52 protein-coding genes and 1 tRNA gene (2 of these 53 only partly in view) are annotated in these 56,369 nt (G+C 64.0%); 18 read left to right on the forward strand and 35 right to left on the reverse strand.

The genetic code is table 11. The annotated features are described in order from the left end of the window. Positions 1 to 431, forward strand: the 3' portion of a protein-coding gene (gene aat / locus J3454_RS07250) for a leucyl/phenylalanyl-tRNA--protein transferase (RefSeq protein ID WP_349513059.1). The gene continues 310 nt to the left of window position 1, outside the view; only the last 431 of its 741 coding nucleotides appear in the window; its start codon lies beyond the left edge, outside the window; the stop codon is at positions 429 to 431. Here the strand turns inward: aat and J3454_RS07255 are convergent. The 5 genes from J3454_RS07255 to J3454_RS07275 form a co-directional block, all read right to left on the reverse strand. Next, entirely contained in the window at positions 347 to 880 is a 534-nt protein-coding gene (locus J3454_RS07255) for a DUF2155 domain-containing protein (RefSeq protein WP_349513060.1), read from the reverse strand. The two genes, aat and J3454_RS07255, sit on opposite strands and share 85 nt — an antisense overlap. Before the next feature lie 8 nt (positions 881 to 888). After that, positions 889 to 1,317 carry an NADH:ubiquinone oxidoreductase subunit NDUFA12 gene (locus J3454_RS07260; RefSeq protein ID WP_349513061.1) on the reverse strand — a complete coding sequence of 143 codons (429 nt, stop codon included), beginning with the start codon at positions 1,315 to 1,317 and terminating at the stop codon, positions 889 to 891. Between the two features lie 70 nt (positions 1,318 to 1,387). Continuing rightward, on the reverse strand, positions 1,388 to 1,930 hold the full coding sequence (locus tag J3454_RS07265) for an MOSC domain-containing protein (protein ID WP_349513062.1): 543 nt from the start codon (positions 1,928 to 1,930) through the stop codon (positions 1,388 to 1,390). Between the two features lie 42 nt (positions 1,931 to 1,972). After that, positions 1,973 to 2,503: a DUF192 domain-containing protein gene (locus tag J3454_RS07270; RefSeq protein ID WP_349513063.1), complete on the reverse strand. Its 531-nt coding sequence runs from the start codon at positions 2,501 to 2,503 to the stop codon at positions 1,973 to 1,975. Further along, entirely contained in the window at positions 2,497 to 3,162 is a 666-nt protein-coding gene (locus tag J3454_RS07275) for a RecX family transcriptional regulator (protein WP_349513064.1), read from the reverse strand. The genes J3454_RS07270 and J3454_RS07275 overlap by 7 nt, the downstream gene beginning before the upstream one ends. A 142-nt stretch (positions 3,163 to 3,304) precedes the next feature. On the opposite strand from J3454_RS07275, the gene J3454_RS07280 reads away from it, so the two are divergent. Further along, positions 3,305 to 5,038, forward strand: a complete 1,734-nt coding sequence (locus tag J3454_RS07280; RefSeq protein ID WP_349513065.1) for a fatty acyl-AMP ligase — start codon at positions 3,305 to 3,307, stop codon at positions 5,036 to 5,038. A gap of 233 nt (positions 5,039 to 5,271) precedes the next feature. On the opposite strand, the gene J3454_RS07285 is transcribed toward J3454_RS07280, so the two are convergent. After that, the gene (locus tag J3454_RS07285) at positions 5,272 to 5,811 is read right to left on the reverse strand and encodes a hypothetical protein (protein ID WP_349513066.1); all 540 of its coding nucleotides are present in this window, start codon (positions 5,809 to 5,811) and stop codon (positions 5,272 to 5,274) included. Between the two features lie 334 nt (positions 5,812 to 6,145). Continuing rightward, entirely contained in the window at positions 6,146 to 7,789 is a 1,644-nt protein-coding gene (locus tag J3454_RS07290) for a TIGR00341 family protein (protein WP_349513067.1), read from the reverse strand. Between the two features lie 214 nt (positions 7,790 to 8,003). Here J3454_RS07290 and J3454_RS07295 point away from each other — a divergent pair, with 214 nt between their 5' ends. From J3454_RS07295 to J3454_RS07305, 3 genes are read left to right on the forward strand one after another with little or no spacing between them, the layout of a single operon-like run. Continuing rightward, positions 8,004 to 9,227 carry a toxic anion resistance protein gene (locus J3454_RS07295; RefSeq protein WP_349513068.1) on the forward strand — a complete coding sequence of 408 codons (1,224 nt, stop codon included), beginning with the start codon at positions 8,004 to 8,006 and terminating at the stop codon, positions 9,225 to 9,227. Then, positions 9,227 to 10,057, forward strand: a complete 831-nt coding sequence (locus tag J3454_RS07300) for a hypothetical protein (protein ID WP_349513069.1) — start codon at positions 9,227 to 9,229, stop codon at positions 10,055 to 10,057. The genes J3454_RS07295 and J3454_RS07300 overlap by 1 nt, the downstream gene beginning before the upstream one ends. 3 nt (positions 10,058 to 10,060) lie before the next feature. Beyond that, the gene (locus J3454_RS07305) at positions 10,061 to 10,360 is read left to right on the forward strand and encodes a polyhydroxyalkanoic acid system family protein (RefSeq protein WP_349513070.1); all 300 of its coding nucleotides are present in this window, start codon (positions 10,061 to 10,063) and stop codon (positions 10,358 to 10,360) included. A 14-nt stretch (positions 10,361 to 10,374) separates the two neighbouring features. On the opposite strand, the gene J3454_RS07310 is transcribed toward J3454_RS07305, so the two are convergent. The 3 genes from J3454_RS07310 to J3454_RS07320 form a co-directional block, all read right to left on the reverse strand. Then, positions 10,375 to 11,181, reverse strand: a complete 807-nt coding sequence (locus J3454_RS07310) for a class I mannose-6-phosphate isomerase (RefSeq protein WP_349513156.1) — start codon at positions 11,179 to 11,181, stop codon at positions 10,375 to 10,377. Further along, positions 11,181 to 12,224: a mannose-1-phosphate guanylyltransferase gene (locus tag J3454_RS07315; protein ID WP_349513071.1), complete on the reverse strand. Its 1,044-nt coding sequence runs from the start codon at positions 12,222 to 12,224 to the stop codon at positions 11,181 to 11,183. The genes J3454_RS07310 and J3454_RS07315 overlap by 1 nt, the downstream gene beginning before the upstream one ends. Before the next feature lie 95 nt (positions 12,225 to 12,319). Beyond that, positions 12,320 to 13,033: a TonB family protein gene (locus J3454_RS07320; RefSeq protein ID WP_349513072.1), complete on the reverse strand. Its 714-nt coding sequence runs from the start codon at positions 13,031 to 13,033 to the stop codon at positions 12,320 to 12,322. A 121-nt stretch (positions 13,034 to 13,154) separates the two neighbouring features. On the opposite strand from J3454_RS07320, the gene J3454_RS07325 reads away from it, so the two are divergent. After that, positions 13,155 to 16,166 (forward strand): ATP-binding protein, encoded by a 3,012-nt coding sequence (locus J3454_RS07325; RefSeq protein WP_349513073.1) that lies wholly within the window; start codon positions 13,155 to 13,157, stop codon positions 16,164 to 16,166. Between the two features lie 115 nt (positions 16,167 to 16,281). Here J3454_RS07325 and J3454_RS07330 read toward each other — a convergent pair whose 3' ends face one another. From J3454_RS07330 to J3454_RS07340, 3 genes are all read right to left on the reverse strand, one after another. Continuing rightward, positions 16,282 to 19,818 carry a TonB-dependent receptor gene (locus tag J3454_RS07330; protein WP_349513074.1) on the reverse strand — a complete coding sequence of 1,179 codons (3,537 nt, stop codon included), beginning with the start codon at positions 19,816 to 19,818 and terminating at the stop codon, positions 16,282 to 16,284. A 260-nt stretch (positions 19,819 to 20,078) separates the two neighbouring features. Beyond that, a complete protein-coding gene (locus J3454_RS07335) occupies positions 20,079 to 21,008 on the reverse strand; it encodes an isopenicillin N synthase family dioxygenase (RefSeq protein WP_349513075.1) in 930 nt (309 codons plus the stop codon). Positions 21,009 to 21,066: 58 nt separating this feature from the next. Beyond that, complete coding sequence (locus J3454_RS07340; RefSeq protein ID WP_349513076.1) at positions 21,067 to 22,545, reverse strand: NupC/NupG family nucleoside CNT transporter; 1,479 nt, start codon at positions 22,543 to 22,545, stop codon at positions 21,067 to 21,069. A 203-nt stretch (positions 22,546 to 22,748) separates the two neighbouring features. On the opposite strand from J3454_RS07340, the gene J3454_RS07345 reads away from it, so the two are divergent. Continuing rightward, on the forward strand, positions 22,749 to 23,420 hold the full coding sequence (locus J3454_RS07345; protein ID WP_349513077.1) for a queuosine precursor transporter: 672 nt from the start codon (positions 22,749 to 22,751) through the stop codon (positions 23,418 to 23,420). A 50-nt stretch (positions 23,421 to 23,470) separates the two neighbouring features. After that, complete coding sequence (locus tag J3454_RS07350) at positions 23,471 to 23,794, forward strand: MliC family protein (protein WP_349513078.1); 324 nt, start codon at positions 23,471 to 23,473, stop codon at positions 23,792 to 23,794. A 139-nt stretch (positions 23,795 to 23,933) separates the two neighbouring features. Here J3454_RS07350 and J3454_RS07355 read toward each other — a convergent pair whose 3' ends face one another. The 4 genes from J3454_RS07355 to J3454_RS07370 are packed head-to-tail and all read right to left on the reverse strand — an operon-like array spanning position 23,934 to position 28,108. Continuing rightward, complete coding sequence (locus J3454_RS07355; RefSeq protein ID WP_349513079.1) at positions 23,934 to 24,407, reverse strand: response regulator; 474 nt, start codon at positions 24,405 to 24,407, stop codon at positions 23,934 to 23,936. A 4-nt stretch (positions 24,408 to 24,411) separates the two neighbouring features. Then, positions 24,412 to 26,370 carry a sensor histidine kinase gene (locus tag J3454_RS07360; protein WP_349513080.1) on the reverse strand — a complete coding sequence of 653 codons (1,959 nt, stop codon included), beginning with the start codon at positions 26,368 to 26,370 and terminating at the stop codon, positions 24,412 to 24,414. Further along, complete coding sequence (locus tag J3454_RS07365; protein WP_349513081.1) at positions 26,367 to 27,020, reverse strand: response regulator; 654 nt, start codon at positions 27,018 to 27,020, stop codon at positions 26,367 to 26,369. Before J3454_RS07365 ends, J3454_RS07360 begins: the two co-directional genes overlap by 4 nt. Continuing rightward, the gene (locus tag J3454_RS07370; RefSeq protein ID WP_349513082.1) at positions 27,020 to 28,108 is read right to left on the reverse strand and encodes a sensor histidine kinase; all 1,089 of its coding nucleotides are present in this window, start codon (positions 28,106 to 28,108) and stop codon (positions 27,020 to 27,022) included. The genes J3454_RS07365 and J3454_RS07370 overlap by 1 nt, the downstream gene beginning before the upstream one ends. Positions 28,109 to 28,299: 191 nt before the next feature. On the opposite strand from J3454_RS07370, the gene J3454_RS07375 reads away from it, so the two are divergent. The 3 genes from J3454_RS07375 to J3454_RS07385 all read left to right on the forward strand — a co-directional run bounded on the left by J3454_RS07375 (position 28,300) and on the right by J3454_RS07385 (position 32,703). Continuing rightward, positions 28,300 to 28,902 carry a metal-independent carbonic anhydrase family protein gene (locus J3454_RS07375; RefSeq protein ID WP_349513083.1) on the forward strand — a complete coding sequence of 201 codons (603 nt, stop codon included), beginning with the start codon at positions 28,300 to 28,302 and terminating at the stop codon, positions 28,900 to 28,902. 101 nt (positions 28,903 to 29,003) lie between these two features. Next, the gene (locus tag J3454_RS07380; protein ID WP_349513084.1) at positions 29,004 to 29,687 is read left to right on the forward strand and encodes a DUF2490 domain-containing protein; all 684 of its coding nucleotides are present in this window, start codon (positions 29,004 to 29,006) and stop codon (positions 29,685 to 29,687) included. A 586-nt stretch (positions 29,688 to 30,273) separates the two neighbouring features. Then, a complete protein-coding gene (locus tag J3454_RS07385) occupies positions 30,274 to 32,703 on the forward strand; it encodes a CehA/McbA family metallohydrolase (RefSeq protein ID WP_349513085.1) in 2,430 nt (809 codons plus the stop codon). A gap of 267 nt (positions 32,704 to 32,970) precedes the next feature. Here the strand turns inward: J3454_RS07385 and J3454_RS07390 are convergent, their stop codons facing one another. The 7 genes from J3454_RS07390 to J3454_RS07420 all read right to left on the reverse strand — a co-directional run bounded on the left by J3454_RS07390 (position 32,971) and on the right by J3454_RS07420 (position 37,870). Beyond that, a complete protein-coding gene (locus J3454_RS07390) occupies positions 32,971 to 33,471 on the reverse strand; it encodes a DUF885 family protein (protein ID WP_349513086.1) in 501 nt (166 codons plus the stop codon). 44 nt (positions 33,472 to 33,515) lie between these two features. Next, complete coding sequence (locus J3454_RS07395; RefSeq protein ID WP_349513087.1) at positions 33,516 to 34,223, reverse strand: hypothetical protein; 708 nt, start codon at positions 34,221 to 34,223, stop codon at positions 33,516 to 33,518. Between the two features lie 410 nt (positions 34,224 to 34,633). Continuing rightward, positions 34,634 to 35,317: an Abi-alpha family protein gene (locus tag J3454_RS07400; RefSeq protein WP_349513088.1), complete on the reverse strand. Its 684-nt coding sequence runs from the start codon at positions 35,315 to 35,317 to the stop codon at positions 34,634 to 34,636. A gap of 138 nt (positions 35,318 to 35,455) precedes the next feature. Continuing rightward, positions 35,456 to 35,531, reverse strand: a tRNA-Lys gene (locus tag J3454_RS07405). 32 nt (positions 35,532 to 35,563) lie between these two features. Continuing rightward, on the reverse strand, positions 35,564 to 36,064 hold the full coding sequence (folK, locus tag J3454_RS07410; RefSeq protein WP_349513089.1) for a 2-amino-4-hydroxy-6-hydroxymethyldihydropteridine diphosphokinase: 501 nt from the start codon (positions 36,062 to 36,064) through the stop codon (positions 35,564 to 35,566). Positions 36,065 to 36,076: 12 nt separating this feature from the next. Further along, complete coding sequence (gene aguB / locus J3454_RS07415; protein ID WP_349513090.1) at positions 36,077 to 36,955, reverse strand: N-carbamoylputrescine amidase; 879 nt, start codon at positions 36,953 to 36,955, stop codon at positions 36,077 to 36,079. 18 nt (positions 36,956 to 36,973) lie between these two features. After that, entirely contained in the window at positions 36,974 to 37,870 is an 897-nt protein-coding gene (locus tag J3454_RS07420) for a class I SAM-dependent methyltransferase (protein ID WP_349513091.1), read from the reverse strand. 96 nt (positions 37,871 to 37,966) lie between these two features. On the opposite strand from J3454_RS07420, the gene msrA reads away from it, so the two are divergent. Then, complete coding sequence (gene msrA, locus J3454_RS07425) at positions 37,967 to 38,527, forward strand: peptide-methionine (S)-S-oxide reductase MsrA (RefSeq protein WP_349513092.1); 561 nt, start codon at positions 37,967 to 37,969, stop codon at positions 38,525 to 38,527. Here the strand turns inward: msrA and J3454_RS07430 are convergent, their stop codons facing one another. After that, on the reverse strand, positions 38,528 to 39,751 hold the full coding sequence (locus tag J3454_RS07430; protein ID WP_349513093.1) for an NRAMP family divalent metal transporter: 1,224 nt from the start codon (positions 39,749 to 39,751) through the stop codon (positions 38,528 to 38,530). Positions 39,752 to 39,806: 55 nt separating this feature from the next. Next, on the reverse strand, positions 39,807 to 41,060 hold the full coding sequence (locus J3454_RS07435; protein WP_349513094.1) for an RsmB/NOP family class I SAM-dependent RNA methyltransferase: 1,254 nt from the start codon (positions 41,058 to 41,060) through the stop codon (positions 39,807 to 39,809). Between the two features lie 54 nt (positions 41,061 to 41,114). Between J3454_RS07435 and J3454_RS07440 the strand changes: the two genes are divergently transcribed. Next, positions 41,115 to 41,285: a DUF1674 domain-containing protein gene (locus J3454_RS07440; RefSeq protein ID WP_349513095.1), complete on the forward strand. Its 171-nt coding sequence runs from the start codon at positions 41,115 to 41,117 to the stop codon at positions 41,283 to 41,285. A gap of 135 nt (positions 41,286 to 41,420) precedes the next feature. On the opposite strand, the gene J3454_RS07445 is transcribed toward J3454_RS07440, so the two are convergent. From J3454_RS07445 to J3454_RS07460, 4 genes are all read right to left on the reverse strand, one after another. Then, positions 41,421 to 42,836: a cytochrome P450 gene (locus J3454_RS07445; RefSeq protein ID WP_349513096.1), complete on the reverse strand. Its 1,416-nt coding sequence runs from the start codon at positions 42,834 to 42,836 to the stop codon at positions 41,421 to 41,423. 66 nt (positions 42,837 to 42,902) lie between these two features. Further along, entirely contained in the window at positions 42,903 to 43,949 is a 1,047-nt protein-coding gene (gene hemH, locus J3454_RS07450; protein ID WP_349513097.1) for a ferrochelatase, read from the reverse strand. A 79-nt stretch (positions 43,950 to 44,028) separates the two neighbouring features. After that, positions 44,029 to 46,314, reverse strand: coding sequence for a molybdopterin cofactor-binding domain-containing protein (locus J3454_RS07455; RefSeq protein WP_349513098.1), 2,286 nt, complete (start codon positions 46,312 to 46,314; stop codon positions 44,029 to 44,031). Between the two features lie 3 nt (positions 46,315 to 46,317). Next, the gene (locus J3454_RS07460; RefSeq protein WP_349513099.1) at positions 46,318 to 47,337 is read right to left on the reverse strand and encodes an Mrp/NBP35 family ATP-binding protein; all 1,020 of its coding nucleotides are present in this window, start codon (positions 47,335 to 47,337) and stop codon (positions 46,318 to 46,320) included. Between the two features lie 132 nt (positions 47,338 to 47,469). On the opposite strand from J3454_RS07460, the gene hflK reads away from it, so the two are divergent. From hflK to J3454_RS07475, 3 genes are all read left to right on the forward strand, one after another. Then, positions 47,470 to 48,585 (forward strand): protease modulator HflK, encoded by a 1,116-nt coding sequence (hflK, locus tag J3454_RS07465; protein ID WP_349513100.1) that lies wholly within the window; start codon positions 47,470 to 47,472, stop codon positions 48,583 to 48,585. 4 nt (positions 48,586 to 48,589) lie between these two features. Continuing rightward, entirely contained in the window at positions 48,590 to 49,435 is an 846-nt protein-coding gene (gene hflC / locus J3454_RS07470; RefSeq protein WP_349513101.1) for a protease modulator HflC, read from the forward strand. A 193-nt stretch (positions 49,436 to 49,628) separates the two neighbouring features. Then, positions 49,629 to 51,158 (forward strand): Do family serine endopeptidase, encoded by a 1,530-nt coding sequence (locus J3454_RS07475; RefSeq protein WP_349513102.1) that lies wholly within the window; start codon positions 49,629 to 49,631, stop codon positions 51,156 to 51,158. Between the two features lie 73 nt (positions 51,159 to 51,231). On the opposite strand, the gene J3454_RS07480 is transcribed toward J3454_RS07475, so the two are convergent. After that, a complete protein-coding gene (locus tag J3454_RS07480) occupies positions 51,232 to 53,448 on the reverse strand; it encodes a transglycosylase domain-containing protein (protein WP_349513103.1) in 2,217 nt (738 codons plus the stop codon). Positions 53,449 to 53,569: 121 nt separating this feature from the next. Then, positions 53,570 to 53,974, reverse strand: coding sequence for a peptide-methionine (R)-S-oxide reductase MsrB (gene msrB, locus J3454_RS07485; protein ID WP_349513104.1), 405 nt, complete (start codon positions 53,972 to 53,974; stop codon positions 53,570 to 53,572). A gap of 106 nt (positions 53,975 to 54,080) precedes the next feature. Between msrB and J3454_RS07490 the strand changes: the two genes are divergently transcribed. After that, positions 54,081 to 54,287 (forward strand): hypothetical protein, encoded by a 207-nt coding sequence (locus tag J3454_RS07490; RefSeq protein ID WP_349513105.1) that lies wholly within the window; start codon positions 54,081 to 54,083, stop codon positions 54,285 to 54,287. A 16-nt stretch (positions 54,288 to 54,303) separates the two neighbouring features. Here J3454_RS07490 and J3454_RS07495 read toward each other — a convergent pair whose 3' ends face one another. Together J3454_RS07495 and J3454_RS07500 are read right to left on the reverse strand one after the other, a co-directional pair. Next, positions 54,304 to 54,972, reverse strand: a complete 669-nt coding sequence (locus J3454_RS07495) for a glutathione S-transferase family protein (protein ID WP_296721527.1) — start codon at positions 54,970 to 54,972, stop codon at positions 54,304 to 54,306. A gap of 76 nt (positions 54,973 to 55,048) precedes the next feature. Next, positions 55,049 to 55,447, reverse strand: coding sequence for a hypothetical protein (locus J3454_RS07500; protein WP_349513106.1), 399 nt, complete (start codon positions 55,445 to 55,447; stop codon positions 55,049 to 55,051). Between the two features lie 112 nt (positions 55,448 to 55,559). Between J3454_RS07500 and J3454_RS07505 the strand changes: the two genes are divergently transcribed. Then, a complete protein-coding gene (locus J3454_RS07505) occupies positions 55,560 to 55,952 on the forward strand; it encodes a VOC family protein (RefSeq protein ID WP_349513107.1) in 393 nt (130 codons plus the stop codon). Positions 55,953 to 55,955: 3 nt separating this feature from the next. On the opposite strand, the gene metW is transcribed toward J3454_RS07505, so the two are convergent. Continuing rightward, positions 55,956 to 56,369: the 3' portion of a methionine biosynthesis protein MetW gene (gene metW / locus J3454_RS07510; protein WP_349513108.1), read on the reverse strand. 189 nt of this gene lie beyond the right edge of the window; only the last 414 of its 603 coding nucleotides appear in the window; the start codon falls outside the window, past its right edge; its stop codon occupies positions 55,956 to 55,958.

Below are 56,369 nucleotides of genomic sequence, written 5' to 3' on the forward strand. Positions count from 1 at the left end.
ACCGCGCCGGCCACGCCCATTCGGTCGAATGCTGGGTGGAAGGAGCCAGCGGCCAGAGCGAACTGGCGGGCGGGCTCTACGGAGTCAGTTTCGACCGGGTGTTCTGCGGAGAGAGCATGTTCAGCCGCGCGCCCAATGCCAGCAAGGTGGCGCTGGCATGGCTGGTGGCGCTGCTGCGGCAGGCCGGATTTGCGCTGCTCGATTGCCAGTTCATGACCGAACATCTGCGCACCATGGGGGCGACCGAAATCCCGCAGCGCGATTATCGCCGCCGGGTCGATCTGGCGCATGGGCGCCCGGCCACAAGCCTCGGCACGGCATGGCGGTATTTCAGCGAAGGGACAGATTATGGAGTCGGTGAAGCAGAGGGCCCAACCGCCGCGTCCTCGCCAGGCCAGCGCATCGCGCAATCCTTGACCCATACATCATAGACCGGGTGTTCGACCACGTTGAGGCTGGGCGATTCGCGGAACAGCCAGCCGGAGAACACCCGGGCATGCTGGCTGGCGCCGCGCTCCTGAATGTCGACCTGCACGAATGCGCCCGTTTCCTGCGGCAGTTCCCACGGCGCAGTGCGCTCGCACGCGGACAGGCGAACGATCACCGGGCCGAACTCGGCGCTCTCACCCGGCTTCAGGATGATGTCCTGCGCGACATTGTTGCGTTTGTTGAGCAGGCCCAGCGTCGCGATCCGCTGATCCATCGGGGTTGCGCCATCGTCGCTGGCCGCGTCCTCGGCAGGGGCTGGTGACCCTGCGGCGGTCGGCGCTGCATCGTCCAGCGGGACATTCGCAGTTTCGGCTTCACCCGCGCCGTCGCACGCAGCCAGAGCGAGCACGAGAGCGCAGACCAGCGGCGCGGCAGGAAACGAAAGCCGCATGGCGTGCGTCAGCCCTCGGTGCTGCCGGGCGTCCAGGCCTCGTAATCGCCCACAGCGCGGGCGCGCTTGCCGCCGCGCTCCAACGCGCCTTGGGGGAAATAGGCCTGCGCGGTACCGGTTGCGTTGGGGGTATAATCCACTTCCCACACCTTGGGCGGGGGCAAGTGGCTTTCGGGCACTTCGTCATAGGTGCCGTGCAGCCAGCCGTGCCATTCGGATGGCACGCAGCTGGCATCATTGACGCCGGCGTAGATCACCCAGCGCTTTCCGCGTTGGGTGTAGGAGCCGTTGTTCGCCCCGCCCTGCGCCTTGGCACGGTAATATTTGTTACCCGCGGCATCGGTGCCGACATGCTCGCCGCCCGCGCGGCTGGCCCAGAGGTGCGTGCCGATGGTGGCACCGTCCCACCAGGTGAATATTTTTGCGAGGATTCCCATGAGCGCGCGCCTACCCCAAACCGCTCGTACCGCCAAGAAGGAAGATGATGGGACAGAGTGGAAGCCGCCGCTAAACTCGCTCTAGCGGTAGGAATGGTAGGCCAGGGAACTCGACCGCGATTGCATTGCCGGAACGAACGGGGCCGCCGTCCAGAGCAATAGCCATGATGCCTGACTTGCGAATCAGCGTTCCGTCAGTGCCCCGATCAAGCACAGCGGCTAGCAAGCCGGACTGGAAGTTGTCGATCTGCGCGCACGGGTTCCGCAATCCGGTCACTTGCAGTCGCACAGACCCGCCGATCCGCAGAATAGCACCGCGAGGCAGGCTGAGCAGGTCAATTCCGCTGGTGGTGATGTTTTCGCCGAGATCGCCCGGCCTGACAAGAAAGCCACGCGCGCTAAGCTCATCGAAAAGTTCGCTGTGAATGAGATGCACCTGACGCAAATTCGGCTGCGACGGATCGACCTTGATTCGCGAACGATGCTTGACCGTAACCCCGCTGTGCGCGTCGCCTGCAACGCCCAATCCGGCCACGATGTCGATTACGGAGACGACCTGCTTGGAGAAATTGTGGCAGGCGTCTCTGGATACCGCGATAACGTGAGCGGACATCGGAGCCTCTTTTCGACGGGCAAGTGCGCGCAATGGTCGGCGCTACCTCGGCAGGGCGTAAGTTACCCGATCCCCCGGCACGATGCCCAGTTCCGCCGCCCGCCCGGCACGCAGTTCGAGCACCGCGGCGGCCACCCCCGATGATGACACCGAATCGAGCGAATAGGGCACGGTATTGGCCGCGATATTGGTGATCCGTCCGTCAGGTCCGATGAAGATGATATCGAGCGACAGCGGCGTGTTCTTCATCCAGAAGCTGCGCGGCTCCAGCACTGCGGAGGGAAAGATCATCCCTTCGAAATCGCCGAGTTCGGTGCGGAACATCAGCCCCTTCGCCTGCGCCTGCGGACTGTCAGCGAGTTCGACCCTGAACGGCAGGCGTTTGTCGCCGCGCATCACCGTCAGATCGATCACCTGAAGCCCGGACACCGGGTGGCGCGCGACCTCCGCGCTCGTTGCGGCAGCCGGTGTCTGCGCCCGTGCCGCGGTGACTTCGCCCGGCGAACATGCCGCCAGCGGCCCCATTGCGATCACTCCGACCACCAGTGCCTGCCTGATCATGCGCCTTACCATGTGTCTTCGATCCCTTCTTCGTCCGCGGCTTCATCCAGCCATTGCGCGACATCCTCCTCCCGGCTTGCGGCAAGGATGAAACGCACATGATCGTACTGGTGGCCTGCGCGCAGCATTGCTGCAACGGCTTTTTCGTGCGCCTTGCGCCGCGCCAGCGGATCGCTGCTGACCTCGCGTCCGGCGCCCCACGGGCCGATCCGTTTTTTCTGCGCCATCAGCGCGGCGGCCTTGCGGCTCGCGCTCTCGCCGGGGGCGGTGTCTTGCCGGATGCCTTCATCGACGCCGGCCGCCCACAGCGCCTGTTCGACGCGCCGGGCGCCGTATCCCCTTGCGCCAAGATCGCGCGCCCGTGCGCGGGCATAGGCGGCATCATCGACATATCCGAGTTCGACCAGCCGGGCGACCAGCGCCGGAATATCGATCCGCACGTCCCGTCCATCCGCATCCGTGGCGGTGCCGCGCTCTCTCAATTTGCGCAGCAGATAGGCCTCCAGCCGCGCCCCGGTGCTGGCGAAACGCGCGGCATAGGACAGCGCCAGGTCGCGCAAGGCGCGCTCGTCCAGCGGCGGCTTGACGCGCTTTTCGCCCCGTTCCCGGCGAGGGCGATCCCCTGCGGCATCACTACCGCGGGATGACGAATTCGCTTTACCTGAAACCATTTCGCCTTATTCGTGCCACTTTCCTTATCAATGCGGATAGCTGGACAGGGCCGGATTATGCCCGGCACAACGGGGCAATGCCAGAGCGCAGCAGGAGAATTCCCTCGATAAGCGCCGCAACTTACGGGTATCGCGATAAACTATGACCGACGCCGTTTTGACGCCGACGCCGAATGATTGCGATCTGCCGCGGATTCGCGCGCAGTTCGCCACGTTCAACGATGCGATCGACTATGCCGCGAAGAGCCGCAAGGGGCTTAACTTCCACGACATGCGAGGCGAACTGGCGCGGGTGTACCCCTATGCCGAAATGCGCGAGGATGCCCTGGCGATGGCACGCCGTCTGGTCGCAGCCGGAATCGGCAAGGAAGACCGCGTCGCGCTGATCGCAGAGACCGGGGCGGAATTCGCCGCATTGTTCTGCGCCTGCGTCTATGCCGGGGCGTGGCCGGTGCCACTGCCGCTGCCGACCAGCTTCGGCGGCAAGGAAAACTTTATCGACCAGCTGGCGGTGCAACTGGTGAGCTGCGACCCCAAGCTGCTGCTCTACCCCGCCGAAATCACTGAAATGGCCGAGGCTGCCGCCGCGCGGCAGGGTTGCAGCGCGGAAAGCTGGCAGGATTTCGCTGCCCGCGAAGCGCCCGACGTCGCCCTGCCCGCCGCCAGCCCGGAGGATATCTGCTATCTGCAATATTCCAGCGGATCGACCCGTTTCCCGACCGGCGTGGCGGTGACCCATAAGGCGCTGCTGCACAATCTGTACGGCCATTCCACCACCATGGAACTGGGCGAGAATGACCGCTGCGTCAGCTGGCTGCCGTGGTATCACGACATGGGGCTGGTCGGGTGCCTATTGTCGCTGATCGCCAATCAGGTGTCGGGCGATTACCTGAAGCCCGATGCCTTCGCCCGCCGTCCGCTGGCGTGGCTCGATATGATTAGCCGCAATCCGGGCAACACGCTCTCCTATTCGCCGACCTTCGGCTACGATATCTGCGCGCGCCGCATTTCCAGCCAGAGCCAGGTCGCCGAACGCTTCGACCTGTCGCGCTGGCGGATTGCGGGCAACGGCGCGGACATGATCCGCCCGGACGTGATGCAGAGCTTCGTCAATGCGTTCGCGCCTGCGGGGTTCAAGGCATCGTCCTTCACCCCGTCCTATGGTTTGGCCGAAGCGGTGCTGGCGGTGACGGTGATGCCGCCGGGCGAAGGCATCCGGGTCGAACTGGTCGAGGAGGAACGCCTGTCGGGCGCCCCGCGCGATCTGTCGCGTCCGGCCCGCTACCGCGCCATCGTCAATTGCGGCAAGGCGCTGCCCGACATGGAAGTCGCGATCCGCGGAGAGGATGGCCACAGCCGCAGCGATCACCAGATCGGCAAGGTCTGGTGCCGCGGGCCCAGCGTGATGCACTCCTATTTCCGCAATGCCGAAGCGACCACCGATTGCCTGGTCGACAATTGGCTCGACACCGGGGACATGGGCTACACCGCCAATGGCTATCTGTTCATCGTCGGACGGGCGAAGGACATGATCATCATCAACGGCAAGAACCACTGGCCGCAGGATATCGAATGGGCGGTGGAACAGCTGCCCGGTTTCAACCACGGCGATATCGCCGCCTTCTCGATCGAGATGGAGAACGGCGAGGAAGCGCCCGCCGTACTGGTGCATTGCCGCGTGTCCGATCCGGTCGAACGGATCAAACTGCGCGAACAGATCGCCGACAAGGTGCGTTCGGTTACCGGCATGAGCTGCATCGTCGAACTGGTCCCCCCGCGCACCCTGCCACGCACGTCGTCAGGCAAGCTCAGCCGCGCCAAGGCGAAGAAGCTGTACTTGGCGGGCGAGATCGTACCGATCCAGCTGGCGGCCTGAAGGCGGGCGGGCAGCAGGCCCGGCGCAAGGGCGAGCCGCCTACGCTTTGCCGGATCCGGGTTCACGCAAGAACCCCCACCTGATCGTCCGCTTTGGAGCGCTGCGCTTCAAAGCGTGAATGGCTGGTATCGGGTGAGGAGCGGAAACATAGCCCGCAGGTGAGAGCGCAGCATCCTCGGACCGGGTGATCTCCGTGCGCCGAGCAGGTTCAAGAGGTCGGCCTAAGCAAGAGGTTACCGGTTGTCGCCCTTGCCTTTGCCTCTGCCCTTGCCGTTGCCTTCCTTATCATCGTCATCGTCATCGTCGCCGCTGCCATTGTCATTGCCGTTGCCGTTGCCGTTACCGTTACCGTTACCGTTACCGTTACCGTTACCGTTACCGTTACCGTTACCGTTACCGTTACCGTTACCGTTACCGTTGCCGTTGCCGCTGCCGTTGCCGCTGCCGTTGCCGCTGCCGTTGCCGCTGCCGCTGCCGCTGCCGCTGCCGCTGCCGCTGCCGCTGCCGTTGCCGTTGCCGTTGCCGTTGCCGTTGCCGTTGCCGTTGCCGTTGCCGTTGCCACCGCTATCGTCGCCACCGCCACCACCGCCGCCGCCGCCGCCGCCGCTACCGCCGCTACCGCCGCCACCGCCGCCACCGCTTCCGTCGCTCTCGCCTGGGCTGCCACCCGGATCGGCCATGCTGGCTGCGGCGGCCGAGAACGTATCTGTCGTTGTGATTCCCAGCGCGCTGAGCGCGCCGATTGCGCCGAGTGCGATCAATGCGGTTAGCAATGCGTACTCAGTCGCAGCCGTACCGCAGGTGTCTTCAAAAAGCCTGTTCGGAGTCTTAACCATTTGCTTTCACCAACTTGCCTGCCATCGAGGCCGCTTGGTGCAGGGCAAAAGTTAAGAATCTTTAAATGCATCGCATCCCTGTCGGCGACGCGAGCACACGAAAACCCTCTTATTCTTCAGCTGCTTCGCACATTTCGACCTTTAACTGGAGAGATCGGCCGAGCCTGTCGGGAGTCCGCTGTGAGGTCGCAACCCGAGCGGCAGGTTCTTCCAGAAATTCAGCAGAGCTGACAAGGCAACCGCCGGGTGCGGATAGGATTACGGGCCAAGGCTACTCTTCCTCTGCCGCCCACCCTGCGCGCAGCGTTCCCGAGCCGCCCCGCACGGCCACGCGCGCGCCCTGTTCGCGCAGCAGTTCGGCGGCGCGCTCGCCCTCCTCGGGATCGCCGGTCAGCACCACGCCGCGGTCAAGCCGCTGCGCTGCCCAGGCGATCACCGCCAATGCCTCGTTACCTTGCGCGTTGGGTCCGTCCTCGCCGAACGGGATGGTCTCCGGAAGCGCGGCTCTGGGCGGGATCAGTTCGATCGTCCATTCCGGCTCGGTCACGGCGATCCGCTGTTCAAGCGTGCGATAGGCATCCAGTCCGGCATCGCCCAGCCGCCGTGATCGCACCAGTGCCCGGCGGCGGCTTCGGTCGATCAGCACGTCGTTCTCGGGCACCCCGGAAGCGAGCGAGAGGCGGGTGGCAAGCGCCGTCAAGCGCTCGTTGGCGGCGGCGGCCTCGCGCGCACGGGTCGCGGAAAGCTGCGCCCGCTGGGCCGCGCCCGCCCCGGTCTCGGTCTGCGTCTGGGTAAGGGTCAACGCCACAGGGCGGCCCAGCCGATTGGTAAGCGCGCGGGTGATCTCGCTTTCGGCGTCGGGCCGGATCACCGGCGTGAACATGATCGCACTGACGTTCAGCGGCGCGGACGAGAAATCGATCTGCAACGCATCGAGCTGCGCAGGGCCATCGAACCGCTCGCGAATGGCATCGCTGACGATCCGCTGGGCATTGGTTTCCCACGCGATCTGTTGCAGCGAAAAGCCCAGCGGCACGGCCAGCCCCATGAACACCGTCAGCAAGGCGACGTTCTGGAACATGGTGTTGCGCGCGCTCAGCGAGTTGCGGAATCCATAGAGCTTGGCCATCACGAAGGCTGTCAGCGCGATGGTCAGCAGGTTGGTGACGAACAGCAGCAGCGATCCGGAAAACACCGTCCAGTTGAAGGTCGCAAGGCCGAAGCCGACCACCGCCAGCGGCGGCATCAAGGCGGTGGCGATCGCCACGCCGACAATCGTGCCTTCGCGCCCGCGGATCATCGCATAGGCACCGGCAAGCGCGGAAAACAGCGCCACGAACAGGTCGAACAGGTTGGGCCGCGTGCGCGCGGCGATTTCTTCGGTGATGGTCTGGATCGGCGACAGATAGACCAGCGCGCCGCACAGCAGCACCGCCATCAGGCTACCCAGCAGCAGGGTGCGTGCGCATTGCTTGATCCAGTCCCAGTCCCCGATGGCGAGCGCGAAGCCCAGCCCCATGATCGGCCCCATCAACGGCGACAACAGCATCGCCCCGATCACCACCGCAGGCGAGGACAAAAGCAGGCCGAGCACCGCGATCCCGCCGCTCATCGCGGTCATGAACAAGTATCGTTCGGATAGTGACCCATCCTCGCGCCGCCGCTCGATCACTTCGGCCTGATCGACCTGGCCGACGACCTTTTCCACCCACCGCGTGCGGACGAATTCGATCAGCTCGCTCAGCGAGGATTGGACATTGGCGGTTTCTGTAGAACCGGAGCGGGCGGCGCCCGGCGATGCTTCATCCGGCCTGCTGTTGGCATCGTCGTCGCGTTCCCGCACAAGCGCGACATCCTCGGCGCCGATGTCGGCTCCGGGCTGGGGTGCGGTCTGGGAACGGGGCGTGTCGATCATCGGCGTGCCTTCATGAAATGCCTCAACGCCATCGCCCTAAACTGCGGAACGGACAAATGCCAATCGCACCGCGCTTTACCGCAACAGCAATGGACGCGGGAGGCCGATCCGGAGTAGCGTGCAAGCCGAACTTGAAACGCGTGTTTTAGATCACTAATACAGTCGGTATCGACCCGCGCGAACAGCGCCGGCTGACAGGGAGCACGAGAAAGGCATGAGCACCGAGACCCAGACGGCGACAGCGACCGCCACCGCCAGCGAATTTTCGCTCACTCCGCCCGATCCGGTGCCGAACGTCGCGCCCGAACAGGCGATCGGGCTGGTACCGGTCAGCACCGAACAGAAATCGAAGCTCGATACCAAGGTCGATGCCTTCGTGAACGATCTGGTCTCGGCCGATGCCAATTCGCCGGCGTTCGGCGAGAAGGTCGATCAGATCACCCGCATGGGACAGGAACAGATCCGCGCCGCATCTGCGATGTCGAACCGATTTCTGGATCGTCCGGTGCGCGCGATGGACGGCGATGGCACGGTGGGCAAGGATTTGGCCGAACTGCGCCGCACGGTCGAGGATCTCGATCCGGGCCGCAAGGGCAAGCTGTCCGGCCCGCGCAAGATCCTGGGCATCATCCCGTTCGGCAACAAGCTGAAGAACTATTTCGACAGCTACACCAGCGCACAGGGACATATCTCTTCGATCCTGCAGCGGCTCGAAAGCGGGAAGAAGGAACTCCACCTCGATAACGCCGCGATCGATACAGAACGCCAGAAGCTGTGGGCGGCGATGGGCGAGTTGGAACAGATGATCCACATCGCCAAGACGCTGGACGCGCGGCTGGAGGCGAAGGCGCTTGAACTCGACAGCAGCGATCCGGCCAAGGCCAAGGCGCTGCGCGAATCCGCGCTGTTCTATGTCCGCCAGCGCACGCAGGACTTGCTGACCCAGATGGCGGTGAGCGTGCAGGGCTATCTTGCGCTCGATCTGGTCAAGAAGAACAATGTCGAACTGGTGAAGGGCGTCGACCGCGCCAGCACCACCACCGTCGGCGCGCTGCGCACGGCGGTCACGGTGGCGCAAGCGATGACCAATCAGCGGTTGGTGCTGGGCCAGATCACCGCGCTGAACCAGACCACCAGCGATATTATCGATTCGACCAGCACGCTGCTGCGCGAACAGACCGCGCAAATCCACGAACAGGCAGCATCCAGCACAATCCCGCTGGAGACGCTGCAACGCGCGTTCCAGAACATCTATGACACGATGGACGAGGTTGATAATTTCAAGGTGCGTGCACTCGATTCGATGAAGCAGACGGTCACGACGCTGTCCGCCGAAGTCGAGAAGTCGAAGGGCTACATCGCCCGCGCCGAAGGGCAGGCGCAGGCACAGGCCAAGGTCGCCTCGCAAACGCCATCGTTGCTCGCACTGGATAAGTGATGCCCGACACGACCCGCGAATCCGACCGTATCCTGCGTGAGGCGAAAACCAGCCTCGCGGTCCAGCGCGATGGCGGGACGCACCGGCCCGGCCCGCGCAGCATCGGCAAGGGTTCGGCAGAACTCAAGATGAAGAGCCTGCTGAAACGGGTGCGCAACATCGCGATGGCGGTGGTGGCAATCTGGATCGGGGCGGGCATTTTCAGTGCGGTGGTCGGGCCACTGCTGTTCTGGGGCTTGATGGCCACGCTGCTTGCCACCGTGGTTGCTGTCGGCGTCCTCGGGATTTTTCCCAAGGTCAAGGTGCCCAAGCGCGCCGAACTTACGCTCGGCAATCCGGCGCAAATGGTAGCCCGCGCGGAATTGTGGCTGGAGGCGCAGCGCCCTGCCCTGCCGCCGCCGGCGCAGGGGATCGTCGACCAGTTGGGCGTGCAGCTCGATGCGCTCGGCCTTCAATTGCGCACCATTGATGCCGCGCATCCGGCGATGGGTGAAGTGCGCGAGCTGGTGGGCGAATATATCCCCGAAACGATCGACAACTACCGCAAGATTCCCGCGCACCTGCGCAAGGAAGAACACGCGGGCAAGACCGCTGACGAACGTCTGTCCGACAGCCTCTCCAAGCTTTCGGGCGAGGTCGACCGCGTCACGCGGCGGCTGGCCGAAGGTGCGCTGGATGATCTGGCGATCAAGAGCCGTTATCTCGAATACCGCTATGGCGGCGCCGAAGCGCTTGAGGACATGCGCGAAACCGCGCCGGACACCGGCGTGCCCCTGCCCGATTTTTCGCCCGATTTTGCAGCCGCACCCAAGTCGAAGCAGGAACGCTGAGCGATGCGCGTCACCTTGGCCCATGATCTCACCCGCGAGGAAGTCCGCCGCCGGATGCGCGCCCATGCCGATGAAATCGCTGGGTTCTTTCCTCCGGGTCTGGCCACCGTCACCACCACATGGAGCAGCGAAGACCGGATGGACATCGCCGCCGAGGTGATGGGCTTCACCATCCCCGGCGGAGTCGACGTGGGCGATCACGAGGTGGTGATCGAAATGGACCTGCCGATGCTGCTGAGCGTGATGCGCGGCCCGCTCGAACATGCGGTGACAAAGGAAGGCCAGCGCCTGCTCACCCCCTGATCCACTGGCAGAGGCTATGCCGCCCGCACCAGTAATGTCACTTCGGCCCCGCTGAAATCGAGGCTGTCGAGGCTTCCCGCAAACAGGCATTCCCCCGCCCCGGCCCGCGCCGCGCCATCCTGCGATGCCACTTCGCCGGCCAGCGGCAGCGCCAACAGCGCGCCTGAAAAGGCGGCGTGGGTCGCAGCATCGGGCTTGCCTTCGACCCGGCCGAGCCGGAAATGCGGCCCATCGACCAGCACCTGCCCGCGCGTTGCCACGCTTCCGCGATGTTCGGCGGCATAAGGCACACCCTGCGCCACAGCCAGCCCGCGTTCGAGATGCAGTTCGCGCGGGCGGCCATAATCATACAGGCGGAAGGTGGTGTCGCTGTTCTGCTGTACTTCGACCAGCGACAGACCGGGGCCGATCGCATGAACGGTGCCCGCTGGCAGATAGAACAGGTCGCCGGCGCTGGCCGGGTGCCAGGTCAGCAGGCGCTCGATCGTCCCGTCCCGCGCCGCCGCTTCGATCTCCTCCGGCGTCACGGCGCGTTCGAAGCCGATGGCCAACCGCGCATCGGGTTCGGCATCGAGCACCAACCAGCATTCCTCCTTGCCCCCCTCATCCGGCTGCGCCTCGGCATCGGAGGGATGGACCTGCACCGAAAGCTTTTCCGAGGTGAACAGGTATTTGACCAGCACCTGCGGCAATTCGGGCGGCGGTTCGAACCAGATTTCGCCGATCCGCTCGCCTGGCGGCGCCGCGAAGGGGGCAGGCAGATGCTCGCGGCCCCAAACCTTGGCGACCATGCGGGTGGGAAGCTGGCGCGCTGCCGTCATCATTGGTTCACCGCGCCCGGAAGCTTGCCGACGCGCTGCGCGCCTTCGCGGGTGGTGACCAGCACCTCGTTGCCGGACACGATGATGCTTACGTCCTTCAGCCCTACCGCAGAGATGCACGGGCCATCGGTCTGCGCGAAGACACCGCTGCATTGATCGAGATTGACTGTCCCGCCGCGCGCGACATTGCCGTGCACGTCCGCCGCGTCCGCCAGCGCATCGGCAAGCGCGGCCCAATTGCCGATGTCGGACCAGCCCATGCTGGCGGGCACCATCGCGGCGCGGGCGGTGTTTTCCATCACCGCATAATCAATCGAATCCCCTTCGATCGCGGCAAAGGGGGCGGGCGCCGGGAGGAACCGTACGCCGTCTTCGCGGCCCTCGGCCACCGCCTGCTTCACCAGCCGCGCCATATCCGGGCGGTGGGCGGCGAGTTCATCCAGCAGATGGCCTGCGCGAAAGGCGAAAATCCCGCCGTTCCAGCTGAACTGCCCGCTGGCGAGGTATTCCTGCGCCCGCGCCAGATCGGGCTTTTCGACGAAGCGGGCAATGGCATAGCCGCCCGGCAGCGGCTCCCCGCGTTCGAGATAGCCATAGCCGGTTTCGGGTCGGTCGGGCGCAATGCCGAACGACACAAGGTAATCCTGCCGCGCCAGCTGGGCCGCAGCCAGTGCCGCAGAACGGAAGGCGGCGGCATCGGCAATGTGGTGATCGCTCGGGCAGACCAGCATCACCGCATCTTCCGGCAGCAGCGCCGCGGCGAGTGCGATGGCAGGCGCGGTGTTACGGGCGCAAGGCTCCACCACCAGCCGCGAGGCCGATGCATCGCCCAGTTGCGCCATGATCAGATCGCCATGCGCCGCGCCTGCCACCACCATCGGCGGGGCAAAGCGTTCATCCCCGGCGACCCGGCGAACCGCCTGCTCGAACAGGGTTTCATCGCTTACCAGCGGCAGGAACGGCTTGGGCAGGGATTTGCGGCTGAGCGGCCACAGGCGCGTGCCGCTGCCGCCGCACAGAATGACCGGATGAATGGCTGTCACTTGGAGATTCCTCGATTTGCGCCGCTATATCAGATGACTGTGTGGAAACGAGTCTGCACCGCTACTTATTCCATCCACGTTTGCCTCCGCGCTGGTCAGAACCACCGCTGCCGCCAATAGAACGGCGCGGCGACCGGGTTGCCTTCGCGATCCATCGCCGGACGGAAACCCAGCCGCGCCTCGACCAGTTGGCAGGTGAGGCGATCGGCCTCAGGGTCGGGACTGGGGCGGTATATGCTGCAATCGCGCGCGCGTCCGTCCGACCCCACAATCACCCGCACGATCACTTCGGTGCCCTGCCGGGCTCCCCGCCCACCCGCTGGCACCGGAAAGTCGCGGGCATTGTCGATGCTGCCGGAAATGTGCACCGGCTTGCTCACCGCCACGCCCCCCTGCCCGCCGCCGCGGTTTCCGCTGCCGGTGCCCAGCCCGCTGCCCGCGGCCCCGGTGCCTGAACCTGCTTCTGTCGCCCCGGAACGGGTGGCGGTGCCGGTGGAAGAAGCACGCGGACGGGGCGGTTCCTCGCGCAGGTTTCGCGGCGGAGTTGGCTGCGGCACGGCATCGCGTCCAGGATCGCCCTGCTCGCCCTCATCGGGTTCGGGCTGGTTTTCCGGCGGCGGCGGATCGGGCGGCGTGGTAACGGTGACAGTAAAGGCGGACACCACCCGACCCTCCACCGAGGCGGTAAAATCGGGCGCAAACGCGCTGGCGAGACCGTACAGGCCGGCCACGTGCAGCAGCACGATGCCCGCCAGCAGCGGCAAGCTGGGACGGCGACGGCGGCGCCGGAAGCCGCTGCGCCCCGTCATTCTGGCATCCGGATCAAACGCGATTACCTCCGTTTCGGGTGAGGTTATGACGGAAACTCGACGCGACTTCCTATAGCATAGCGATGGATTTTGGCGATGGAGCCCGAGGATCGATCGCGCAATGAACTCTGGCGACGGTGCCGGGCATGATAGCCCGGACACCAGCAGCGATTCCGCCAGCCGGGACGGTGTGCCTCCGTGCGCGCAAGCCATTCGCCTTGACCTTCCTGCACCTCTCCCCCTGGCCCTGCCGCAGCGCCCATGGCTGGCTGCCCTGCGGATTGCGTCCGGACCGATCGATCGCCATGCGCTGATCGCGGCGTTGATCGGCGGCGCTGGTTTTCTTGCGCTGGCCTGCATAAGCCTCATTCTGGCAGGCAGCGGCGACACGGTGACGCCGATATGGCTCCCCAATGCGGTGGCGGTGGCCGTGCTGCTGCGCGCCCGGATCGGCAATGAATGGCTGTTCCTGGCGCTGACCTTCTTCGCCGGGCTTGCTGCCAATATGGTCGCGCAGTTGCCGGGGGAGGTGGTGTTGGTGTTTTCCTTCGCCAACACGGTGGAGATCGCGCTGGTGCTGGCGCTGACCCGGCAAGGCGCGGGGCATTCGTGCGATATGACCCGCCTGTCCGATCTGGCGCGCTTTGTCTGGGCGGGCGGGCTGGTCGGGCCGCTGCTGTCGGGGCTGCTCGCCGCACCGGTCATGGGCAGCGATCTTGCGGCGCTGCGCGAAGGTGCGGTGACATGGTTCCTGACAGACAGCATGGCGATGGTGCTGATCGTACCTGCCTGCCTGCTGCTGGTAGACCGGCTGCGCGGCACGCTGCGGGCGGCACCTGCGAACCGGCTCGAACAGCTGGCGCTGCTGATGGGCGGCATGACCTGCGCGCTGCTGGTGTTCAATCAGGCGCCCTATCCGCTGATCTTCCTGATCCAGCCGATCACTCTGCTGCACGCGTTCCGGCTCGGCAGCCTCGGCACCGCAGTGCATGTGACGGGGGTTGCGCTGGTGGCGGCGGCGATGACCTGGGCCGGGCTGGGCCCGATTGCGGCGGCATCGATCAGCAGCATTGCGCAACTGCACCTGCTGCAAGCCTTCATCGCCGCCAATTTCCTCACCGGGCTGCCGGTCGCCGCGATCCTCGCGGGGCGCGACCGGATGATGGCCCAGCTTGAAGCGGGCAAGCAGCAGGTCGATCTGCTCGCCGACAACATCACCGATGCGGTGCTGCGTTACGATCTTGACGGAGTGTGCACCTATGCCTCGCCCTCGGTGCTTGAAGTGATGGGAGCACTGCCCGAAGCGTTCATCGGCAGGCCGGTGGCAGCCCGGCTCCATGCCGATGCGCGCGACCGGGTGGTGCTGGCTTTCGGCCGGCTGCGCGATGGCACTTCTGACAAGGAGCGCGTGACCTATCGCCGGTTCAAGGACAGTCCCGATGGCACGCCGGTGTTCCTCGAGGCCGACTGCGCGATTATCCGCGATCCCGCGACTGGGCTGCGCGAAGGCGTGGTGGTGGCCGCGCGCGACGTGACCGAGCGGGTCGAGCTGGAACTGCTGCTGACCCGCGCCCGCCGCCATGCCGAAAATGCGGCGCAGGCCAAATCGGAATTCCTCGCCAATATGAGCCACGAAATCCGCACACCCATGAACGGGGTGCTGGGCTTTGCCGAACTGCTGCTGCAGGGCGAACTGGACGCCGATCAACAGCGCCATGCCGAAATGATCGTGCAATCAGGCCGCTCGATGATGATGCTGCTCAACGACGTGCTCGATCTCAGCAAGATCGAAAGCGGGCAGTTCACCGTCGATCACGCCCCTGTGGATCTGCGCGCCACATTGGCGGAATGCGCCGCGCTGCACCGGCACGCGGCGGAGCAGAAAGGGCTGACGCTGGAATTCGCGGGTGGGGCCGGCGATGCGCCCGATGGCCGCCGTGACGATGAACGGCAACCATGGGTGGTCACCGATGGCCTCAGACTGAGGCAGATCATGCTCAATCTGCTCGGCAATGCGGTCAAGTTCACCGAGACGGGCAGTATCCGGCTCTCTTACCAAGTGAGCGAAGGCGATGTGTGCATCACCGTGGCCGATACCGGGATCGGTATCACCAATGCCCGGCTTGAGACGATCTTCCAGCCCTTTATTCAGGGCGAAAGCAGCACCGCGCGCCGGTTCGGCGGAACCGGGCTTGGCCTGTCCATTAGCCGCCAGCTTGCCACCCTGCTCGGCGGGCGGATCGCGGTGGAGAGCGAACCGGGCACAGGTTCGCGCTTCACCCTTTCTCTGCCCGCGCGGCTCGCCAGTCCGGATCGCGCGCGCGCGGAAGCCGAACCGATTGCGCCCGCCGATCTCCCGGCAGCCTCGTGCATCCTGCTGGTCGAGGATCACGACATCAACCGGATGCTGATGACCGAAATGCTCGAAAGCTGCGGGCAGGAGGTGGCGATTGCGCATGACGGGAACGAGGCCATCGCGATGGTGATCGACACCGTGATGCGCGGCACGCTGTTCGATCTGGTGCTCATGGATGTGCAGATGCCCGGCTGCGACGGCTATGCCGCGACCCGCGCCATCCGGGCCGAGGGGATCGGGCCAGACCTGCTGCCGATCGTCGCGCTCACCGCCAATGCCTTTCCGGAAGATATCGCGGCAGCCCGTGCGGCGGGGATGCAGGCGCATCTGGCCAAGCCGATTGCGCTGACCGATCTGGCGCGGGCGCTGCAACGCTGGCTGCCGACCCGGATCGTCGAGACACCGCCGCACGGCAAGGCCCTGCCCGCTCAATGCGCTGCGGCGGCCAGTATTTCGCCGCACCTCGTCGCCCGGTGGGAGCGGCGGCGGCACGAAGCGGTCGAGGCGGTGCGGGCGGCCTTGCACGACGATACGCTGTCGGCCGGGCGTGCGGCGTCTCCGGCTGCGCGGAAGCTGGCGGCGCTGCTGCACAAGCTCGCGGGCAGTGCGGGCATGTTCGGCGAACCGGAACTGGGCGACAGCGCGAGCGCACTGGAAAGGGCGCTGGCGACCGCGCAAGCGGGGGAGACCTGCGCGGCACTGGCGCGCGACCTGCTGGCGCTGGCCCATCGTTCCGGTGATCCGGGGCTGAACGAGGTCGGCAGCGCGGCCAGCTGATCTGCCGGGGTGCCCGGCACGATATCAACGCCTTCAGGTTTCTAACGGCCCCCAAACACTAACGGCGGAGCCCGAAGGCCCCGCCGCTCATGTCTCGTGTCAGGCAGGCTGCGAATTAGAATTCGTAGCGCGCACCGATCTGGATCCGCCAGGCCGACGGTCCGGGAGCGATGAAGTTCTGATCGTCCGGTGCGAAGCCGCTGATCGCGTAGCGCCCTTGGCTGTCCACGCCGCCGACAATCAGACGATCATCAGGGTTGGCGCTGTCCGGATCATCGATGTTGATCCCGGCATCGACCAGATCGACGAATTCCGGGCGGCTGCGAAGCACGTTCCAGTCATTGTCGAGCAGGTTGAGGAAGTTCTGGAAGTCAGCGAACAGGGTCACACGGTCCTGCTTGATACCGGTCAGCTTGCCGATGAACGGCAGTTCCTGGCTGAACCGCAGGTCGACATCGAAATGCCAGTCCTGATTACAGGTGTTGCGCTGGATCGACGCACCGGGGGTGAAGTCGCAACCACTGTCTGCGACATACTGGGTGAGCGAGTTGACCGCATTGGTCTGCGCGGCCTGCAACGCCGCCAGCTGGGTTGCCGAAAAAGTGCCGCCTGAAAAAGTTGTCAGGTTCGGATCGTTCGGTCCGGTCGGCACGTAGAGCAGCGCATTGTCCGAACCCGACGAGGAGTCGTTGAACACCGCACCGCCATCGAAGGTCAGGCTGTAAGGCAGACCCGAACGCGCCCGGAAGAACACGCCGATGTTGGTGTCATACCCATCGATGAATTCTTCCTGCAGGTTGAAGGTGGCGGTGATGTTGTGCCGGGTTTCGAAGTTCGAAGTCGACACCGCCGGGTTCTGCCGGTCGAAGGCCGCCGTGATGTCGTATGACGAGGTAGCGGTCGACGAACCATTATTGCGGTTGTTTTCCGAGTCGGTGAAGGCGTAGCCCAGGTTCACGTTGAACGAACCGCCATCGGTGAACAGCCCGCCCTGGAACCGCTTCGACAGAATGATCGAGGCGACGTGGCTTTCGTAGCTCGGCCCGTTGGTGAGCTGGATTTCGTCGTCACGGCCGATGCGGTTGAAGCAAGCAGCGGTCACGCCCTGCCACACCGGCGGCGTACCGCCCGAGTAATCAAGCGTGGCGTTGCAGCCAGCAGCATCGGAATCTGTCGGATCGATCGCCGCGTAGATCGGGCGCCCGTCAACCGTGAAGCCGTTGAGACCGCGGGTGATGTTGGGGCTCTGCGCCAGATCGACGAAGTTCAGCGTGTCGTTGAACCGCGAGTAGATGTAATCGAGGTTCAGGTTCCAGTTGCTGAAGAACCCGGTCTGGGTGCCGAAGGTGGTCTTGAAGCCCAGATTTGCGCGCACCACGGTCGGCACGTCGAATTCGGGATCGGTCGACTGGGTGTCGGCCAGACCGGCAGCGGCCTGGGCCGAGCCTGCGGCAATGGCACAGCTCGGGAAGCCGGTGAAAGTACCGCCCTGCACCACGCTGAACGAACCATCCGGGTTGGTGAAGCCATCGCACCGCGAATTGAAGGTGCTTCCTTCGCCAACCGCAAACCCGTTGTTCGAGAAGGCGTTGGAGAAATACACCACCGGATCGCCGCCCGAGAACACGCCCACGCCGCCAGTCAGACGCGAATTCGAGAAGAACCCGTCATTGTCGAATTCGTAGGTCGCCGAAAGACGCGGCAGCAGCTGCGTGTCGAGCCGGCTGAACGGGGTGGCATTGCTGAAGCCGTAGCGAGCGAAGAAGGTCGGGTTTGCGCGCGGCGCATCGCCATCGAAGATCTGCGCGCGGATACCGGCAGTAATCGCCAGCTGGTCGGTCGCCTGCCATTCGTCCTGGGCATAGAACGAATAGATCTGGCGGCTGAACAGCGCGCCCGCTTCGTTGATGTCGCCGGTGGGCGAGGCATTGATGGTACCGCCGCCGAGGAACTCACCATCGGAATTGCCGTCGATCAGATCGTCGGCAAGATCGCCGAACACGCTGGAGAAATCGCCTCCCGCGACGATCCCGTTGCGGAAATCGTCGAGGCTGCGGAAGAACAGCGTGCCGGTCGCGTTGACTGCGAACAGGTTGAACACTTCCAGATCGTTGATTTCGGCGCCCAACTTGAAGAAGTGGCCGCCGCCAGCATCGATGTTCATCTGGAAGCGGGCCTGATCGATCTTGGTATCGAGCTGGTTGGCCGAACGGAAGATGCCCGGTCCGGTGGTCAGCAAGCCGTTCTGGGTGGTTTCACCCGGTACAGCCGGAACGCCAACGGCAAGGCGCACGATCGGGTTGTCCGACTGCGCTTCCCCGCCGCCGAACGGACCCTGCACGTCGCCCACTTCGGCGCGGCTGACGCGCAGTTCGGTCGAGATCATATCGTTCCACTCGGAGTAGAGACGGACCGAGTAGTAATTCGAAATCGTGCCTTCGTCCTCGAAGGAATTGAGGCCGGTCAGGTTCTGGTCGCCGACATCGGACTCGACGTTGGTTTCTTCGAGACGCTGGTAGGTGGCTTCGAGACGGTGGCCTTCAGCGAGCACGGCGTCGAGACGACCGAAATAACGCACCGAAGCTTCGGGAAGCTGGAGCGGGTAGCCACCGGTGTCGATGCCGTAGACGTTATTCGCGATCTGCGAGAATTCGTCGAACTGGTCCTGGGTCACGAAGTTGGCTTCGTTGACGAAGCCGCCGCCCGTGGGGCCGAATTCGTTGCCGTCGCCCAGATCGGTTTCTTCATAGCCGAAGCTGAAGAACAGACGATCCTTGATGATCGGGCCGGAGAGCGTCGCGCCCCAGCGCTTTTCCTGGCTGCCGGTGTCGAGATCGCCGACCATGCCGCCATCGAAATAGGTGATGAAGGCCGATCCGCTGAACTCGTTGCCGCCGCCCTTGGTGACGACGTTCACGAGACAGCCGGTGAAGTCCGAATATTCGACATCGAACGGCGCGAATTCAACCGAAACCTGGTCGACCACGTCGAACGGCAGCGGCAGCGCGTTACGCGCGGCGAACGGGGTGCCGTTGAGGCCGAACACGTCGGCCTGCACGATACCGTCGACGGTGAAGGTGTTCGAACGGTCATTGCCGCCGAGGCAGGAAATGCGCTCCACGTCGTTCTGGTTGTCGAGCGCGACGCGCGGATCGATGCGGATGATGTCGCGAATGTCGCGGGTGATCGACGGGAAGGATTCGAGCTCTTCCTTACCGAAGGCGGTGCCCGGCCCGACAGCGACCTGGCTGACCCGTGCGCGGGCGCCGGTCACGACGATGGTGTTGTCGCTGCCGCCGGCGGCGGTCGATGCGAGCGTGAAGTTGAACGCGGTACGGCCGCCGATGTTGGTGGCGACGTTTTCGACCGTCTGGCCTTCGTAACCGTCGGCGACCACGGTGATGTCATACTCACCCGGCTGCAGCGAGGTGATGCGGAAACCGCCGTCCGAACCGGTGGTGGTGGTGCGGGTCGCATTGGTCGAGGTGTTGGTGACGGTCACCACAGCGCCCGAGATGGCGTTGCCGCTGTCGTCGGTGATCTGGCCTTCGACGCCCGAAGTGATCTGCTGGGCCGCGGCCGGCGCGACGAAGGTCGTGGTGGTGGCAGCAAGGCTGACGACGCTTGCTGCGAGCAGGTACCTGAGTTTCATGAAAGTAGCCCCTGATGACAATGGAGAGGGTGAACGAGAGAGGGTGTCGGGCTCCACTAGGCCCGCCTGACTGCGGAAAAGCGACTGTTCTGTGACAGTTTGATGAAACCGCCCGGGCTCACAATGCGTTTCCTAACGTAGGCTATCCTGCAGCGCACAATTTCGCGCGCATTTCTGCGACTTCCGGAATCAGGTGTTGCATCCGTGCAACGAGCAGAAGGTTTTTGGCAGCACCGCTTTTTGGGGCCGCCGCGGCCGACTCAGGCGAGATTGATCTCGCGCAGGCGCTGCATCAGGAAATCATGTGCGGAAATCGGCTCGGGCGGCGGGGCCGGATCGTCTGCGCCCACGCATTCCGGCAGCGGTTCGATCAGGAAATCGGGCCGGAAATGCAGGAAGAACGGCATCGAATAGCGAGACCGGCGCGCCGCTTCCCCGCGCGGGTTGACGACCCGGTGCGTGGTCGACCGCAGGCGGCCGTTGGTCTGGCGTTCGAGCATATCGCCGACATTGATTACCAACGCGCCTTCCGCTGCGGGAATGGGCAGCCATTCGCCCTGCCGGGTCAGCAGTTCGAGGCCCGCTTCCTCGGCGCCGAGCAGCAGGGTGATGGTGTTGATGTCGCCATGCGCGGCGGCGCGAATCGCACCTTCGGGCGCGCCTTCGCCGAGCGGCGGGTAATGCAGCAGGCGCATCACCGAATTGCCGTCTTCCACGCTGGCGGCGAAGAAGTCGCGCGGGCGGCCAAGGTGCAGCGCAATCGCTTCCAGCACGCGCGCGCCGGCGGCCTCGAACGCGGCGAACAGTGCGCTCATGGTCTCGCGGAAGCCTTCGACTTCGTCGGGCCAGATGTTGGGCGCCATGAATTCGGTGAGGGGGTGGCCGGGCGGCAGGCTGCGGCCGACGTGCCAGAACTCCTTGAGGTCGAACACCTCGGCGTCCTTCGCCTTTTCGGTGCCGAACGGGGTGTAGCCGCGCGCGCCGCCGCCGCCATCGACCTTGTAGCTGCGCTTGACGCTGTCCGGCAGTGCGAAGAATGCTTTGGAGACCGCCTCGGCCTCGTCGATCAAGTGCTGCGGAATGCCGTGATCGCGCACCACGGCAAAGCCGTATTCGGCAAAGCTGCGCCCCAGTTCGTCGGCGATGGTGTCAAGCGGTTGGGCGAGGGAGACGGATGCGATAGCGTTCATGTGCGTGCCCTTACACCCGCGCCCGCGCGGCTGCCAAGAGGGTCCGGGATCAAGCGGTTCAGAACGGCAGGAACAGACTCGCCAGCGCGGCGCTCATCAGGTTGGCGAGGCTGCCTGCGGCGAGCGCCTTCAGCCCCAGCCGCGCGATCACCGGGCGCTGGTTCGGGGCCAGGCCGCCGGTCACGGCCATCTGGATCGCGATCGAGCTGAAATTGGCGAACCCGCACAGCGCGAAAGTGACGATGGCGCGGCTGCGCGCCGTCAGCTGATCGCCGGTCATCGCGCCCAGATCGATGAAGGCGACGAATTCGTTGAGCACGATCTTGGTGCCGAACAATCCGCCCGCGATGCGCGCCTGTTCCCAGTCGGGGATGCCGATCAGGAACATCACAGGGGCAAACAGATAGCCGAGCAGTTTCTGGAAGCTGAGGGTTTCGAACCACACGGCGGTTTCCGGCCCCATCGGCGCTCCGACCCCGGCGGAGAGCGCGACGATGCCCGAACCGATGCCGCCAAGCATCCCGTTGGCAAGCGCCACCAGCGCAACGAACACCATCACCATAGCGCCGACCGCGACCGCCAGCTTCACACCGGTCTGCGTGCCTTGCGCTGCGGCTTCGATGATGTTGGCGGGGCGATGGCCTTCTTCGAAAGTTTCTGCCGCCGTTACCTCGTCGGACTTGCCGCTTTCGACCATGGCGGCCGAGCCGACCGCGCTGATCCGGGCTTGCGGCAATTCCACTTCCTGCCCGTTTTCGTCATACATCACCACGCGGGTCGCTTCGGCAACGACATTGGACTTGCCCCGCGCGCGCAGCACGGCAGCCGCGCCAACTCCGTTATCGCGGCTGGGCGCGAACGGCGCATCGTCGGGCATGATGATCTTCGCCATCAGAATGCCGCCCGGCGCTGACATGAACGCCGCCGCCAGCAGGAACGGGACGGCGTCCGTGCCGATAAAGCTGGCATAGGCCGCCAGAATGGTGCCGGCCACGCCCGCCATGCCGACCACCATCAGCGTGAACAGACGCGCGGGCGAGAGCGAAGCGAGATAGGGCCGCACCACCAGCGGGCTTTCCGACTGACCGACGAAAATATTCGCCGCGGCGCCCAGCGCCTCGACCCGGCTGATGCCGGTGATCCAGCCGATCGCCCCGCCGACCCAGCGCACCAGCCGCTGCATGATGCCGAGGTGGTAAAGGATCGAAACGATCGCGGCGAAGAACACGATCACCGGCAATGCGGCGATCACGAAGGTGTTGGCGAAGGGATTGCTTTCCATCGGCCCGAACACGCTGGTGATCCCGACCTTGGAGAAATCGAGCAGCGCGATCACGCCGCCCGAAAGCCCACCGATCACCGCCACGCCGATATCGGTACGCAGCACGATCAGCGCGGTGAAGGCCTGCAAGGCGAAGGCCGATCCGACCACGCGCAGGTTGATCTTGCGCTTGGCGGAGGACAACAGAAAAGCGATGGCCAGAATGGCGACGACCCCTGCCAGGCTCAGCAGGATGGACGTGATACTTTCGTTCACGGCTGCGAACTGCCCCTTGTTTTGCGCAAATGCGACCTGATCCCCGATGGCCTGCGAAGGATGGCTCCGCCGCTGCCGCGATACGGGCGTGGCAGTTTGCGCAGGCAGTTGCAAGCCGGGAACCGCAAGGCGATACGACATTGTGGTGACATCACGGTTGGCGGCGCTTTTCTTTTGCCCGTGCGCTGGCTACCCCCTTTGCGATGAACGACACCCAGCCTGCGGCACTCCCGATGTCACTGTTCGTATTTTGTCTGCTGTATGGCGGAATGACAGTGTTGGCTGGCTTTCTCGCCGTTAAGCAAGTTCAACTTTGGCCTACACAGCTTGGCGTCGAAGCAGGCATATTCGCGTTCCTGATCCTTGTTGTTCTCTCAAGTTCAATTGCTCAGGTTCATGGAAAAGGTCTCGCCAATCGGTTGGTAATATGGGGCTTTCTGCCTCTCGCAGCGTCCATAGCGTTGATTTTTTTCGTTCTCTCTCTCCCAGCAGACCCAAAGATGTGGCCCGAGGGGCTGGAGGCATTTCAGCTAATCCATGCCACCACCCCTAGGATCATGGCGGCGGGCCCAGCAGCATATTTTGTTTCCTTGCTTCTCAACATCTGGATCTTTGACAGACTGAAGGGTGAGGGAGAGGCGACGACCTTAGGCTTGATGGCACGCGGCGCGGTTGCATCAGCGCTCAGTCAAGCAGTAGATTCGATTATCTTCGTCACACTTGCGTTTTACGGGGAACGCGAGATAGGCAATCTGCTGATCGGGCAAGTGATCGCCAAGGTGGTGCTGAGCGTCATTCTGGTGCCATTCCTGATCACCTTCGGGGTGCGCGCGGCGCGCTGGCTGGATCGGCGGGGCCGCGATTCAGCGCTTTGAGGCTGCGCGGACGTGGGTTATCCTTTCGCCATAACGGGGGAGAATGTCACATGAAAATCGCAGTCATAGTCCTGCTTGCCGGCACCATTGCGCTCGGCGCCTGCAACGAAAGCGTCGGCGGGCCGGGTGCGAGCACCTATTACGATTGCGGCGGCGGCACGCGCCTGAAGGTCGATTATGTCGATACAGGCAGCGTGATGGTGCAGATGAACGACAACGCCCCGGTCACCATCCTCGCCGATCGCGCAGCCTCAGGCGCGAAATACATGAGCGCCACCCACCAGTTCTGGTCGAAGGGGGACGAGGCGATGTGGACCGTCGGCCGCATGGCTCCGATGACCTGCCGGAAGGTGGCCGTGCCGCGCGGGATGTGAGCGCCGCTCGGACCCGCAGTCGCCCGGGCTAGAGCGCAACCTGCAACAGCCGTTCCCGGATCGCACCGGGTCGGCGTGCGCTGTCCGCAAGGGTGAAGCGACCGAGATGTGACAGAAAAGCTTCCAGCGCGCCGCCCAGCTATACGCATGGAGGCGAGACAAAAGAGGCGAGAGCCTTGCGACTACGCAGCCGTTCGTAGAGCAGCCTCGTCTCAAGCAAGTTTGCGATGCGCAACCCGACCTCGATAACGTCGAAGGGCTTCGAGACGAAGTCCTTGGCGCCCAATGCGAGCGCCCGGCGGCGGGCCTGAATTGTGGTGTCGGCTGTAAGCACAAGGACCGGGCGAAATTCATCCACCGCATCATGGCGCGAGAACGCTTCGAGCAATTGGAACCCGTCGACCTCGGGCATCATCAGGTCGAGCAGGACGAGGTCCGGCTGAAGGGCGATGTAGGTCTCGAGCGCGCGCGTGCTTTCGGTCAGGCAATGCACATCGCGGTAGCCTTCGCGCTCGAGGATGTTGGCGAGCAGGCGCACGTTTGCTTCCTCGTCGTCGATCGCGAGGATGCGGCAGGCAAGGATTTCCTCGCTGTCGATCAATTGGACGGCCATCGCGTCATCCTTCCTGCGCTTGCGTAACGGCCTCGTCTCTCACCACCTTGCTGCCCAGCCGAAACCAGAAACGCGCGCCCGGTTGGCCAGCCGTGTAACCGATTTCGCCGCCCATCGACTGCACTAGGGTTTTGGAGAGCGCGAGGCCAAGCCCGGTTCCCTCCGTCTTGGTCCTTTGGTTCTGCCCTAGGCGGTCGAAGGCGGTGAACAGCCGATTGATCTTGCCGGGATCGATGCCCGGCCCATCATCCTCGACGAAGAAAATGACGCCGCCGTCTGGGCCGTCTGGGGCCGCCTCGGCTCCGAGCCGGACGAACTCCCCGCCCGTGTTGTATTTGGCCGCGTTGCCGACGAGGTTGAGGATTACCTGCGTCAAGCGCCGGCGGTCGGCATGTACGCTCGGCGATCCGGCGGGCAGCGTGAGGTCGAACCGCAGACCGGCGCTCGCCACGATCGGTTCGGCAAGGTCGCGTGCTTCGCGCAACAGCGCCGCGACGTCGATGCGTTCGGGTTCGATCTCCGCCCCGCCCGCCTCGATGGTCGAAATGTCGAGCAGGTCGTCGATCAGTGCCAGCAAGTGGCGGCCTGCGCGGGTGATCCTCTCGACCGCCTCCTGATGCCGTCCGCTCAGGTTTTCCGCGTCGATCTCGAGCAATTGCCCAAAGCCGAGAATGGCGTTCAGCGGCGTGCGCAATTCATGGCTGGTGCGCGACAGAAATTCGCTCTTGGCCAGGCTGGCCGCGACCGCCTCCTCGCGCGCCAGTTGCAGGGCCTCCTCACTCCGGCGCCGCTCGGTCATGTCTCGGGTGACCTTGGCGAAGCCTTGCAAGGCGCCGTTTTCATCGCGCAGGGCGGTGATCACAACATTGGCCCAGAAGCGCGTGCCGTCCTTGCGCACCCGCCAGCCCTCATCCTCGGCCGAGCCGTTCGCACGTGCGCGTTCAAGCATCAGGGCAGGAAGAAAATCGCGGGTCTCGTCAGGGTAGAAGCGGCTGAAGTGCTTGCCGAGGACCTCGTCCGATTGCCAACCCTTGATGCGTTCAGCGCCAAGGTTCCAACTGGTTACGATACCCTGCCGGTCGAGCGTGAAGATACCGTAGTCGCGCACCCGCTCAATCACGAGGCGAAAACGTTCCTCGCTGGTGCGCAGGTCATCCTCGCGCTCGCGAAGCAGGGCGCTGGCACGGCCCAGTTTGACCGTCAGCCTCCCGATTTCGTCCGCTTCCTCGGGCAGATCCACCAGCCGCTCGCCCCGGGCGAGCAGTTCTGCATTATGTTCGAGCTTGCTGACCCGCCGCACGATGCCGGTGGAGAAGAGATAAACCGCCGCGAGGCTGCCAAGCAGGCCGACCAGCCCGCTAACCGCCGTCAGCGTGAGGAAGCGGCGGCGCACTTCGTCGACAAGCGCGCGGCGTTCATCCAGCACCACCGCTTCGCGCGCTTGGATTTTCTCGATCTCGCGCCGCACGGTATCGAGTGTCAGCTTGTTGGCCATCAGCGCCTGCTCGATCGCTTCGGACGAAGCCGCCTCTTCGCTCCGGGCAAGTTCGACCGTGGCCCGGAGGCTTGCGCGCTTTTCCTCGGTGACCTGTAGCAAGTCGACGAAATAGCGGCTCACCACCGGATCCTCGATTGCAATATCGAGCCGCCGCAAGGTCGCGGGAAGCTCGATCTCGGCGGCGCGGTAGGGCACGAGGAAGCGGTCCTCGCGGGTGAGGGCATAGCCCCGCACCCCGGTTGCCGCCTCGGCCAGCAGCGCGTGGACCTGGTAAATGTCGCGCTGGATCGCGAAGGCGCGGCGCACGTCGTCCTCGGCGCGTGTCTCTGCGCTACTTGCGAGGTAGAGCGAAACCAGTGAACCGAGCAGGATGGTAAGCGGCATCGCCACAACCACCAACCCCTTGAAGGCGAGCGGCCGATCGGTCCATATTCGCATCAGCAAGGCGGAACGCCGGGCGCTCATCGCGCGGCCTCTCCCGCCTGCATCTTTACCGCCAGCACAGCCGCCTGCGTTCTGTCCGCGACGCCGAGCTTGCCGATCAACCGCTCGACATGGACCTTCACAGTCGCCGGGCTGATGCCGAGTTCGCGCGCGATTTCCTTGTTGGTGAGGCCCTCCGCAACCAGCGCGACCACTTGCTGTTCGCGTGTCGTAAGAACCTGCGCGAGGCTGGACGGTGACGGCGCGGCCAGCACAGGTGCCCGCAAGGCGGCGGTGACAAGCTCGAGCGGCAGGGCCGACTGTCCGGCGAGGACCTGCTCTACCGCGGCGCACAGATCGCCGATTGCCGTGTCCTTGAGCACATAGCCCGCCGCCCCTGCGCCAAGCGCTTCGCGGACATAGCCGGGCATGTCATGCAGCGTCAGCATCAGCACCCGGACCGGCAGGCCGAGCGCGGCGATGCGCCTTGTTGCCTCCAGACCATCGATCCCGGCGCCGAGGCGCACGTCCATCAGCACCACGTCCGGCACCAGTTCACGCGCGTGTTCGACCGCCTGTTCGCCGGTGTCGGCAAGCCCGACGACGTCGTATCCCTTTCCGGTCAACACCGCAGCGAGGCCCTCGCGCGCGAGTTGGTGATCGTCGACGATGAGTATCCGAGCGCTGCTCATCATAGACTCCCGCGCGGCAGCCGCGCTTCGACCGTGACCCCCCGCCCCGGCTTGCCGGACCATTCGAGTGTGCCTCCGAGCGCGCTCATACGTTCGTTCATGACGTCGATCCCGACCCGGTGGCCAGTCGCGCCGTCCTGACCGCGCACCGGGACAGCGGGGCCGCGGCCCTCGTCGATGATCCTGAGGACAACGGGATCGTCATCCAGCCGCGCCTCGATGGTGACTGCGCAAGGGCCGCCCGCATGCTTGTGGATGTTCGCAATCGCCTCCTGCGCGACCCGGAACAGCGCAGTCTCGATCATCGGAGCGAGCCTTGCGTTCTTCCCTTCGAGCACCATCCGCACAGCAAAGCCTTCGGCTGCGAGCCCTTCGCCCAGTGACTGCAGCGCGGCCAGCAGGCCGAGGTCATCGAGCAGAGTCGGGCGCAGGCCGGCGATGACACGGCGCAGTTCGGACACCAGGCCGCGCGCAACCTGCTTGGGTGCGGGGCCGACAGCCGCAGCGCCGGCACTTTCCGCACCCTCCAGCAGGCGGACAAGCGCGGTTGCCGTCTGCGCCACCCCGTCATGCAGTTCATGGCTGACCCGCCGGCGTTCCTCCTCCTGCGCAGTGAACACCTTCTCCAGCATCAGCGCGAGCCGCTTCTCGCGCTCCTGCAGCGCGGCGAGCAACTCGCTGCGTTCGCGCTCGCGCGCAATCCGGTCGATGGTCGTGCCCATCAGTTCGAGATGCATCCGAAAAGCTTCGCGATCCTCGACATCCGGGACCGCATCAATCTCTTCTAGATCGGGGATGACAAGCCGCGCCACCACCGCGCCGCCCGCTCCTGGCGCCTTGATCGCAATGCCTCGCCCACCATCGGCACGGGCGATCTCGGCGGACTGGCGGCCGGCGAAAAATGCGAGGCGCTCAGCGCACGTCTGCAGCACGTGGTTCAACGTCCCGTCATCGGCCTTCGCCAATTCGCGCCCCGATGTCGACAGCAACCGTAAACGCGCCGCGCGCGCCTCTGAAGCGCGGTAGAGCTCGCGCAATTCGGCAACCGTCTCGGCATCGGAAGAAAGGGCGTAGGGGCGCGTCACCATGCTCTCCAGTTTAGAGCCTTGAGGCAAAAGCGCATAGGCCACCCGGCCTAGGCCGCAAGGGGATCCGAATGGCCGATTTTCCGGAGTGCGCAACACAGTATCTCTCTTCCACGTGCTGCGACCGAGCCCCTGACGACAGGCGGCAATGCTGCGACGCGCGTTCGGACCACGTGCTAATGGAGACACCTGCCATGACCAAGACATCCCTCGCCATCGCCGCTGCGAGCATTGCCCTCGCCGTGGGCACGCCCACCTATGCTCAGGCCATGACCGCACCCATTGGCGCGGGCACCAATATGCAGCCGACCGAAGCCCAGCTCGAATGCATCACCGAAAAGGAGGTGATCGCGCGGCAGGACGAATGGGGTGACGGAATCGTGCGGATCGGCAAGGTCTTCCGCGATGGCGGCGACTACCGCGAGGCAGCCGCAGACCACATCGACGAGTTCTACGCCTATGATCTCAGCCTTGTGCTGTTCAAGCCGACGCTTGCCGCGGTCGAACAGTTCCGTCCTGGTTTTGACGGCGCGCTCTCCTACTTCGTGGGCGGCAACGAATCCTTTCCCGAAGACAAGGGCTTCGCGATCAAGCCATGGACCAACGTCCGCTGGCAGAACGCCGGGATCATGAACAATGTGTGTCACATGGCCGTGGCGATGGGGAACTACTACTTCACCCCGGCCGATGGAGGCGCAGAGACCAAGGTCGAATACACGATCGGGTACATCCGCGACGCGCAAGGCAAGCTGAAGATGGCCGTTCACAGTTCGACCATTCCTTATAGCGGCGGTTGAACCGGCCAGGTCCGCTGCGCCGCTTCCGGGAGGATCGGCGCAGCGGCGACCATGGCTTTGCTTCCGCCCTCCTTCAGGCCTCTAACCGAGTATTCCTTCTCATGACGCATAACGCGGCTCTCAAGATTGCTGTGGGCGCGAGTGCGCTCGCTTTCGCCGCCTCCCCTGCCGCTGCAACCGAGGACGACTTGAACGTCTGGGCCGGTCAGTTCGTCGTGGCCGACGTGGACGAGGATGGCGATTGGTTCGTGCGGGGGGAAGCGCAGGAACGGTTCACGAATGATGCCGACCGGCTCGGCCAGCTGCTGCTGCGCATGCTGGTCGGCTATCGCCTGAACAAGGACGTGAGCATCGGCGGAGGCTATGCCTATATCCTCACCGACCCTATCGGCCCGGTCAAACTGAACGAACACCGTTACTATCAGGAGCTGAATGTCAGGCTTTTCGATCGGGACGGCATTACCCTCGACAGCCGCACGCGCCTCGAACAGCGCACCTTCGAAGAGGGTGAAAGCACCTCGTGGCGGTTCCGTAATTTCGTCCAGCTGCGGGTGCCGATCAGCGAAAACAACAAGCTGGTCGCCTACACCGAGCCCTTCATCGAGCTGAACGAAACCGATTTCCAGCGCGGCGGCCTCAGTGTCTGGCGCAATTTCGCCGGGGTCTCGATCCCGATTGCGGAAAGGATCGAGGTGGTGCCGGGCTATCTCAACCAGGCGGTCTTCCGCGAAGGCGAGAACCGCATGGACCACGTCGCAAACGTGAACCTGTTCATGTCATTCTGATCAGATACTCGCATAACAATTGTAAGCTCGCCGGGGTCGAGTAGCAGTCATTTATAGGCTGAGCAGGGCAGCGTCGGCTGCCGACCCACAGCCGGTCGTTCACGGCCGCCAGATTGGGAGCAAAGCTGGATCCCGGGTCAAGCCCGAGAAGGCCTGCCCTGAACGACCGCTTCGGGTTCGCTTCTTGCATGTCGGCTTTCAGAAAGCGAAACTTGGATAGCCGCCATCTAAGCTCCCGAGCAGGGTTGCGTCCGCTTCTGGCAAAGCCAGTCATTCAGGATGCCATTTAGGAACTACGGCTTGGTTCCAAGAGCTTCCAGCAGCAGGCGACCCAGACCCGATCGTTCAGATCAACCACAGTGTATGTCTGCTCTTGATAGAAGCTGCCGTCTGGACGTCCCGAAGCAGACCTTCAGCTTTGCGCGATAATCTCAGGCATTTACAGCAGCTTTGGCGGCTCCCAAGGGCGGACGCGATTTCCTGAATTTCCGGCTAGCCTATGGGATGTGGTAAGCGGACCAAAGGTTGCTCGCCAGCATCGTCAGTTTGCGATAGAAAACCGTGGGTGATGCTTTGGGGGCAGTCGATGAAGACATTAACAGCAATGGCGTTGGCCATTTCGCTTGCGGCTATTTCTCAGACTTCGATGGCCCAGTGGACCAATCATTACCCCAAGGTCGAAGGTTTCTCCCATCAACTTTACCTTGAGCAGGAAAACCTTCCGATACTCTCGTCCGGGCCTATCAATCCGGCACCTTCGCCGGACGGCACACAGCTCGCTTTTTCGCACCAAGGTTGGATCTGGGTGTTGGATCTCGAAAGCGGTGTAGCCCGCAGATTGACAAATAGTAGCGGCATAGATGGGCGGCCGCGCTGGTCACCCGATGGCGCGCTGCTCGCGTTCGTTCGTGACAGCGGACGTGACACTTCGCTGGTTCTGAAGCGGCTTAGCGATGGGGTTGAAACCGTAATCGACACCCCTGCCATTGAGCTTGACCCTGAGTTTACCCCCAGCGGCAAGGAGCTGTATTACACATCGGCGCGCTCCGGTCGGCTGGCGATATGGCAGCGCGATCTTGCGACAGGTGTGGATGAAAAACTGATTGAGGGCGGTCGTCTTCGACGCGCTGCAAGGTCAATGGCAGATGGCGCAATAGTCTATCATGCGATGGGATACCCATCTTACGCCTTGCGAGTCCGTGAGGCCGATGGGCAGTCAGATAGATTGCTGCTTGAGCAAGGCTGGATGGCCCATTTCGACCCCGATGTGCATCCCACGGCTCGCTCGATGGTTTACACTGCAGGCGACAGCAACAGCCTGCACCTTGAGATAATGGACATTGATCAGCCCAGTTTCCCGCGCAGGCTCACACCTGCCGGCGCGAAGCCATTGCATCCTGCCTTTTCGTCAGATGGCACGATCATCTATTTTGTAGAGGCCAACTCTGATCAACAATTTCACCTTAATCGCATCAACGTCGCCGGAGGCCAGCCATCGAAGGTAGAAATTTCCCGATGGGATTACGGAAGCGCCGTCGGCAAGGTCAATCTGGTGACGACGACGGCGAAGGGTGAGCCTGCTCCCGCAAGAGTTTCAGTAAAGCGACTGGACGGACATCCGATCGCCAACCCTGCCGGTCCGACTTTCGTGGATAACAACAATGGCGAAGTCTATTTCTACTCGCCCGGCAGCATGGAGTTGACGCTCCCAGAGGGCCAATACCGTGTGGTTGTGACACGCGGTCCATTCTCGATACCGGTCGAAGATGTAATCAAAGTGTCTGGCACCCAAACGCAGAACTTGGTGCAGTCCATCAAGACAATCTGGCAGCCAAGGCAGGCCGGATATGCCTCGGCCGACCATCACGTTCATCTGAACGCGAGCGGCGTGACCGAGCTCGAATTGTCCGACCTCTTGCTGCCGATGCAGGGAGAAGACCTGGATTCTGCCGCACCCATGGCATGGAACCAGTATAATCGATACATCGACGCACAGCGGATCGGGCAAGTTCAAACTAGACCGGACGGCACTGCTGCCGTGCTGTCGCAGGAGGTGCGATCAGACTTCCATGGCCACGTCGGAATGATCGGACTGAAGGAGCCATTCAACCCCTGGTTCTTCGGTCCGAGAGAACCTGTCTATTCGACGAAGGATTTGAACAACGGACAGGCCATTTCCTTCGCTCAGGCCCGCGGTGCACTGGCCACCTATGTCCACCCAATCGACGGTGACAAGGATCCCTTCGTTGATCTTTCTTCTAACCCGTTACCCTATGAACTGGTAATTGACGGGGTGCTCAACGAGGGTGTCGGGCTTGAAATAGTTTGCCAATGGACAAGTTCGCTCGGCACGTCGGAGGTATGGTATCGGTTCCTCAATATCGGCAAAGCGATGCCCGCCACCTCGGGCACTGATATGATGGCCAACTTCTACCGCACTCCGGCCATCGGCACGGCTCGCGCCTACGTTCCTACAACTACCAATGAAAATGTGTTCGATGCGGTGGTAGAGCAGGTCCGCAAGGGAACTGGTTTCGTAACCACAGGTCCGGCTCTGCTGTTTGAAGTGAGCGGGAGTGCGCCAGGCAGCACGGTTAAGTCAGGAATTCAAAATTGGGGAATCGAGCTATTCAGCGTTCTCCCGGTCGAGCGGCTCGAAATCATCGTGAATGGAAAAGTCGTGGAAACGATTGCTGGATTCAAAGGCCGGGGTTCGAAAAGATATTCAGGAACAGTCGACCTGCCTGAAGGAGGCTGGATTGCAGCACGGGCCGTAGGGGGCGAAACGGGTTGGCCGAGCATGACAGTATTCCAGTTTGCGCATTCGTCACCCGTCTGGATTGGCAAAATCGGGAGCACCGACCCTCAATCCGCAAAGGCCGCAGCCAAAGACCTTTTGCGCGCGCTGGAATATTCCGAACTCAAATTCAATGAAGGCTACTCGAATAGTATCCCGGCTGGATTGAGGAAGCGGATTGATCAGACCCGCCGCGAATTGGATATGCTGGCAAAGTAAGTCTGATTATGAGCCAAGATGCGTCCAAGTGACGTTCCTTCGCTCGGCAATTCAACCGCAAATATAAGCTATGGGCCGCCGGATGACGGACATTCCGCAATCGACCCAGAGGGCGGCCGTTCACGCTTACCGCGTTGAACGTCTGGTTCCTCCAGAAACCGCCAGGCGGCTTTCGGGATCGAGCCCCGATCCCGCTGATACTGCAACGGGGTGGAAATTTGTCATTCGCATCCGTGTCTCCCAGCGTCAGGTTCGCGCCCCGTCCTCCTACTGCTTCGCTTCTATCTCCGCGATCCACGCCTCGACATGAGCACGCAGCGCCCCGAGCGGGATCGCGCCGTTCTCAAGGATCCGGTCGTGGAACAACCGGATGTCGAACCTGTCGCCAAGCCGCGCCTCGGCCTCGGCGCGCAATGCGATGATTTCGAGTCCGCCTGTATCATAGGCAGTCAATTGGCCGGGCCAGACAGCGATGCGATCAAGCAGATCGAACCCTGAATCGCCGAGGAATCGACCCGACTCCTGCGCGTAGGCGATAGCCCGTTCATTGGACCAACCGTAGACATGGACTCCGGCGTCGATCGCCATGCCGCGTGAGCAATGGCGAAGGCTGACTTGAAGCATAGCGTTAGGACGCGCTGCCAGCATTGCGGCGATATGCTGACCGTGCGGCTGGTGCTTGGCGACAGGGGCGACGCGATAGACTGCACGTCCTGCGGCGGTCACTTGACGACAATGGGCGAATTGCTCGATGCGACGATTGAGCAAGTCGCTGCGCTCCTGCTAAACGGATTGAAGCGCAAGGCGGGGCGCTAGTTGGTCGTGCAGACCGTGCCGCTGAAATAGGTATTGCACCGCGTCGTCACAGGCAGCGGGGGCGCAGGGGCAAATCCATTTTGTTGCTGCTGTAATCCCGCTGCAAGTCCTCCGAGGATACCCGCTAAAGCGCTGCGCGATCTGGCCTTCTCCTCGCCCCTTCCAGCAAAGTAGCTACGCAGGTTCGCGTCGATCAACAGTATCTCGCCGACCTCGCCTTGAAAGTTTCCATGCGCCTCGATCCAATTTTGCATGGCACCAGCGAACTCATCGTCGGATGTGCCTTCGGGCATAGCTTCGATGTTCTTCTGTAGGCGGTCTAACGCTGCCTCATCCCGCTGAAGCTTTGCCGCTATCTCTTGTGTCCAAACTTCCGTTCGTGCTGCCGACGGCTTGTCAGCCATGAACTCGCGAAACTCGATGAGGAGCATTCCACGCCCGCGCGCAGCTGATGCAGCATGGGCCTTGTCCATAGCCGTCCTGAAAAGCGCTGCCTGCCGCTCTGGCGGCTGGTTCTCGACTACCGCCGCCCTGTAAGCGCTGACTGCCGCATTCGCTTCCTCAAGCAATCCGGTGAACTCTTCGGCGTATGCATCGTCGCGTTGAGACCACGCCTCCGAAAATTCTTTGTGAACTGATTTCGCGTCGGCTGGGGAGCCCGCTGCAAGTAGTGCCGCTGCCAAGACAGCCCAAACCGTTCGCATATCTTCCGCCCTCTTGTCTTGATCGCGCCCTTCTACCAGCGCTGCCCACCTTAGCGGCAATCCCGCGCAACCCTGCCCCCGTTACATCTGAGGAAACCTAAGGCAGAGCGTCCTGACCCTCCTGTTGCTCCCATGCTCGCCGCTCGTCTTCAGCTTTGCTGATCGCGAGTTCAAGGCAGAAAGAAATACTATTGTTGGGGTCATCAGCCTTTGCACTTTCGCATTTGCTGACCTGGAGAACCGCCCAATCAAGCGCAACCTTTTCCTTTTTGCGGCCCTCGATGTGGCCGCCGGATAGGAATCCAAGCCATCCAAAGACGAAAAGAGCTGGCCATAGGTTCGCTTGCTTCACAGACACCTCTTCGCAGTCGGCCGGACGCAGAGACTAGGGGCGACAATCTGTGCGTCGTCTACGCGCATTGCACTGACAATCCGGTGACTGCCTTGTAAACTGATTTTCCCGCTTCGGTCAGATACAGGAGATACTGCATTTGGGTTTCGAGCGTTGGCGGTGTTCTTAATGAGCGATTGTTCATCCTCGCATGGCCTACCGTGATGCGGGTTAGAAGGCCAATGGTCTGAAGATGCTCGAAAGAGCGCTCCGCAAGTTGCATTGTAACCTTACTATCTGTCGGCGCGATCCAACGTCCTCGATCCTCCCACGTCAGCGTTGTTCCAATTCGCCGCGCCCCCCATTCCCCTTGTCCCAGTTCGAGAAAAAGGGCGGCGTCATTGGGGGTAAGCTTTGAAACAATCTCTAGGTTACGACGATCAAGCGCGTCCTCGTCTCCCGTGGCGGCATTGGCGAGAAGGCGAGCGAACAGGTCTTGGATTTCGTCCTCGTCCTGCTTCGTTGCCTCTTCGAACCAAGTGATAGCGAACCGCTCTGGGACGCGGTCTTTATCCGGACTCAGCCCTAGTTGGTCAAAGTGCTTCTGCGCCTTCAACTGCAACTTCGCCGCGTTCTTTAGGCGGTATGCGGCTATGCGGTCACCAATAACTGCCTGCCATGCATCGTAAAGCGCACCTTGGATCGTTTCGGACGATGCCAAAGCTTCGAGAGGCTTCACGATTGCGGTAGGATCAACTGCCATGCTCGGAGCGTATCAACGCCAAGCACGAGCGTCAAAGCAGTAACAAAGCTTGCCCCGTGATAGCTAAGTGATTGCTATGCCGATTCGGGCCCTCCCGGAACGAGCGCCACTTTTAAGAAAAAATCTATTTAAAACAAATGGTGAGCCCGACAGGATTCGAACCTGTGACCCGCTGATTAAAAGTCAGCTGCTCTACCTACTGAGCTACGGGCCCACATGCTCCGGCAACAGTGCCGGGAGCGGGGCTCACCTAGGCAGGGGGCGCGGGCGGGTCAAGCGGGCATGGAGTTGCGACAGGGTCAATCCGCTCACCGGATCGCGCCAGCGTGGAGCGATCGCCGCCGCCGGGCCGAGCACAAAGGTGCGATTGCGGAACGCCGGGTGCGGGATGGCGAGGCCCGCCGATGCCCCTCCCGAACGCCACACCCCGCCGCTCCACAGCACGATATCGCAATCGAGCACGCGGTCGCCCCAGCGTTGTCCCGGTCGCCGCCCGAACGCCCGCTCGGTGCGTTTGCACGCGGCCAGCAAGGCGGACGGCGCAAGGTCGCTTTCCAGCACCAGCGCGGCATTGGCAAACCGCCGCCGGGCCGCGCCCATGGCTGCGCTGGCGATCACCGGCGCGCGGGACAGGACCGTGCCGAAACCGGCAAACTCCTCCATCGCGGCGCGCACCACTTGCGGCGGCGGACCATAGAGGCCGTGCCGCCGGTTGCTGCCCAGGGCGATCAGGTAAAGGCTGCTCAAGCGGGCGCCGATCTAGATATCTTCGGCAATCCGGCCGTAAAGCTGCGGGCGGCGGTCGCGGAAGAAGCCCATGCCGGCGCGGTGCATCGCCGCACGTGCCAGATCGAGCCGGGCGATCAGCACGCCGCTTTCCGCCGCGCCGTATTCGGCGAGGTAATCGCCCCACTCGTCGGTGATAAAGGAATGGCCGTAGAAACTTTGCGCGCGCTCCGCCGGGCCTTCCGGGCCGATGCGGTTGCTGGCGACCACCGGCATGCAATTCGACACCGCATGGCCGATCATCGCCCGCCGCCACATTCGGCTGGTATCGAGCGCGGCGTCATACGGCTCGGACCCGATCGCGGTGGGATAGAGCAGCAGTTCCGCGCCCAGCAGCGCCATCACGCGCGCGGCCTCGGGATACCACTGATCCCAGCACACGCCGACACCGACCTTGACCAGCGCGCCATCCTCGCCCGGCACGTCCCACACCTTGAAACCATCATTGCCGGGGCGGAAATAGTATTTTTCCTCGTATCCCGGCCCATCGGGAATGTGGCTTTTGCGGTAGGTGCCCATCAGCGCGCCATCGGGGCCGATCATCGCCAGCGTGTTGTAATAGTGATGCCCGTCCCGCTCGAAAAAGCTGGTGGGGATCGTCACCTTCAGCCGCGCGGCGAGTTCCTGCATCGCGATCACGCTGGGATGCTCGGCGCAGGGGCGTGCGAGCGCGAACAGCGCCTCGTCCTCCGCTCGGCAGAAATATTCGCCCGAAAACAGTTCGGGTGGCAGAATCAGCTGCGCACCCTTGGCGGCGGCTTCCTCCACCAGCGCGCTGACAGCGGCGATGTTGGCGGCCTCATCCGCAGAGGCCAAGGCAAGCTGAAGGGCGGCGACAGTGATAGCGGTCATGCCGCCGCCCTTAGCGGGTTATTGTGCCTTCTTGAACAGAAGAGTCATCCGGTCGCTTTCGCCCTTGCCCTTCAGATCTTCACGCTTGGTCGCCAGCGAAGGCGGCATTTCCCACACACCTTGCGCGTGATCGGCGGTGTCGTTGGGGTTGGCGTTGATATCGCTGCGTTCGACCAGTTCGAAGCCCTGCAGGCGCATGAAATCGATCATGTCGGCTTCGCGCAGGTATCCCTTCGAACCATTGGCATAGGACCACGCCGCATCGGCCTTTGCACGGTGCTGGACGATGCCGATCATGCCGTCATCCTTGAGCAGTTCGCGCATCGCCCGGATTTCGGTGTCGGCGGTGCCCGAACGGGTCGGGCTGTGCAACGCGCGGAACACGAGAATGCGGTCGAAGGTGCCCTTCTGGTCATCGGGAATGGCATCCAGAGTCATGCCGGAGAATTTCTCGGCCGGCAGACCGGTGTAGCCGGCAACTTCCGCACCAAAGCCTGCGGCCATGTCACGCACGCGCTGCTGGCGCGCCGGATCGGAGGTGGCGGTAAGCGGGTTGGTGTAGAGGCCGACAAGCTGCCCCTCGCCGCCCAGATAATGGCCCAGCAGGCGCGAATACCAGCCGCCGCCGGGCGCATATTCACCCACCTTCATGTGCGGCGCGACATGGAAGAACGCGAGCGTTTCCGATGGGTTACGGTATTCATCACGTTTGGCATCGTCGGCGCGGGTAGGGTGATTGATCGCAGCCGACAGCGCCTCGCCATGATGCTTGGCGAACATGGCAGCCATCTCGTTCTGCGTCATGCCTTCGTGCATCATTGCCTTTTCGCCTTTGCCGCCGTGATGATCGGCGAGAACAGGCGCGGCGATGGCAAGGCCGCTCGCGGTGGCGAGGGCAAGGATCAGCTTCTTCATGGGTATTCTCCCTTGGGAAATGCAGTTGAACCGGAACACACATGTGGCATTTCCGATCCGCCGTCCTATCTCTGGCAGAAATAAGCGGAGATTTCGATGAGCAATTTGGAAACGGTGATTGTCGCAGGCGGATGCTTCTGGTGCACCGAAGCGGTGTTCCGCGATGTTGTCGGCGTAAGCGAGGTCGAAAGCGGCTATATCGGCGGCAGCAAACCCAACCCGACCTACAAGGAAGTATGCACCGGCAGCACCGGCCATGCCGAAGCGATTCGCGTGACCTATGATCCCGGTACCATCAGCCTTGGCGAGATGTACGACGTGTTCCTCGGCACGCATGATCCGACGCAATTGAACCGCCAGGGCGGCGATGTCGGCACGCAATACCGTTCAGCAATCTTCCCGTTATCAGACGAACAGGGCGAGGAAGCCAAGGCCGCAATCGGGCGCTGGAATGCCGAGAACGGCAAGATGGCGGTGACCACTATCGAAGGTCTCGACGGCGGGACACAGCTGATGGAGTGGTATCCGGCGGAAGGCTATCATCAGGAATACTGGGACGGCGAAGGTCAACGCAATCCCTATTGTCAGGCGGTGATCCCACCCAAGCTGATGAAACTGCGCAAGTCTTTTCAGAAGTATGTGAAGTCGGACGGCTAGTCACATCAGGAAATAAACAGCCGCGAGGCTGGTCATCACGATAATCGCCGCGATGTTGAGCGCCCGCATGGCGCGTCCTGGCCGACTGTCCTCCGGCATGGCGCACCGCGTCACAACGAGATGATTGAGCGTCGCGATGACCGGCGCGGCGACAAAAGCCGCGCTCGTTGCGAGGTCCAGCAAGGCCGTGAAGGTGCTTGTGAAAAGGTAGAGGACGGCAGCAGTCGCGACAATCATGGCCGGGATCGTGATCCGGTAGACCCGCTGGAAAACGGCCTCGCTGTCGTCGCGGGCGATCTGCTGCCATGTCGAGGCGGCATTTCGTCCGCCGATATCGATGGCTGCCAGAACGGTCGTCGCCATGACCGAGAGCGCGGCAATCGCAGCCAACAGCGCCGCTCCTTGACCCAGCGTTTCGCTGTAGAGGGCGACGATCTGCTGCGCGAAGCCGGGCGCGCTCGTTTCGGGGGCAATCTGGCGCGCATGCATGACCCCTGCGCCAATGATGCAGAAGCACAGGGCAAGAAACGCGGTCAGCAGATAGCCGGAAAGAAACGTCAGCCGGGTTTCATGAAGGGATACCTTGCTCCCTCCCTCTGCGCGCTCGGCTTCAGCGGTCCACATCGACAAGGTCACCGAAACGTCGAGCGGGTTGGGCATGAAACCCGCAAGCGCCACGATGAACAGGATCGCCTTGGGATCGCTGACCCAGCCCGTTGCACCCAGCGTCCCCCAATCGACGCGGGGGAGTACCAGGGCGGTTACGATCAGCGTCGATACGACAAGGAAGGCCACCAGCACTCTGTTGACGATGTCGAGCCAACTGTATCCGCCCGCAAGCAGCAGGGCTGTCGCCGTGACCAGAATGATAAGGCCAAGGGCGGGCACCGGCCATGTCAGGCCAAAAACCGCGACGACAATTCCGGCAGTCGCAGACGCCAGTGCTGCGTAAATGATCGGGAACACGGCCAGAGAGATGGTCGCGAAAAGCAGCGGCGCCCAAACGCCCAGTTCGCGATATCCGACCAGCAGCGACCGGCGCGTGGCATGCCCGTAATCGACACCGAAGCGGAAAGCGGGATATTTCAGGATGCAGATCAGCGCGATGACGATCAGCAGAGCGAGGCCGTATAGCGCGCCCGCTCGGGTCGACTGGACAAGATGCGAGGTGCCGATCGCCGCTCCGGAAAACAGCAAGGCCGGACCGATCACGCGCCACATCATGAACACCCCCTAGACATCGGTGTGTTGCATGGCTGTCCAGCGCTGCAAAGCGTTTTCAGCGCTTGCTCCACCGCCCTGCAAAAAACCCGTCCAACCCGCCTTGGTCAAGCAGCATACCCGGATGGGTGCGCAGCCAGCCTTTGCCTGTGGGGGTGAGGCCAGCGGGGAGTTCTTCAGGCGTGATCGGCTGGGCCGCAAGGCCGCAATTGGCGTCGATCCACGCCGCCTGTTCCTCGCCCTCTTCGGCCTCTAGCGAACATACCGCATAGACCAGCACCCCGCCGGGATTGAGCCATTCTGCCGCCTTGGCCGCCAGTGCGCGTTGCAGTTCGACGAGCTCTGGAATCTGGCGGGCGCCGATACGGTGCAGCACGTCGGGATGGCGGCGGCAGGTGCCGGTCGCGGTGCAAGGTGCGTCGATCAGGATTGCGTCGAAGCGGTGTTTCGGCTCCCACGTCAGCGCATCGGCGCGCACGGGCGAGGCTTTCAGTCCGGTGCGCTTGAGGTTGTCTTTCAGCAGTTCCAGCCGCCGTTTGGAGCTGTCGAGCGCGGTGACGTTCCAGCCGGCTGCGGCCAGTTGCATCGTCTTGCCGCCGGGCGCGGCGCAAAGGTCGAGCGCGTGTTTGCCCTCCCCCGCGCCCAGCAGCCGGGCGGGGATCGAGGCCGCAAGATCCTGCACCCACCAATCGCCCGCCTTGAAATCGGCCAAACTCTCCACCGCCGCACCGCGCGGCAGGCGGATATGGCCGGGGGCAAGGCTGATGCCGCCCATCTGGACAGCGCGGGTTTCGGTCTCGCCTGTGTCTTTGAGCGCCAGATCGAGTTCGGGCGGGAAGGCGAGGCCGGAGGCGATCGCGGCGGCGCGTTCCTCGCCCCAGCGGGCGCGCACGGCATCGGGCAAGGTCGGCGCTTCGGGCAGCACGCTTCGGCCCGGCTTCACCAGCGCCGAGAACACGCCATGCGCCAACCGGCGCGGCCCGCCTGTCAGCAGTGGCAATCCGGTCGCGATCACGGCATGCGGCGGCGTGTCGAGCCGCAGCGCCTGCGTCAGCATGATCCGCAGCACCATCCGCGCCTTGGCGTCATCGGGCAGGTTCTGCTTGGTTGCGCTGTCGATCAGAGCGTCGAGATCGGTCAGCCAGCGCAAGCTCTCGCCCGCAATCGCCTTGGCGAGCGCACGGTCGGGCGCGGTGCGGATGTCGCCCAGCGCGGCGCCTTCGGCCTGTTCGAGCGTCTCGCCCCGCCGGAACACGGCATCGAGCAGGCGAAGCGCGGCGCGGCGCACGGGAAGTCCGGGGGTAGCTGGCATCGCCCGCCTCTAACCAGTATTGAAACCAAGTGCCAGCATGGGCATTTGCCTTACATGACCAAACAGAAGTCCGAAGCCGCCAAGGCGTTCAAGAAGCCCGCCCATTGGACCAACGATCCGGTGCCCGCGCCAAGACAGACCGATCCGCTGAAAGACGAACCGCGCGAGCTTTCCCCGACCCGCTATGGCGATTGGGAGAAGGACGGGATCGCGTGGGATTTTTGAAGACGGACACAGTGCAAGTGGATGGAGCCACTCGGCGGCGCAAGCCGCCGCAAGGGCGACCGCCCGCCCGCAGACGCCCGGAGCGAAGCGGAGGAACGGCGTCGAGGACGCACGCCCGGAGGGGCGTGCGTAAGCTCAAAGACGGACGAACGTGACCTTCAGTCCATCCTTGGGCTGCGGGATCGGCCAGTCCTGCCAGTCGGGCTTGTAACCCGGCGCGGCCTCGATCCGGTAGCGTTGCAGCAACTGCGCCAGCAGCACCTTCACCTGCATATAGGCAAAGTGCAGGCCGAGACACATATGCGCGCCGCCGCCGAACGGCACCCAGGCATATTTGTGCCGCGCCTTCACCTGTTCGGGCGTGAAGCGCATCGGATCGAAGGCGAAGGGGTTGTCCCAGTATTCCTCGGAATGGTGGGTCCAATAGATATTGATCCCCACCATCGTGCCTGCCGGAATGCGGTAGCCGCCATATTCGAATTCGCGCAGCGCCCGGCGCGGCATTGAGGGCACGGGCGGAACCATCCGCAGCGATTCCTTGAACGCCATTTCGGTGAGGTCGAGCTTCGCCAGATCGTCGTAATCGAGGGCACGCGGGTTGCCGCCACCGTCCGGCCCGCCGGTGACCGCGAAAATCTCCTCGCGCAGCTTTTCCTGCCATTCGGGATTGGTGGCGAGATAATAGATCAGCGATGTGGCTGACGAGGTAATGGTGTCGTGCGCGGCCATCATCAGGAAATTCATGTGATCGACCACTTCATCGACCGGAAGCAGCGATCCATCCTCGCGGGTGGCGGTGGCGAACTGGCTGAACATGTCCTGTCCGCCGCCTTCCGCGCGCCGCCGCAGGGTTTCGCGGGTGAAGTAATCGACGAGGAAAGCGCGCCCGTCGACACCCTTCTTCATCTTGGTGAAGGGCAGCGGCTTGCGCACTGGCGCGACCGAGGCCTGCACCATGTCGACGAAAGCCTCGTTGATCTTGTCGGCTTCCGGCCCCCACGGCAGGCCGATAAAGCTGTCCGCCGCGAGATCGAGGGTGAGTTTCTTGATCGCCGGGTAGAATTCCATCGGCCCGGCCCAGCCGGCGACTTCGCGGGCGATGCCGCGATTGAGCGCGCCCGAATAATGCCGCATCGGTTCGGGCTTGAACGCGATCGACAATGCGCGGCGATCGATCCGGTGATGGTCGAAATCCATCAGCATCAACCCGCGCGGAAATAGCTGGTCGAGGATCGGGCCCCAGCCTTGCTCTGACGAGAAGATCTTGTCCTTGTTGAACAACAGCAGTTCGTTGGCTTCCGCGCCGATCAGCGCGACCTGCCAACCGCCGAAGGCGCGGTTCTTGTAGACCTTGCCGTGGGTCGCAATCATCCGCTCGGCAAAGGCGTGCGGATCGGCCAGCATGGTGAAGGTGTTGCCCACCAGAGGCCAGCCCGCGTCGCCCGGAATGTGGGCTAGGTCGGCCTCGGTCAGCCGCCGCTCGCTCCAGTGGCGGGGCGCATCGGCAGGGCCGGGGTCAGCAGGATGCGGGGCTTCGGCAAGGGTGGCCATGGTGGTCTCGGCGCTCCGTTTAAGGTTCGGATTAGCAACTGACCTTGGTGTAAATAACTCGCGAGGTTAAATCCAGCCCGAAAGCTCGCGCCGCAATATCGCCTCGACCATCGCCAATCCGTGATCCGAGGTGTTGAGGCAATCGAGCACGGCGTAATCCTCGCCGCCGGCTTCGATGAATTCGTCGCGGCCTTCGAGCGCCAGTTCCTCCAGCGTCTCGACGCAATCGGCAGCAAAGCCCGGCGCGGCGACAACGAGGCGCTTGGTGCCCTTCTGCCCTTCCTCGATCAGAGTGGTATCGGTCGACGGTTCCAGCCAGCGCGCCGGGCCGAAGCGCGACTGGAAGGTGGTTTCGAACCGTACCCCCGCGAATTCGGGCCGCTCGGCCAGCAACTCGCGCAGCAGGCGCGAAGTCTTGGAACAATGGCAGTAATAGGGATCGCCCTTCTCCAGCGTGCGCAGCGGCATCCCGTGGAAACTCAGCAGCATCACTTCGGGTTGGAACGCCAGGCCTTGCACCTGCCGGGTCAGATCATCGGCCAGCGCACCGAGGTAAGCGGGGTCGTCGTGATAGGGCGGCACGAACCGCATCGCCGGCTGCCAACGCATGTCGCCCAGCACGCGGGCGACCTCGTCGAACACGGTGGCGGTGGTGGCGGCGCAATATTGCGGATACATCGGCGCGATCAGGATGCGGTCGCAGCCCTTGGCCATCATCTCGCCGATGCGCTGCTCGATCGAGGGCTTGCCGTAACGCATCGCGTAATCGACCACGACCTTGTCGCCGAACCGGGCAACGAAGATCTTGGCCATCGCCTCGGCCTGCCCGGCGGTGATGTCCGCCAACGGCGATCCGCGGTCGGTCCAGATCTTGGCATAGGCCCTGGCGCTCTTCTGAGGGCGGGTGTTGAGAATGATCCCGCGCAGAATCGGCTGCCACGCAATCGGCGGGATTTCGATCACCCGCCGGTCGGACAGGAACTGCTTTAGATAGCGCCGCACCGAATCCGGGTCCGGCCCGTCGGGCGTGCCCAGATTGACCAACAATACGCCGATCATGCCGCTGGAAACGGGGGGGTGGTCGCCCGGAAGGCGCTGGGTCTGCCAGGTCATAGCCGTCCCAACGTATCGCAGGGCTTTCGTTTCCGGGCACTGGCCGTGGCCCGGACAAGGTGTTGCAATTTTGTCCGGGTCATATGCCGTCCGAAAGTAGGGGCAATCGTCTCAGCCGCAAGCCTGTAGCCGAAAACAGCGCATTGGCAATCGCAGGCGGGGCGACCACCGCGCCAAGCTCGCCGGGATCGGCGGGCGGGGCTTCGCTGGCGATAAATTCGATACGCATTGCCGGGCAATCGGCCAGCAGCGGCAGGCCCAGCCCGGCGTAATCACGGTTTTCGGGCATCCCGCTGCGCAGCTTGACCGGATTGCCCAGCGCAATACCCATCCCAAACACCAGCCCGCCTTCGATCTGCTGGCGGGCGATGTCGTGGTTGACGATCCGTCCGATATCCGCGGCTGCGGCCAACTGGATCACGCGCACCCCGCCTTCGCCCTGCCGCGCGGTGGCGATGCAGGCGATACGCGCAGCCTCCGGTCCATCGCCGATGCGCGCACAGGCAAGGCCCTGCCCGCTCTGGTCGGCGCCCCCGTCCCACCCGGCAAGCTGCGCTGCGCGTTGCAGGCACGCCGCCAGCCGCACATCATTGCCAAGCATCGCCATGCGAAACGACAGCGGTTCGCGCCCATACTTCGCTGCGATCTCGTCGATGAAGCTTTCAATCGCGAAGGTGGTCGGCCCGTGAGAATTGCCGCGCACCCGGCCGACCGGCAGGCCGATTTCCACCGGCACATGCTCGACCACTACGCCCGGCAGTTCGTAGGGCGGCACCGCGCCTTCGCAGGCGAGCGGATCGGGCTGACCGCTGGTTTCGCGGATCGCCGCCATGGTGGTGAGGTTGCCGAACAGGCGCTGGCCGAATTCACGCGCGGCGGGCGGGGTGGCGATGCGCACGCGCAAGGCATCGATCGCGCCGTCATCGGCCCCGGAGAGCTGCGCGCCCAACAGCAGCCAAGCGGGCGGGCGCGGGCGACTGCGGATCAGCTCGTCACGGCGCGGCCATGTGAGTTGCACCGGGCGCGGGCCGTCTTTGGCAAGCTCGCGCGCGATAAGCGCAATTTCGATCGCATGGTCGTGCTCCAGCCGGGCGTCGAAGCTGCCGCCTGCGGGCATGGGATAAAGCGCTACGTCCTCGGTCGCGATGCCGATGGCGCGGGCGGCGGCGATGCGCGCCTGCTCGGGCGCCTGACTAGCCAGCCACAGATCGAGCCGGCCGTCGGCAAAGCGCGCCGCAGCGGTGGCGGTTTCGACCGGCGCGGCGTGGTGCGGCTCGATCTCGTAACGGCGGGCCATGTCCACCCGGGTCATGGCGGCGGCGCCAAATCCGGTTTCGGCGATGATGAAACCCTCCCCGCCGGTTAGGAAGGTATCGAGCTTGGCGGCAATTTCGTTGCTGCTGACTGGCGCGCTGACAGCGAATTTGGGCTTCATCGCCTCCAGCGCCGCATCCGCGCTCCACCATGTCTCGGCGGCAACCGCCAGCCAGCGCTTGCTTTCGACGATGCCCGCCAGCCCGCGGATTTCGCCCGCCGCATCGCGGTCGAACCCGGTCAGTTCGGAACCATCGGTCGGCCCGTGACGGATCGAGGCGAACACCATGCCCGGCAGGCGCACGTCCCCGGCAAAGCGCCAGGAGCCATCGACCTTGGACGGCAGATCGATACGGGGATAGGCGGGGGCCTGATCGGAATCCGCCGGGAGTGGGGCCTCGCGCAAAGGCTCGGGGCGCAAAGGCGGGGGATCGTGCGGGCTGTATCCCGCCGCCGCCTCGGCCAGCTCACCGAAACTGGCGCGGCGTTCGCCGTGGATGACGAAGCCGCCTTCGACCTCGCATTCCTCCCATGTCACACCCCAGCGCGATGCGGCCTCCTGCGCCAGCATCGCGCGGGCAGCGGCGGCGGCTTCGCGGCAGCTCATTTCATAGGCGGGAAGCGAGGTTCCTTCCGCAGTCGCATTGAACCGCTGCGCCCCGGCGAACCGGGTCGCCATCAAAGCATCGGTGCGCGCCGAAAGCCCCGCAGCCAGCGGATCCCACAGCGCAATCCATTTCTGCGCTAGCGGAACATTGCCATAGGCGCCCGAAACCGGCGCAGGCTCGACTGCGATCTGCCGCCAGTCTGCCCCCAGCTCATGGGCGACGATCTGCGGCAGCAGCGTGGTGATGCCCTGACCCATCTCAAGCTGCGGAACGGCGACCGTCACCACCCCATCGGCGGCGATCTTGAGCCAGGCGCCGAACACATGCTCGCCCTTGGCCGCGACCAGCGGGGTGCCGTAGGCGCGGGGAACCAGCCACCACGCCACCAGCAGACCGCCTCCGGCAGCCGCTCCGGCCAGCACGCCGCGCCGCGATACCGGCATCACTCAGACCGTCCCGGTATCAAGCCAGCGCGACAGTTTCTGCGCGATCGCGGCAAATGGTGCGGCAGCCTCGCTATCGCCGGCGGCGGGCGGTTCGCCCTTGTCGCCCGCGATCCGGGTCTCCAGCGTCAACGGCACCCGGCCGAGGAACGGGATTTCCAATGCGGCGGCGAATTTCTCCACCCCGCCCTGTCCGAAGGGATCGCTGATATGCCCGCATTCGGGGCAGCAATAGCCCGCCATGTTCTCGACCAGCCCGATGATCGGCACCTCGCCCTGTTCGAACAATTGCCCGGCGCGCGCGGCATCGATCAGCGCAAGGTCCTGCGGGGTCGAAACCAGTATCGCGCCATCGGGCTTGTGCGCGGACAGCATCGACAGCTGCACATCGCCCGTGCCCGGCGGCAGGTCGACCAGCAGCAGATCTGTATCACCCCATTCGGCATCGACCAGCTGGCTCAGCGCCTTGCCGGTCATCGGTCCGCGCCACGCCAGCGCCTTGCCCGGTGCGACGATGTGGCCCATCGACAGGACCTTGACCCCGTAGGGGCTGTCGATCGCCACAAGCTGCTTGCCGTCGGGCGTAGCACCGGGCTTGATCCCCTCGGTCTTGAGCAGCTTGGGCTGCGAGGGGCCATAGATGTCGCCATCGATCACGCCGATCTTGCGGCCCGTCCGCGCGAGCGCGACCGCGATGTTGGTGGTGAGCGTCGACTTGCCGACCCCGCCCTTGCCCGATCCGACCGCGATCAGGCGGCGGCGGCGGCGTTCGCCGGTCAGCGCGACGCGCACCTCGTCGATCCCGGCCAGCGGGGCGAGCGCGGCGGTGATATCGGCCTCCAGCGCCGCGCGGTCGGCAGAGGACAGATCGCCCGCCTCGGCAACGATCACCGCGCGCGCCGCGACGATCCGGGCAGAGCGCACGCGGTGGTTGATTTCGGGCGTCAAAGCGGCGCGAATCAACGCTTCTTCGGCTTCCGGCTGACGGGGGGACTGGCGGGTTGAATCCTGTGACTTGCTCATGGCGTCACGCCTCTACCATCAATTTCACACAGCCAACCCCTGTTTTTCGTGTGAAGGCGTACCTATAAGGGCATTATGCAAAGATTGGACGGTTGGAGAGAACGTCTTGGCGGGGCCGCTCGCGGCCTTGCCATGGCTGGCAACAAGAACCCCTGGGGCAATGCCGGCAAGGGCGATGAGCCCGGCGTGGACGGCCCGAGCGCGGATCGCGGTTCGGGCGGTGACGGGGACGGCCCGCGCAACCCGTGGCTGCCGCCCGGCGGCGGCGAGCCCGGAAAGCGGCGCTCCGCCAGTATAGAGGATATCTTCAAGGGCCGCGGCCCGGAAGGCCCGCGTCGTTCTGGCGGGGGCGGCCCCGGCGGCCCGACCTTCCGCCTGCCCGAACGGCCCGGCGGCAAGAGCTGGGTTCCGATCATTGCCGGCGGGGTCGCCGCGCTGTGGCTTGCTGTCAGCAGCGTGCATTTCGTTCAGCCCGGCGAACAGGCAGTGGTCACGTGGTTGGGCGGCGCCTATTCCGGCACGCTCGATTCCGGCACCAACTTTACCGCACCCTGGCCGATCCAGATGGTCGAAAAGGAAAACGTCACTCAGATCCGTTCGGAAGAAGTGCCCGGCACCAACACCGAAAAACTGATCCTTACCTCCGACCAGAACCTGGTCGACCTCAGCTACCTGATCCGCTGGAATATCTCCGACCTTGCGCTGTACAAGTACCAGCTCAATGACCCGCGCAACGCGTTGCTCGAAATCGGTGAGGCCGCGATGCGCGCCGCTGTGGCGCGCCGCAACCTCGACACGGTGCTCACCGGTGCAGGCCGCGCCGAGATCGAACAGGACGTGCGCCAGCGCATGCAGGCGCGGCTCAATGCCTATCGTTCAGGCATCATGGTGCAGGGGATCGAAATCAACAAGGTCGACCCCCCAGGCCGGGTGGAAGAGGCGTTCAAGGACGTGTCTTCGGCTCAGCAGGATGCCGATGCCGCGATCAACCGTTCGCGTGCGGTCGCACAGCAGATGCTGGCCCGCGCACAGGGCGACGCGAGCGAGTTCAACAACATCTACGAGGAATACCGCCTCGCCCCCGAAGTGACGCGCCGCCGCCTGTATTACGAGACCATGGAGGCGGTCCTGTCCAAGACCGACAAGACCATCGTCGAGTCCGGCAATGTCACCCCCTACCTGCCGCTGCCCGAATTGCAGCGTCGCTCGCAGGGCGCGGTCCAGCCGCCGCGGCCGCAGGGAGAATAAGGTCATGAATGCTCTGAAGCAAAACTACAAGGTAGTGGCCATTGCCCTGATTGCGGTGGTGGTGGCGCTGCTGTCCGCAGTGGTGATCGTGCCCGAAACCCATCAGGCGGTGGTGGTCCGTACCGGTCAGCCGGTGCGCATCTTCAACATGTTCCGGCCCGATCAGCCCTATGGGCAGACCGGCGCCGGGGTGCAATTGCGCATCCCCTTCGTCGAACAGGTGCAGATGGTCGATCGCCGCGTGCTCGATCTCGACATGGAGCGCACGCAAGTGCTCTCCAACGATCAGCAGCGGCTGCAGGTCGATGCCTATGCGCGCTATCGCATCATCGATCCGGTCAAGCTGGTCGAACGCGCCGGCAACGAACGCCAGCTCGAATCGCAGCTGCTGCCGATCCTCACCTCGGTGGTGCGGCAGGAACTCGGTCGGCGGCCGTTCGCCTCGCTGATTTCCGCAGAGCGCGGGACCGCGATGGCCAACATCACCCGCACGCTTGACGAACAGGCGCGCAATTACGGCGCGCAGGTGCTCGACGTGCGGATCAAGGCGGCTGACCTGCCCGAAGGCCGCCCGCTCGATGCTGCCTTCACCCGGATGGAAACCGATCGTCAGGAAGAAGCCGCGACGATCCGTGCGGCGGGCAACCGCGATGCGCAGATCATCCAGGCCGAAGCCCAGGCCGAAGCTGCGCGGATCTATGCCGATGCCTATAACAAGGATCCCGGCTTCTACGATTTCTACCGCGCGATGCAGAGCTATCGTCAGACCTTCCTCAATGGCGAGGGGCAGAGCGCCATGGTGTTGTCGGACGACAGCGAATATTTCCGCCAGTTCCAGGGCGAGCGCTGAACGTCGTTGGACGGGCGTCCTCCGACATTCGGCGAATGAAAAGCCGCGTTCAATCGGCATTCAGGGCCGAAACGCTTTTTCGGGGGCGCATTGGGCAAGTTCGGCACCGCGCCCCCGCGGTCGCCGGAACTGGGTTTCAAGGAACATCGCGGGGCACCTGCGCGTTCCGCCACAAGATAAGGATCAAGAGGACGTGAACAAAGTGCGCTATGTATATGGACTCACGAGCGCGCTGCTGGTCGGCGGCGCTGCGGTCTCGCTGATCACCGGCACGCCATTGGGCGCGCAGGTGGCGCAGAACGATGATGCGGTGATGGAGCGGGTGGTGCCGATTGCCGGCGCGCCGGCCAGCTTCGCCGATCTCACCGCGCAGTTGCAGCCGGCGGTCGTCAACATCTCCACCCGCCAGCGGATCGAGGTGAGCAACAACCCGTTCGCAGGCACGCCGTTCGCGGAACTGTTCAACCGTCGCGGCGGCGGCCAGCCCCAGACGCGCGAGGCGCAGTCGCTGGGTTCGGGCTTCATCATTTCGGCCGATGGCTTCGTGGTGACCAACAACCACGTGGTCTCACCGCCCAACACCAATGCGACGCTGGAAGAAATCACCGTCACCATGCCCGACGGGACCGAATACGAGGCGGAACTGGTCGGCTCCGACGCGGCGAGCGACCTTGCGGTGCTCAAGATCAATGCCAGCCGGACCTTCCCCTTCGTCACCTTCGGCGATTCCAGCGCGGCGCGTGTGGGTGACTGGGTGGTGGCAATCGGCAACCCCTTCGGTCTTGGCGGCACTGTCACCAGCGGAATCGTTTCGGCGGTCTATCGCAACACCGGGCAGGGCGGCGCGTATGACCGCTACATCCAGACCGATGCCAGCATCAACCGCGGCAATTCGGGCGGTCCGCTGTTCGACATGCGCGGCAATGTGATCGGCATCAACAACGCGATCTTCTCGCCCTCGGGCGGCAGCGTCGGCATCGGCTTTGCCATCCCCGCCGAAATCGCTGCGCCGATCGTCGATCAGTTGAAGGCCGGGCAGGAGATCGAGCGCGGCTATCTCGGCGTGGGCCTTGCCCCGATCAACGAGGATTTCGCCGCTTCGCTCGGCCTCGAAAAGCGCCGCGGCGAATTCGTGCAGACGGTGCAGGACGATAGCCCTGCCGCGCGCGCCGGGCTGCGGCCGGGCGACATCATCACCAAGATCAACGGCAAGGACGTGACCGCCGACCAGACCGTGTCCTTCCTCGTCGCCAATCTCGAACCGGGCGCGGTCGTGCCGGTCGAACTGCAGCGCGACGGCCAGCGACTGGCGCTCAACGTCACGCTCGGCAAGCGACCAACGGAAGCTGAATTGCAGCAGCAGTCCCAGACTTTCGATCCCGATGCCGAAGAGCCGATGGAACCCGGCACTTCGGACGGCACGATCGAGGAAAAACTCGGCCTGCAGGTGCTCGGCATGACCCCGCAGATCGCCCGCTCGCTTGGCGTTCCGGTGGACACCAGCGGTGTGGTGATCGGCGCTGTCGATCCCAATTCGGACGCGGCGCGCAAGGGCCTGCGCCGCGGCGACATCATCCTGTCGGCCAATTATCAGGCGACGGCCTCGATCGAGGATCTGCTGGCGCAGGTGAATGCCGCCAGTGCCGAAAACCGCGAGGCCATCCTGCTGCGCATCCAGCGGCGCACCCAGCCTCCGGCCTTCTTCCCGATCCGCCTGCGCTGATCGCCAGCCTCAAAGCACACGAAAAGGGCGCCGGGAACAGATCCCGGCGCCCTTTTTCCGTTGATGCTCTGCCCTAGTATTCGGGCGGGAGGATGATCTGCGGCTGAGGCGGAGGGCGGCGCGGTTCGGGCGGGATCGCACCGCCGGTGGCTTCCTCCAGAAAATCCTGGCTTGCCGCCGGCGGACCATCCTGCGGGCGTGCCCGTTGGCGCTCCCGGTCCCGTTCACGCTCGCGATCGAGGGGGCGCTCCCCTTCGATGCCGAACGGGCTGGGGGTCGGTTCGCGGCGGCCCGGCTCGATCAGGTTACCCTGCTCGTCGATATAGTAATAATCATCCGGCTCGCCGAACATCGCTTCCTCGTCGGGTTCCAGCTGCCATTCCGGCAGTTCGACCGTAGTATCGAAGTCCTCCACCGCCCGGTCCTTGACCGCATAGCGCATATAGGCCGCAAACGCCTGTGCCGGGGCGCGCCCGCCCTGCAGGCCGGGCACCGCCTTGGCATCGTCGCGGCCCATCCAGACCCCGGTCGTGATGCCGCTGGAAAAGCCGACGAACCAGCCGTCCTTGTTCGATGAGGTGGTGCCGGTCTTGCCCGCCACCGGCCGCCCGATCTGCGCTGCACGGCCTGTCCCGGTCTGCACTGCGGCCTGCAACAGATCGGTCATTCCCGCCGCCACGTAGTCAGGGACCAGAGCCCGTTCCCGGGCGCGTTCGTGCTGGTAGAGCAGTTCTCCGTCGGCGGTGGTCACCTTGGCGATGCCATAGGGCTCCACGCCCACTCCCTTGGCCGAGACAGCGGCAAACGCGCGGGTCATTTCGATCAGGCGCACTTCGGACGATCCCAGCACCATCGCCGGGAAGGTCGAAACTTCCGACGTGATGCCGAACCGCCGCGCCATCGAAGCAACCGTGCCGAAGCCGACCTCGTTGCCGAGCTGCGCTGCGACAGTGTTGATCGAGAAGGCGAAGGCGGTGCGCAGATCGGTCTCGCCGATATTGCGTCCGCTGGAATTGCGCGGGCTCCAGCCGTCGATCGTCACCGGGGTATCGACCACCAGATCCTCGGGCGTGTATCCCGCTTCCAATGCGGCAAGGTAGACGAACAGCTTCCACGACGAACCCGGCTGGCGCATCGCATCGGTGGCGCGGTTGAAATTTGTGGCGACATAATCCGTGCCGCCCACCAGCGCGAGGATCGCGCCGTCGCGGTCGAGACTCACCAGCGCACCTTGCGCATTGCCGGGCGTGTTGGCCTCGATCGCGGTGGTGGCGGCGCGCTGCATCCCGATGTCGAGCGTGGTCCACACCTCGATCGGCTCGAAGGTTTCGGGCAGGATGATGTCGAGCTGCGGCAGCACCCAATCGGTGAAATACCGCACCGAATTCTGCCCCGCCTGCTGCTTCAGCTGCACGGCGCTGACATCCACCCTCGCCTGATCGGAGGTGATGTAGCCCTGTTCGCGCATCAGCCGCAGCACCACCTGCGCGCGGTCGACGGCGGCCTGTACATCTGCGGTGGGGGCATAGCGGCTCGGCGCCTTGACCAGCCCGGCGATGATCGCCGCCTCGCCGACGCTGAGTTCGGTCGCGGGGTGGCTGAAGAACTTCCGGCTTGCGCTGTCGATGCCGTAGGCACCGCCACCGAAATAGACCTTGTTGAGATACAGCTCGAGGATTTCCTCCTTGGAGAACTTCCATTCGAGCGCCAGCGCCAGCACCGCCTCGCGCGCCTTGCGGTCGAACGTGCGGTTGGAATTGAGAAACAGGTTGCGGGCCAGCTGCTGGGTGATGGTGGACGTGCCGCCAAGCCGCGCGCGCGAACCGGTTACACCTTCGACCAGCGCGCCGGTCAGCCGCACGGGATCTACCCCGATATGCGAATGGAAGCGCTTGTCCTCGACCGCGATCATCGCGTTCTTCATGTTGTCGGGGATTTCGCCGTAATCGAGCCACTCCCCGAAGCTTGGACCCAGTTCGACGATTTCGCGCCCGTCGCGCGCGCGGACGACGATGGTCTGGCCCGGCTGATTGGCCACGAGCGCGGAATAGCTGGGGATCGAACGTGCTGCGAACGCAACAGCGAAGCCGAGGAATATGACGCCCAGCAGCGCCAGCCCGGTCGCAGTCCAGAAGCCCCGCTTCAGCCACGTCCGCCAGCGCGAGGGCGGCTTGCTCCCGCCGCCGCTAGCCGTCTTGTTGCGCGCAGGCGGAGCCTCGGCTCGCCCTGCTGCTGCCCGGCGGCTTCCGCGCGCACCCTTGTTCTGCAACCGGTCACCCCTTTTGGACATGGCCTGACGTTCTATCCGTTACTGCCCGTCACGACCGGGCGTAGCAGGCCTGTGCATAGGCAAGTTGTAACCGGGGGTGAACCGCGCCGGCCGCCCTGTCCCCCGTTGCGGCAGACACGCCTCAGCTGTCGGCAGGGGTGAACACCAGCGCGGCGGAGTTGATGCAGTAGCGCAGGCCACCCTGCTCGGGCGGGCCATCGGGAAACACATGGCCCAGATGCCCGCCGCACTTGCCGCAGCGCACTTCGGTGCGGACCATGCCGAAGCTGACGTCGCGGTGCTCCTCCACCACTTCCTCATCGGCGGGCTTGGTGAAGGCGGGCCAGCCGCAGCCGGAATTGTATTTGGCGGTGGAGTAGAACAGCTGCGTACCGCAGGCCGCGCAGTGATATTCGCCCTCGTCATAGAACTTGTCGTATTCGCCCGTGAAGGCGCGTTCGGTGCCCGCTTCGCGCAGCACGTGGTACTGCATCGGGTCGAGCTTCTCGCGCCATTCGGCGTCGGTTAGTTCCAGCTTGTCGATCATGGCCTTCTCCCGCAATTTGCCTCTCTGGCGATCTGGTCAGCATATGGTCGCTTGATGAGGCGGAGCAAGTGTGACAGCTTGGCAAACTCAGTCAAAGGGTTGCGAAATGGCGATGCAAGACAAAACCGGTCCGCTGATAGTCCTACGCACGTTGGCTGCCATCCTGTTCATATTGGCGTTGGGAATGCTGGGCGGCCGGATTTTCGGCGGCCTGGACATCTCGCCCGCCATCATCGTCAGTCAGATCACGATGGGCATCGCACTGCTGGTGATCGCCCAGAGCACGCTCAAGAGCGGGGGCAAGCCGGACTAGGGCTCCGGCGTGCGCCCTATCCGTCCACCAGTGCATAATGCGCAGGCGGCTGGATCACGTCCATCCGCTCGGTCAGCAGCGGGCGGAAGCTCGGGCGGCTCTTGAACACGGCATACCAGCCGCGTGACTGTTCGTGCCCGGCCCAGTCGATTCCGCCGAGATAATCCGCGACCGAAATCTGCGCCGCCGCCGCCAGATCAGCGAGGCTCATGGTCGATCCCGCCACCCACGGGCGGTTGTCGATCAGCCAGTCGAGATAGTCGAGATGCCCGTGGGCCAGCTTCATCGCGTTGCGCAGTGCGCCGCTATCGGGCGGCTGGCGCAGGATGCGTTTGCGCATCCGTTCGGACAGCAGGGGCGCGGTGACATCGGCGTAGAAATTCTCGTCGAACAGCGCGACCAGCCGCCGGATCTCGGCGCGCTGGGTGGCGGTTCCGTTGATCATCGGTGTGCGTTCGACCGTCTCCTCGAAATACTCGGCGATCGCCCGGCTATCGGCGATGGCGATGTTCTTTTCGGGATTGACGATCACCGGCGTGCGCCCGGCCGGATTGAGGTTGAAGAACATGTCCGACGCCGCCCACGGATCTTCGCGCACCAGATCATAGGCGATATTCTTTTCGCTCAGCAACAGGCGGATCTTGCGGCTGAACGGGCAGAGCGGGAATTGATGGAGTTGCCACATGCTGCAGCTATCCTTGCCTCAATTCCGGGGGCAAATCCAGCAGCGCATGGGACGGGCACGGGGGATATGTCGATGCTTACAGCCCGGCAGCGGACTTCATCAGCAGGCACGCGGGCATCATCGCCGGAATATCCTCCGGGCTGGCCTTCAGCCGCTCGCCCTGTAGCGCGATCAGATCGAATGCGCCGCGCCGGTCGAGCCCGCGATCATCCATCAATTGCGCCATGGTGCGCACGAAGAATTCGCGCCCGCCGTCCTGATCGAGCCCTTGCGGACCCGCCGCGCCGCGCGCATCGCCCGCCTTTTGCCAATCGCTGACAAAGGCGAAGGCGACCGCGCAGCGCAAGGCGGCGGATTGCTGAAGGGTGAGGTCTTCGAGGCTGACGGACGGCGCGGGCGCAGCGGATGGGGCTGGCGCAGGCGCGGCGGGCGCGGCCTGAAGCATGAGCGCTGCGGCAATAAGAGCATGGATCATGCCCCCTCCTATGCACCGCCGGATGAACCTGTGGCTACCGGAAAAGCCGATTGCCGCACGGAACAATCCGTCCTAGTCCGCAAGCCTGTCTTATGAGAGGAGACCGCACGCAATGTTCAGTCACGTAATGATCGGCACCAATGATATCGACCGTGCCAAGGCGTTCTATGATGCCACGCTGGCCGTGCTCGGCGCAGGTCCGGCGATGATCAACGAAGCCGGCACCGGCCACAAGCGCCTGTTCTACATGCATGCCGGCAGCATCTTCGGGATCTCGCAGCCGATCAACGACGAGCCTGCGAGCTGTGCCAACGGAGCGACGTTCGGCTTTGCCTGCGACAGTCTGGAGCAGGTGCAGGCGTTCCATGATGCGGCGGTTGCCGCCGGTGGCAAGTCGATCGAAGACCCGCCGGGCCCGCGCACCGGCTCGATGGGCACGCTCAACCTTGCCTATGTGCTCGATCCCGATGGGCACAAGCTGTGTGCGCTGCACCGCGCAGGCTGAACGCTACCTGCTCAATTCGAACACCGCGAATTCGGCGCGCCAGTTTGCTGCTGGCGCGCCGATTTCCGTTTCGTTGGCGAAAAACCACGCGCGCTCGATAGCCGCGCCTTTCAGCCGCGCCAGATCGCGGAAATCATCCACCGTCACATGATGGATATTCTGCGTTTCGTACCAGCTCACCGGCAGCGCGCGCGTCACCGGCATCCGTCCGCCCAGCATCAGCGCCGCGCGCGTGCGCCAATGCGCAAAATTGGGGAATGAAACGAACGCCCGCCGCCCCACCCGCAGCAATTCGTCGAGGATCAGATCGGGCCGTGTCGCGGTTTGCAAGGTCTGGCTGAGGATCGCGTAGTCGAACGCCTTGTCGGGATAATTGGCAAGATCGAGATTGGCATCGCCCTGCACCACCGAAAGTCC

It is taken from the genome of Erythrobacter sp. NFXS35 (genome assembly GCF_040148725.1).
Classification (GTDB): domain Bacteria; phylum Pseudomonadota; class Alphaproteobacteria; order Sphingomonadales; family Sphingomonadaceae; genus Erythrobacter.

Excerpts from the sequence above, each read along its gene's own strand:
- J3454_RS07255 (WP_349513060.1), bottom strand. The coding sequence starts at position 880 with ATGCGGCTTTCGTTTCCTGCCGCGCCGCTGGTCTGCGCTCTCGTGCTC.
- J3454_RS07260 (WP_349513061.1), bottom strand. The coding sequence starts at position 1,317 with ATGGGAATCCTCGCAAAAATATTCACCTGGTGGGACGGTGCCACCATC.
- J3454_RS07265 (WP_349513062.1), bottom strand. The coding sequence starts at position 1,930 with ATGTCCGCTCACGTTATCGCGGTATCCAGAGACGCCTGCCACAATTTC.
- J3454_RS07270 (WP_349513063.1), bottom strand. The coding sequence starts at position 2,503 with ATGGTAAGGCGCATGATCAGGCAGGCACTGGTGGTCGGAGTGATCGCA.
- J3454_RS07275 (WP_349513064.1), bottom strand. The coding sequence starts at position 3,162 with ATGGTTTCAGGTAAAGCGAATTCGTCATCCCGCGGTAGTGATGCCGCA.
- J3454_RS07280 (WP_349513065.1), top strand. The coding sequence starts at position 3,305 with ATGACCGACGCCGTTTTGACGCCGACGCCGAATGATTGCGATCTGCCG.
- J3454_RS07290 (WP_349513067.1), bottom strand. The coding sequence starts at position 7,789 with ATGATCGACACGCCCCGTTCCCAGACCGCACCCCAGCCCGGAGCCGAC.
- J3454_RS07295 (WP_349513068.1), top strand. The coding sequence starts at position 8,004 with ATGAGCACCGAGACCCAGACGGCGACAGCGACCGCCACCGCCAGCGAA.
- J3454_RS07300 (WP_349513069.1), top strand. The coding sequence starts at position 9,227 with ATGCCCGACACGACCCGCGAATCCGACCGTATCCTGCGTGAGGCGAAA.
- J3454_RS07305 (WP_349513070.1), top strand. The coding sequence starts at position 10,061 with ATGCGCGTCACCTTGGCCCATGATCTCACCCGCGAGGAAGTCCGCCGC.
- J3454_RS07310 (WP_349513156.1), bottom strand. The coding sequence starts at position 11,181 with ATGACGGCAGCGCGCCAGCTTCCCACCCGCATGGTCGCCAAGGTTTGG.
- J3454_RS07320 (WP_349513072.1), bottom strand. The coding sequence starts at position 13,033 with ATGACGGGGCGCAGCGGCTTCCGGCGCCGCCGTCGCCGTCCCAGCTTG.
- J3454_RS07325 (WP_349513073.1), top strand. The coding sequence starts at position 13,155 with ATGAACTCTGGCGACGGTGCCGGGCATGATAGCCCGGACACCAGCAGC.
- J3454_RS07330 (WP_349513074.1), bottom strand. The coding sequence starts at position 19,818 with ATGAAACTCAGGTACCTGCTCGCAGCAAGCGTCGTCAGCCTTGCTGCC.
- J3454_RS07335 (WP_349513075.1), bottom strand. The coding sequence starts at position 21,008 with ATGAACGCTATCGCATCCGTCTCCCTCGCCCAACCGCTTGACACCATC.
- J3454_RS07345 (WP_349513077.1), top strand. The coding sequence starts at position 22,749 with ATGAACGACACCCAGCCTGCGGCACTCCCGATGTCACTGTTCGTATTT.
- J3454_RS07350 (WP_349513078.1), top strand. The coding sequence starts at position 23,471 with ATGAAAATCGCAGTCATAGTCCTGCTTGCCGGCACCATTGCGCTCGGC.
- J3454_RS07355 (WP_349513079.1), bottom strand. The coding sequence starts at position 24,407 with ATGGCCGTCCAATTGATCGACAGCGAGGAAATCCTTGCCTGCCGCATC.
- J3454_RS07360 (WP_349513080.1), bottom strand. The coding sequence starts at position 26,370 with ATGAGCGCCCGGCGTTCCGCCTTGCTGATGCGAATATGGACCGATCGG.
- J3454_RS07365 (WP_349513081.1), bottom strand. The coding sequence starts at position 27,020 with ATGAGCAGCGCTCGGATACTCATCGTCGACGATCACCAACTCGCGCGC.
- J3454_RS07370 (WP_349513082.1), bottom strand. The coding sequence starts at position 28,108 with ATGGTGACGCGCCCCTACGCCCTTTCTTCCGATGCCGAGACGGTTGCC.
- J3454_RS07375 (WP_349513083.1), top strand. The coding sequence starts at position 28,300 with ATGACCAAGACATCCCTCGCCATCGCCGCTGCGAGCATTGCCCTCGCC.
- J3454_RS07380 (WP_349513084.1), top strand. The coding sequence starts at position 29,004 with ATGACGCATAACGCGGCTCTCAAGATTGCTGTGGGCGCGAGTGCGCTC.
- J3454_RS07385 (WP_349513085.1), top strand. The coding sequence starts at position 30,274 with ATGAAGACATTAACAGCAATGGCGTTGGCCATTTCGCTTGCGGCTATT.
- J3454_RS07395 (WP_349513087.1), bottom strand. The coding sequence starts at position 34,223 with ATGCGAACGGTTTGGGCTGTCTTGGCAGCGGCACTACTTGCAGCGGGC.
- J3454_RS07400 (WP_349513088.1), bottom strand. The coding sequence starts at position 35,317 with ATGGCAGTTGATCCTACCGCAATCGTGAAGCCTCTCGAAGCTTTGGCA.
- aguB (WP_349513090.1), bottom strand. The coding sequence starts at position 36,955 with ATGACCGCTATCACTGTCGCCGCCCTTCAGCTTGCCTTGGCCTCTGCG.
- J3454_RS07420 (WP_349513091.1), bottom strand. The coding sequence starts at position 37,870 with ATGAAGAAGCTGATCCTTGCCCTCGCCACCGCGAGCGGCCTTGCCATC.
- msrA (WP_349513092.1), top strand. The coding sequence starts at position 37,967 with ATGAGCAATTTGGAAACGGTGATTGTCGCAGGCGGATGCTTCTGGTGC.
- J3454_RS07430 (WP_349513093.1), bottom strand. The coding sequence starts at position 39,751 with ATGATGTGGCGCGTGATCGGTCCGGCCTTGCTGTTTTCCGGAGCGGCG.
- J3454_RS07435 (WP_349513094.1), bottom strand. The coding sequence starts at position 41,060 with ATGCCAGCTACCCCCGGACTTCCCGTGCGCCGCGCCGCGCTTCGCCTG.
- J3454_RS07440 (WP_349513095.1), top strand. The coding sequence starts at position 41,115 with ATGACCAAACAGAAGTCCGAAGCCGCCAAGGCGTTCAAGAAGCCCGCC.
- J3454_RS07445 (WP_349513096.1), bottom strand. The coding sequence starts at position 42,836 with ATGGCCACCCTTGCCGAAGCCCCGCATCCTGCTGACCCCGGCCCTGCC.
- hemH (WP_349513097.1), bottom strand. The coding sequence starts at position 43,949 with ATGACCTGGCAGACCCAGCGCCTTCCGGGCGACCACCCCCCCGTTTCC.
- J3454_RS07455 (WP_349513098.1), bottom strand. The coding sequence starts at position 46,314 with ATGCCGGTATCGCGGCGCGGCGTGCTGGCCGGAGCGGCTGCCGGAGGC.
- J3454_RS07460 (WP_349513099.1), bottom strand. The coding sequence starts at position 47,337 with ATGAGCAAGTCACAGGATTCAACCCGCCAGTCCCCCCGTCAGCCGGAA.
- hflK (WP_349513100.1), top strand. The coding sequence starts at position 47,470 with ATGGCTGGCAACAAGAACCCCTGGGGCAATGCCGGCAAGGGCGATGAG.
- hflC (WP_349513101.1), top strand. The coding sequence starts at position 48,590 with ATGAATGCTCTGAAGCAAAACTACAAGGTAGTGGCCATTGCCCTGATT.
- J3454_RS07480 (WP_349513103.1), bottom strand. The coding sequence starts at position 53,448 with ATGTCCAAAAGGGGTGACCGGTTGCAGAACAAGGGTGCGCGCGGAAGC.
- msrB (WP_349513104.1), bottom strand. The coding sequence starts at position 53,974 with ATGATCGACAAGCTGGAACTAACCGACGCCGAATGGCGCGAGAAGCTC.
- J3454_RS07490 (WP_349513105.1), top strand. The coding sequence starts at position 54,081 with ATGGCGATGCAAGACAAAACCGGTCCGCTGATAGTCCTACGCACGTTG.
- J3454_RS07495 (WP_296721527.1), bottom strand. The coding sequence starts at position 54,972 with ATGTGGCAACTCCATCAATTCCCGCTCTGCCCGTTCAGCCGCAAGATC.
- J3454_RS07500 (WP_349513106.1), bottom strand. The coding sequence starts at position 55,447 with ATGATCCATGCTCTTATTGCCGCAGCGCTCATGCTTCAGGCCGCGCCC.
- J3454_RS07505 (WP_349513107.1), top strand. The coding sequence starts at position 55,560 with ATGTTCAGTCACGTAATGATCGGCACCAATGATATCGACCGTGCCAAG.